Source organism: Citreicella sp. C3M06, assembly GCF_018860705.1.
Taxonomy (GTDB): Bacteria; Pseudomonadota; Alphaproteobacteria; order Rhodobacterales; family Rhodobacteraceae; genus Salipiger.
Genome location: NZ_JAHKQA010000007.1, coordinates 1 through 57079, shown reverse-complemented (window position 1 = coordinate 57079; position 57079 = coordinate 1). Strand labels below are relative to the sequence as shown.

General features: G+C 64.8%; 50 protein-coding genes, 1 tRNA gene and 2 pseudogenes (1 of these 53 cut by a window edge). 28 read left to right on the top strand and 25 right to left on the bottom strand.

What is annotated here, in order from left to right; translation table 11 throughout:
* The 3 genes in view from KO516_RS02390 to KO516_RS02380 are tightly spaced (at most 6 nt apart) and all read left to right on the top strand, a layout consistent with a single transcriptional unit that may run on beyond the window.
* Positions 1 to 126, top strand: partial view of a glycosyltransferase family 2 protein gene (locus tag KO516_RS02390; protein WP_252737364.1) — the 3' portion only. 861 nt of this gene lie to the left of the window's left edge; 126 of the gene's 987 nt are visible here — the last part of the coding sequence; the start codon falls outside the window, past its left edge; the stop codon is at positions 124 to 126.
* On the top strand, positions 123 to 1823 hold the full coding sequence (locus KO516_RS02385) for a beta-1,6-N-acetylglucosaminyltransferase (protein ID WP_216002213.1): 1701 nt from the start codon (positions 123 to 125) through the stop codon (positions 1821 to 1823). The genes KO516_RS02390 and KO516_RS02385 overlap by 4 nt, the downstream gene beginning before the upstream one ends.
* 6 nt (positions 1824 to 1829) lie before the next feature.
* Positions 1830 to 3260 (top strand): sulfotransferase family 2 domain-containing protein, encoded by a 1431-nt coding sequence (locus tag KO516_RS02380; RefSeq protein ID WP_216002212.1) that lies wholly within the window; start codon positions 1830 to 1832, stop codon positions 3258 to 3260.
* Positions 3261 to 3350: 90 nt separating this feature from the next.
* Here KO516_RS02380 and KO516_RS02375 read toward each other — a convergent pair whose 3' ends face one another.
* The 6 genes from KO516_RS02375 to KO516_RS02350 form a co-directional block, all read right to left on the bottom strand.
* The gene (locus KO516_RS02375) at positions 3351 to 3815 is read right to left on the bottom strand and encodes a PTS sugar transporter subunit IIA (protein WP_216002211.1); all 465 of its coding nucleotides are present in this window, start codon (positions 3813 to 3815) and stop codon (positions 3351 to 3353) included.
* A 57-nt stretch (positions 3816 to 3872) separates the two neighbouring features.
* Positions 3873 to 4436, bottom strand: a complete 564-nt coding sequence (hpf, locus tag KO516_RS02370) for a ribosome hibernation-promoting factor, HPF/YfiA family (protein WP_216002210.1) — start codon at positions 4434 to 4436, stop codon at positions 3873 to 3875.
* 258 nt (positions 4437 to 4694) lie between these two features.
* A complete protein-coding gene (gene lptB / locus KO516_RS02365) occupies positions 4695 to 5453 on the bottom strand; it encodes an LPS export ABC transporter ATP-binding protein (protein ID WP_216002209.1) in 759 nt (252 codons plus the stop codon).
* Positions 5454 to 5455: 2 nt separating this feature from the next.
* Positions 5456 to 5944 (bottom strand): lipopolysaccharide transport periplasmic protein LptA, encoded by a 489-nt coding sequence (gene lptA / locus KO516_RS02360; RefSeq protein ID WP_216002208.1) that lies wholly within the window; start codon positions 5942 to 5944, stop codon positions 5456 to 5458.
* A gap of 11 nt (positions 5945 to 5955) precedes the next feature.
* Positions 5956 to 6561, bottom strand: coding sequence for an LPS export ABC transporter periplasmic protein LptC (lptC, locus tag KO516_RS02355; protein WP_216002207.1), 606 nt, complete (start codon positions 6559 to 6561; stop codon positions 5956 to 5958).
* Between the two features lie 3 nt (positions 6562 to 6564).
* Positions 6565 to 7179 (bottom strand): ribonuclease D, encoded by a 615-nt coding sequence (locus tag KO516_RS02350; RefSeq protein WP_216002206.1) that lies wholly within the window; start codon positions 7177 to 7179, stop codon positions 6565 to 6567.
* Positions 7180 to 8066: 887 nt separating this feature from the next.
* Between KO516_RS02350 and KO516_RS02345 the strand changes: the two genes are divergently transcribed.
* Positions 8067 to 8756 carry a sugar transferase gene (locus tag KO516_RS02345; protein WP_216002205.1) on the top strand — a complete coding sequence of 230 codons (690 nt, stop codon included), beginning with the start codon at positions 8067 to 8069 and terminating at the stop codon, positions 8754 to 8756.
* A gap of 210 nt (positions 8757 to 8966) precedes the next feature.
* Here KO516_RS02345 and KO516_RS02340 read toward each other — a convergent pair whose 3' ends face one another.
* Positions 8967 to 9635: an OmpA family protein gene (locus KO516_RS02340; RefSeq protein ID WP_216002204.1), complete on the bottom strand. Its 669-nt coding sequence runs from the start codon at positions 9633 to 9635 to the stop codon at positions 8967 to 8969.
* A 140-nt stretch (positions 9636 to 9775) separates the two neighbouring features.
* Positions 9776 to 10612, bottom strand: coding sequence for a bifunctional helix-turn-helix domain-containing protein/methylated-DNA--[protein]-cysteine S-methyltransferase (locus KO516_RS02335; protein ID WP_216002203.1), 837 nt, complete (start codon positions 10610 to 10612; stop codon positions 9776 to 9778).
* A 142-nt stretch (positions 10613 to 10754) separates the two neighbouring features.
* On the opposite strand from KO516_RS02335, the gene nth reads away from it, so the two are divergent.
* Together nth and KO516_RS02325 are read left to right on the top strand one after the other, a co-directional pair.
* Positions 10755 to 11399 carry an endonuclease III gene (gene nth, locus KO516_RS02330; RefSeq protein WP_216002202.1) on the top strand — a complete coding sequence of 215 codons (645 nt, stop codon included), beginning with the start codon at positions 10755 to 10757 and terminating at the stop codon, positions 11397 to 11399.
* The gene (locus KO516_RS02325; RefSeq protein ID WP_216002201.1) at positions 11396 to 12403 is read left to right on the top strand and encodes an adenosine kinase; all 1008 of its coding nucleotides are present in this window, start codon (positions 11396 to 11398) and stop codon (positions 12401 to 12403) included. Before nth ends, KO516_RS02325 begins: the two co-directional genes overlap by 4 nt.
* 414 nt (positions 12404 to 12817) lie before the next feature.
* Here KO516_RS02325 and KO516_RS02320 read toward each other — a convergent pair whose 3' ends face one another.
* The 3 genes from KO516_RS02320 to KO516_RS02310 are packed head-to-tail and all read right to left on the bottom strand — an operon-like array spanning position 12818 to position 16876.
* Positions 12818 to 14272: a S8 family serine peptidase gene (locus KO516_RS02320; protein ID WP_216002200.1), complete on the bottom strand. Its 1455-nt coding sequence runs from the start codon at positions 14270 to 14272 to the stop codon at positions 12818 to 12820.
* 10 nt (positions 14273 to 14282) lie between these two features.
* Positions 14283 to 15233, bottom strand: a complete 951-nt coding sequence (locus tag KO516_RS02315; protein ID WP_216002199.1) for a hypothetical protein — start codon at positions 15231 to 15233, stop codon at positions 14283 to 14285.
* Positions 15234 to 15247: 14 nt separating this feature from the next.
* On the bottom strand, positions 15248 to 16876 hold the full coding sequence (locus tag KO516_RS02310) for a hypothetical protein (RefSeq protein ID WP_216002198.1): 1629 nt from the start codon (positions 16874 to 16876) through the stop codon (positions 15248 to 15250).
* 222 nt (positions 16877 to 17098) lie between these two features.
* Here KO516_RS02310 and KO516_RS02305 point away from each other — a divergent pair, with 222 nt between their 5' ends.
* Positions 17099 to 19132, top strand: a complete 2034-nt coding sequence (locus KO516_RS02305) for a hypothetical protein (RefSeq protein WP_216002197.1) — start codon at positions 17099 to 17101, stop codon at positions 19130 to 19132.
* A 422-nt stretch (positions 19133 to 19554) separates the two neighbouring features.
* Here the strand turns inward: KO516_RS02305 and KO516_RS02300 are convergent.
* The 4 genes from KO516_RS02300 to KO516_RS02285 form a co-directional block, all read right to left on the bottom strand.
* Positions 19555 to 19630, bottom strand: a tRNA-Thr gene (locus KO516_RS02300).
* 45 nt (positions 19631 to 19675) lie between these two features.
* Positions 19676 to 21196: a heme biosynthesis protein HemY gene (locus KO516_RS02295; RefSeq protein WP_216002196.1), complete on the bottom strand. Its 1521-nt coding sequence runs from the start codon at positions 21194 to 21196 to the stop codon at positions 19676 to 19678.
* 10 nt (positions 21197 to 21206) lie between these two features.
* A complete protein-coding gene (locus tag KO516_RS02290) occupies positions 21207 to 22697 on the bottom strand; it encodes a mitofilin family membrane protein (RefSeq protein ID WP_216002195.1) in 1491 nt (496 codons plus the stop codon).
* A gap of 65 nt (positions 22698 to 22762) precedes the next feature.
* The gene (locus KO516_RS02285; RefSeq protein ID WP_216002194.1) at positions 22763 to 23497 is read right to left on the bottom strand and encodes a uroporphyrinogen-III synthase; all 735 of its coding nucleotides are present in this window, start codon (positions 23495 to 23497) and stop codon (positions 22763 to 22765) included.
* A 72-nt stretch (positions 23498 to 23569) separates the two neighbouring features.
* On the opposite strand from KO516_RS02285, the gene tsaD reads away from it, so the two are divergent.
* From tsaD to KO516_RS02265, 4 genes are read left to right on the top strand one after another with little or no spacing between them, the layout of a single operon-like run.
* Complete coding sequence (gene tsaD, locus KO516_RS02280; protein ID WP_216002193.1) at positions 23570 to 24649, top strand: tRNA (adenosine(37)-N6)-threonylcarbamoyltransferase complex transferase subunit TsaD; 1080 nt, start codon at positions 23570 to 23572, stop codon at positions 24647 to 24649.
* Positions 24646 to 25602 carry an NAD(P)H-dependent glycerol-3-phosphate dehydrogenase gene (locus KO516_RS02275; RefSeq protein ID WP_216002192.1) on the top strand — a complete coding sequence of 319 codons (957 nt, stop codon included), beginning with the start codon at positions 24646 to 24648 and terminating at the stop codon, positions 25600 to 25602. The genes tsaD and KO516_RS02275 overlap by 4 nt, the downstream gene beginning before the upstream one ends.
* Before the next feature lies 1 nt (position 25603).
* Positions 25604 to 25876 carry a YciI family protein gene (locus KO516_RS02270; RefSeq protein ID WP_216002191.1) on the top strand — a complete coding sequence of 91 codons (273 nt, stop codon included), beginning with the start codon at positions 25604 to 25606 and terminating at the stop codon, positions 25874 to 25876.
* Positions 25873 to 26289 (top strand): EVE domain-containing protein, encoded by a 417-nt coding sequence (locus KO516_RS02265; RefSeq protein ID WP_216002190.1) that lies wholly within the window; start codon positions 25873 to 25875, stop codon positions 26287 to 26289. The genes KO516_RS02270 and KO516_RS02265 overlap by 4 nt, the downstream gene beginning before the upstream one ends.
* A gap of 214 nt (positions 26290 to 26503) precedes the next feature.
* Here KO516_RS02265 and KO516_RS02260 read toward each other — a convergent pair whose 3' ends face one another.
* Positions 26504 to 26845 (bottom strand): DUF2853 family protein, encoded by a 342-nt coding sequence (locus tag KO516_RS02260; protein ID WP_216002189.1) that lies wholly within the window; start codon positions 26843 to 26845, stop codon positions 26504 to 26506.
* Between the two features lie 253 nt (positions 26846 to 27098).
* Between KO516_RS02260 and KO516_RS02255 the strand changes: the two genes are divergently transcribed.
* Complete coding sequence (locus KO516_RS02255) at positions 27099 to 27536, top strand: universal stress protein (protein WP_216002188.1); 438 nt, start codon at positions 27099 to 27101, stop codon at positions 27534 to 27536.
* A gap of 17 nt (positions 27537 to 27553) precedes the next feature.
* Positions 27554 to 29104: a sodium:alanine symporter family protein gene (locus KO516_RS02250; protein WP_216002187.1), complete on the top strand. Its 1551-nt coding sequence runs from the start codon at positions 27554 to 27556 to the stop codon at positions 29102 to 29104.
* Between the two features lie 57 nt (positions 29105 to 29161).
* Here KO516_RS02250 and KO516_RS02245 read toward each other — a convergent pair whose 3' ends face one another.
* The 3 genes from KO516_RS02245 to ahcY all read right to left on the bottom strand — a co-directional run bounded on the left by KO516_RS02245 (position 29162) and on the right by ahcY (position 33238).
* On the bottom strand, positions 29162 to 30511 hold the full coding sequence (locus tag KO516_RS02245) for an esterase-like activity of phytase family protein (RefSeq protein WP_216002186.1): 1350 nt from the start codon (positions 30509 to 30511) through the stop codon (positions 29162 to 29164).
* 246 nt (positions 30512 to 30757) lie between these two features.
* The gene (locus KO516_RS02240) at positions 30758 to 31732 is read right to left on the bottom strand and encodes a ketopantoate reductase family protein (protein WP_216002185.1); all 975 of its coding nucleotides are present in this window, start codon (positions 31730 to 31732) and stop codon (positions 30758 to 30760) included.
* Positions 31733 to 31849: 117 nt separating this feature from the next.
* Positions 31850 to 33238 (bottom strand): adenosylhomocysteinase, encoded by a 1389-nt coding sequence (gene ahcY / locus KO516_RS02235; RefSeq protein WP_216002184.1) that lies wholly within the window; start codon positions 33236 to 33238, stop codon positions 31850 to 31852.
* 178 nt (positions 33239 to 33416) lie between these two features.
* On the opposite strand from ahcY, the gene KO516_RS02230 reads away from it, so the two are divergent.
* Together KO516_RS02230 and KO516_RS02225 are read left to right on the top strand one after the other, a co-directional pair.
* Complete coding sequence (locus tag KO516_RS02230) at positions 33417 to 34016, top strand: HD family hydrolase (RefSeq protein WP_216002183.1); 600 nt, start codon at positions 33417 to 33419, stop codon at positions 34014 to 34016.
* Positions 34010 to 34492: a GNAT family N-acetyltransferase gene (locus tag KO516_RS02225; RefSeq protein ID WP_216002182.1), complete on the top strand. Its 483-nt coding sequence runs from the start codon at positions 34010 to 34012 to the stop codon at positions 34490 to 34492. The genes KO516_RS02230 and KO516_RS02225 overlap by 7 nt, the downstream gene beginning before the upstream one ends.
* Positions 34493 to 34516: 24 nt before the next feature.
* Here KO516_RS02225 and KO516_RS02220 read toward each other — a convergent pair whose 3' ends face one another.
* Positions 34517 to 35071, bottom strand: a complete 555-nt coding sequence (locus KO516_RS02220; RefSeq protein WP_216002181.1) for an ActR/PrrA/RegA family redox response regulator transcription factor — start codon at positions 35069 to 35071, stop codon at positions 34517 to 34519.
* Between the two features lie 81 nt (positions 35072 to 35152).
* Positions 35153 to 35767 carry an SCO family protein gene (locus KO516_RS02215; protein WP_216002180.1) on the bottom strand — a complete coding sequence of 205 codons (615 nt, stop codon included), beginning with the start codon at positions 35765 to 35767 and terminating at the stop codon, positions 35153 to 35155.
* An 87-nt stretch (positions 35768 to 35854) separates the two neighbouring features.
* Between KO516_RS02215 and regB the strand changes: the two genes are divergently transcribed.
* The 11 genes from regB to KO516_RS02160 all read left to right on the top strand — a co-directional run bounded on the left by regB (position 35855) and on the right by KO516_RS02160 (position 50697).
* The gene (gene regB, locus KO516_RS02210; protein ID WP_216002179.1) at positions 35855 to 37240 is read left to right on the top strand and encodes a sensor histidine kinase RegB; all 1386 of its coding nucleotides are present in this window, start codon (positions 35855 to 35857) and stop codon (positions 37238 to 37240) included.
* 79 nt (positions 37241 to 37319) lie between these two features.
* Positions 37320 to 38846, top strand: a complete 1527-nt coding sequence (locus tag KO516_RS02205; RefSeq protein WP_216002178.1) for a PAS-domain containing protein — start codon at positions 37320 to 37322, stop codon at positions 38844 to 38846.
* A 41-nt stretch (positions 38847 to 38887) separates the two neighbouring features.
* Positions 38888 to 39376, top strand: a complete 489-nt coding sequence (gene tsaE / locus KO516_RS02200) for a tRNA (adenosine(37)-N6)-threonylcarbamoyltransferase complex ATPase subunit type 1 TsaE (RefSeq protein WP_216002177.1) — start codon at positions 38888 to 38890, stop codon at positions 39374 to 39376.
* On the top strand, positions 39373 to 40329 hold the full coding sequence (locus tag KO516_RS02195) for an aminoglycoside phosphotransferase family protein (protein ID WP_216002176.1): 957 nt from the start codon (positions 39373 to 39375) through the stop codon (positions 40327 to 40329). The genes tsaE and KO516_RS02195 overlap by 4 nt, the downstream gene beginning before the upstream one ends.
* Positions 40314 to 40994: a nucleotidyltransferase family protein gene (locus KO516_RS02190; protein WP_371742017.1), complete on the top strand. Its 681-nt coding sequence runs from the start codon at positions 40314 to 40316 to the stop codon at positions 40992 to 40994. The genes KO516_RS02195 and KO516_RS02190 overlap by 16 nt, the downstream gene beginning before the upstream one ends.
* Entirely contained in the window at positions 40987 to 43905 is a 2919-nt protein-coding gene (gene addB, locus KO516_RS02185) for a double-strand break repair protein AddB (protein ID WP_216002175.1), read from the top strand. The genes KO516_RS02190 and addB overlap by 8 nt, the downstream gene beginning before the upstream one ends.
* On the top strand, positions 43902 to 47279 hold the full coding sequence (addA, locus tag KO516_RS02180; protein ID WP_216002174.1) for a double-strand break repair helicase AddA: 3378 nt from the start codon (positions 43902 to 43904) through the stop codon (positions 47277 to 47279). Before addB ends, addA begins: the two co-directional genes overlap by 4 nt.
* A 69-nt stretch (positions 47280 to 47348) precedes the next feature.
* The gene (gene trxA, locus KO516_RS02175) at positions 47349 to 47669 is read left to right on the top strand and encodes a thioredoxin (RefSeq protein WP_216002173.1); all 321 of its coding nucleotides are present in this window, start codon (positions 47349 to 47351) and stop codon (positions 47667 to 47669) included.
* 303 nt (positions 47670 to 47972) lie between these two features.
* Entirely contained in the window at positions 47973 to 48530 is a 558-nt protein-coding gene (hslV, locus tag KO516_RS02170) for an ATP-dependent protease subunit HslV (RefSeq protein ID WP_216002172.1), read from the top strand.
* Positions 48531 to 48541: 11 nt separating this feature from the next.
* The gene (gene hslU / locus KO516_RS02165) at positions 48542 to 49846 is read left to right on the top strand and encodes an ATP-dependent protease ATPase subunit HslU (protein ID WP_216002171.1); all 1305 of its coding nucleotides are present in this window, start codon (positions 48542 to 48544) and stop codon (positions 49844 to 49846) included.
* 173 nt (positions 49847 to 50019) lie between these two features.
* A complete protein-coding gene (locus KO516_RS02160) occupies positions 50020 to 50697 on the top strand; it encodes a D-lyxose/D-mannose family sugar isomerase (protein WP_216002170.1) in 678 nt (225 codons plus the stop codon).
* Here KO516_RS02160 and KO516_RS02155 read toward each other — a convergent pair.
* Together KO516_RS02155 and KO516_RS02150 are read right to left on the bottom strand one after the other, a co-directional pair.
* Positions 50679 to 51689, bottom strand: coding sequence for a P1 family peptidase (locus tag KO516_RS02155; RefSeq protein ID WP_216002169.1), 1011 nt, complete (start codon positions 51687 to 51689; stop codon positions 50679 to 50681). The genes KO516_RS02160 and KO516_RS02155 overlap by 19 nt on opposite strands.
* Before the next feature lie 471 nt (positions 51690 to 52160).
* Positions 52161 to 52667, bottom strand: coding sequence for a hypothetical protein (locus tag KO516_RS02150; RefSeq protein ID WP_216002168.1), 507 nt, complete (start codon positions 52665 to 52667; stop codon positions 52161 to 52163).
* Between the two features lie 194 nt (positions 52668 to 52861).
* Here KO516_RS02150 and KO516_RS02145 point away from each other — a divergent pair, with 194 nt between their 5' ends.
* On the top strand, positions 52862 to 54772 hold the full coding sequence (locus KO516_RS02145) for a calcium-binding protein (RefSeq protein ID WP_216002167.1): 1911 nt from the start codon (positions 52862 to 52864) through the stop codon (positions 54770 to 54772).
* Between the two features lie 109 nt (positions 54773 to 54881).
* On the opposite strand, the gene KO516_RS02140 is transcribed toward KO516_RS02145, so the two are convergent.
* Together KO516_RS02140 and KO516_RS02135 are read right to left on the bottom strand one after the other, a co-directional pair.
* Positions 54882 to 55856: a bile acid:sodium symporter family protein gene (locus tag KO516_RS02140; RefSeq protein WP_216002166.1), complete on the bottom strand. Its 975-nt coding sequence runs from the start codon at positions 55854 to 55856 to the stop codon at positions 54882 to 54884.
* Between the two features lie 28 nt (positions 55857 to 55884).
* Positions 55885 to 56268 (bottom strand): annotated as a pseudogene (locus tag KO516_RS02135) (gamma-glutamyltransferase); the annotation flags it as partial.
* 70 nt (positions 56269 to 56338) lie between these two features.
* On the opposite strand from KO516_RS02135, the pseudogene KO516_RS24005 reads away from it, so the two are divergent.
* Positions 56339 to 57079, top strand: a pseudogene (locus KO516_RS24005) (transposase); the annotation flags it as partial.

The window sequence follows — 57079 nt, the reverse complement described above, 5'->3', positions numbered from 1 at the left end:
GAGTATCTCGCCTATCACAATGGGATCAAGGACAACCCCGATCTGTGGTGCAGGTGGTCCGAGAAATACATCAACTGGCGACAGCTCGAAATCCTCGGATTGATGTCCAAGGGCAACTGGGCATGAGCGTTGGCATCGTGATGCTGGTGCACACGGCCTTTGACCGGGCCGAGCAGGTGGCCCGGCACTGGGTGCGCGCGGGCTGCCCGGTGGTGATCCATGTCGACAGCCAGGTTCCAGGACATATCTATCAGCGCTTTGTCGATGCGCTGTCGGATCTGCCCGAGGTGCTGTTTTCGCGCCGCCATCACTGCGAATGGGGCACATGGGGGCTGGTGGCGGCCAGTCAGGATGCCTCCGAGCTGATCCTGCACCGGTTTCCGGCGATCCGGCATGTGTATCTCAGCTCTGGCTCCTGCCTGCCGCTGCGCCCGGTCGAAGAGCTGATCGAATACCTCGACGAGCGCCCCCGCACCGATTTCATCGAAAGCGCGACCACCGCCGATGTGCCCTGGACGGTGGGGGGGCTTGATCACGAGCGATTCACCCTACTGTTCCCGTTCTCATGGCGCTCGAACCGCTATCTTTTCGACAGGTTCGTCGATCTGCAACGTCGCTGCGGCTTTGGACGGCGCATTCCCAAAGGCATCACGCCGCATATGGGCAGCCAGTGGTGGTGCCTCACCCGGCAGACGCTGAGCGCGATCCTGCAAGACCCGGACCGCAGCCGCTTTGATCGCTATTTCCGCCGGGTCTGGATTCCGGACGAAAGCTATTTCCAGACGCTGGCTCGGCTGTATGCGACCAATATCGAAAGCCGGTCCCTGACCCTGTCAAAGTTCGATTTTCAGGGAAAGCCGCATATCTTCTACGACGATCACCTGCAATTGCTGCGCCGCTCGGACTGTTTTGTCGCCCGCAAGATCTGGCCGCATGCAGAACGGCTGTATCAGGCCTTTCTGACCGATGGCACCGGCGCCGAGAACCGGCAAGAACCGAACCCCGGCAAGATCGACCGGATCTTTGCCAAGGCGGTCGATCGGCGGACCCGTGGGCGCGCCGGTCTGTATATGCAGTCGCGGTTCCCCAACCACGGCTGGGAAAATGGGACAACCGCTTGGAAATACTCTGTGTTTCAAGGGTTCAGCGATCTCTTCAAGGATTTCGACGGCTGGCTGGCGCGCTCGACCGGGGCGCAGGTGCACGGCCATCTGTTTGCCCCGAAGCGGGCGGAATTTGCGCAGGGACAGACGGTGATCAACGGCGCGCTGCCCGACACGGCCGCGCTGCGCGATGCCAACCCACGGGCGTTTCTGACCAATCTGCTCTGGAATACGCGGGGCGAACGGCAGTGTTTTCAACACGGCCCGCATGACACGCCTGACATCGTCTGGCACCTTGCGCGCGATCCCAATGCGCAGATCAGCGTGATCTCGGGGGCTTGGGCGGTGCCCTTGTTCAAATCCAACGCCAATTTCGCCGATCTGCGCGCCGAGGCTGCCTTGCTGCAAAAAACCGAAAGCAGCATGCTCGACCAGCTACGCTCGCCCGAGGCCAAGGCCCGAATCCGGATCTGGACCATGGCAGAATTCATCGAAGCGCCGATGGAACCGCTTCAGGTGCTGATCGACGAAATCGGCCAGCGCACGCCGCGCCGCCTTGCCGAAGCCCCGGTGATGGAGGATCTGACCGGCTTTGGACAATTCCTGCAAAACCTCAAGAATCAGGGGATGCACCCGTATCTGATGGGCGATTTTCCGGTGGAACCGGTGCCGCGCAACAGCCGTGGCAAACGCCGCAAGCCCTATCTTGTGAAGAGCTGAGTTCATATGACCGATCGCTTCGACAGTTTCGTCGTTTTTGCCGAGATGCGCACCGGCTCGAATTTTCTCGAGGCGAACCTGAACGCCTTCGACGGGCTGAGCTGTCTGGGCGAGGTCTTCAACCCGCATTTCATCGGCTACCCGAACAGCACGGAGGTGCTGGGCATCACGCAAGAGCGTCGCGATCAGGATCCGATGCTGCTGCTCAACCGCATCCGCGAGCGGATGCCCGACGGAATTGGCGGGTTTCGATTCTTTCACGACCATGACCCGCGGGTGCTGCCGGCGATCCTAGAAGATGAACGCTGCGCCAAGATCGTGCTGACGCGCAACCCGGTCGACAGCTATGTCAGCTGGAAGATCGCGCAGGCCACCGGGCAGTGGAAGCTGACCAATGTGTCAAAGCGCAAGGAATCGCGGGTGCGCTTCGATGCGCCCGAATTCGAAGCGCATCTCGAGGCGTTGCAGGCCTTTCAGGTGACGCTGATGAGCGCGTTGCAGGTCAGCGGGCAGACAGCGTTCTACATCGCCTACGAGGATCTGCAGGATGTGCAGGTGATGAATGGGCTGGCGCGCTGGCTGGGCGTGTCCGCGCGGCTTGACGGTCTGACCGCCTCGCTGAAACGGCAAAACCCGGAGCCGGTCGCCCAGAAGGTGTTGAATTTCGACGAGATGGAAGGCGCGCTTGCACGGCTCGACCGGTTCAACCTGACCCGAACCCCGAATTTCGAGCCTCGGCGCGGGCCGCAAGTTCCGAGCTATCTTGGCGGCGCCACAACGCCTTTGCTGTTCATGCCGATCAAGTCCGGGCCCGAAGCAGCGGTGACGCGCTGGCTCTGCGCGCTCGATGGGGTGGAGGAAGACGCGCTTGCGCGCGGGTTCAGCCAAAAGACCCTGCGCCAGTGGAAGCGCGACCGCGAGGGGCATCGCAGCTTTACCGTGGTCAGGCATCCGTTGGCGCGGGCGCATGATGCGTTCTGTTCCAAGGTGCTGACCACGGGGCCGGGGAGCTATGCGGGCATTCGCCGGACTCTGCGGCGCGCCCACGCGCTGCCGATTCCCGAGGAAGAGCCGGGCGCGGATTACAGCGCCTCGGCCCATCGTAAGGCGTTCGAGGCGTTTTTGCTGTTCCTGAAGGCGAACCTTGCGGGGCAGACCGCGGTGCGGATCGACGGGCATTGGGCAAGTCAGACGCAGGTGATTCACGGCATGTCGGAGCTTGTCGTACCGGACATGGTGGTGCGTGAGGATGAGATGCTGGCCTATTTGCCAGCGCTGGCCTTGCAGGTCGGCCATACGGCCCCGCCCGACCCGGAGAAGGTTCCGGTTACGGCGCCTTATGCACTGGCGGAGATCTATGATGATCGGCTCGAAGCGGCGGCGCGCGATGCCTATGCCCGCGATTACCTGATGTTCGGCTTCGCAGACTGGGGCTAGCGCTTGCGTCCACAGCCGGTGGGGGCCAGCCCCCACACCCCCGGAGTTTACCGGCAAGATGAAGGGGGCCCTCGCGCCTGACCAGCGGCGCTATGCTGCTTGGGAGGAGCGGTCTTCGGTCAGGATGGCGTGCAGCGTGGCCGGGTCTGGATTGGCGCGCAGCTTGTTGCACAGCCCCGCGTCGCGCAGGGTACGCGAGACCAGGGCGAGGGCCTTGAGATGCTCGACCCCGGCATCTTCGGGCGCGAAGAGCGCCAGAATCAGATCGACGGGCTGGCGGTCGACGGATTCGAATTCGACCGGCTTTTCCAGCAGGATGAAGACACCGCGCACCTCATCGATGCCATGAAGACGGGCATGGGGCAAGGCAACGCCATGTCCCACGCCAGTGGGCCCGAGGCTTTCACGCTCCATCAGCGCCTCGACGACGCGAGGCGCTTTCAGGGCGTATGCAGTTTCAGCCAACTCGGCGATGTCATGCATCAACCGTTTCTTGCTGCTGGCCGCGGCGACCACCTTGACCGCCTGCGGACTCAGAAGTTCCAGAAAGGTCATAGACCGCCTTTCGCTGTCTGCTCATGGGCGCGCTGGCCTCGGGGCGCGACCCGTTCGTTACGGATCGATCCAGCCGATGTTGCCATCGTCGCGACGATACACGACGTTCACGCCATCCTTTTTCTCGTTCCGGAAGACCAGCACGGGGGCACCGGCCAGCTCCATCTGCATAACGGCTTCACCGACCGACAGCGAGGGGATCTTGGCTTCCATCTCGGCCACGATGATCGGTTGCAGCGAGTCCGGCTCATCAGCTTCTGAGTCGGTCTCGCCGGCGAGGATATACGAGGAGCCCCCGAAGAGTTCAACGGGCTCTACGCGATCCTTGTGATGGTCTTTGAGACGGCGCTTGTAACGACGCAGCTGCTTGTCGATCTTTTCGATGCAATCGTCGAACGAGGCGTAGATCTCGGTTGCCCGGCCCTTGGCCGAAGCATTCAACCCGGTCGACAGATGGATGGTGACTTCGCATATGAATTCATGCGCGCTCTTGGAAAAGGTGATCTGTGCGTCGGTCGCGCGGGAGGAATATTTATCCATCACCGGAGCGAGCTCGGTTTTCACATGAGTTTGCAGCGCTTCGCCGATGTCGATCTGCTTACCCGTGATCTGATAGCGCATATTGGTTCCTTCTCTTCTTTTGGACCCGTCGCCCTTCCGCTTGCTGCGGATGAGTCACGTGGGTACGAGCCGGGAAAGACACAAGGCCGTTGCGATCGGTGCCCGGGCCTCCCTCTCCTCAGGGGCCTCTTTTAGGGCCTGCAAGACGGCGATGCGTCATGACTTGATTTGACTTCAGACTCGGGCTGAGTGTCAATGATCTGTCGCAAACCATGGCCTGCCGACTGCCGACAAAGCGAAGGAACATCCAAGGCGCGCTTAGCCGAAGCGGAAATTCTCGCCCAGGTAAACTCTGCGCACGTTTTCGTTCTGCACCACCTCGGCGGGGGTGCCGGACATCAGCACCTTGCCGTCGTGCAGGATATAGGCGCGGTCGACGATCTCGAGCGTTTCGCGCACGTTGTGATCGGTGATCAGCACGCCGATGCCGCGAGTCTTGAGATCGGCGACGAGGTGGCGGATATCGCCGACGCTGATCGGATCGACCCCGGCGAAGGGCTCGTCGAGCAGCAGGTATTTCGGATCGGCCGCAAGGCAGCGGGCGATTTCCACGCGGCGGCGTTCACCGCCCGACAGCGCCAGCGCCGGGGCGCGGCGCAGGTGTTCGATGGAAAATTCGCCGAGCAGTTCTTCGAGCCGTTCGCGGCGCCGGGTCGCATCGGGCTCGACGATGTCGAGCACCGAGGAAATGTTGTCTTCGACCGACAGGCCGCGAAAGATCGACATTTCCTGCGGTAGATAGCCGATGCCAAGCCGCGCCCGGCGATACATCGGCAGCCAGGTCGCATCGCGCCCGTCTATGGTGACCTGCCCGCTTTCGGGGTTCACCAGACCTGCCACCGCGTAGAATGTCGTTGTCTTGCCCGACCCGTTGGGGCCCAGCAGCGCCACCACCTCGCCCCGGTCGAGCGACAGGGTCACGTCGCGGATCACCACGCGCTTGCGATAGCTCTTGCGCAGATGCTGGACGCGCAGGCCGCTGTCTGCGTCGGCGACGGTCAGTTCCGGAAGGGCCATGCTTACCGCCCGTCGGCAGCGTTGCCGATGACGGTTTTCACCCGGCCACTCATCTGCGCCGTTCCAGCGTCAAGATCGACCTCCATCCGTTCAGAGGTCAGCACATTCTGGCCCTGTGTCAGCAGCACGTTGCCCGTCATGACGATGGTGCCTGCGTCGATGCTGTAATCGGCGCGCTCGGCCTCGGCGGCATCGTCGCCGCTGACCACGGTCACACCGCCAGTGGCTTCCATGCGCTCGATGCTGCTTTCGTCCTCGGTGTAGATGATCAGCACGCGGGGCGCGGCAAGGCGCATCTCGCCCTGCCCGATCACCACATTGCCGCTATACAGCGCCGTGCCGTCGGACTGGTTGACCTGAAGCTGATCGGCGCTGACCTCGACCGGCGCGCTGGTATCCTGCTTGGTGCCGCCGAAGGCCACGTTGGTGCCTTGCGCCGCAACCGGCCCCGCAAGGGCAATGAAAATGGCGGCGATCAGCGTACGGTACATCGGCATAGCCCTCATGGATCTTGCGGGTCATATACCAGCTTTATGCCGCCGGTGAAAAGCAGTTGCACATCGCCTGTGCTCGCATCCGACGCGATCACCAGCTTTCCTGCGGTGAAACGCCCCGCCGGACCGGTGCCGCTGACCGGGGCCAGCGTCTGTGCACCGATGCGGTCGATGGCGCTCACCATGTGCTCGGTGTCCATGACATAGCCGGTCGAGCTTTCGATCCGCACCGCGCCTTGCAGGTCTGCGGTCATGGCGCCGCTGTCGATGCGGGCCTCTTGGGCGCGCAGGGCAAGGCTGCTGCCATCGGCCATGTCGAGCTGTGCGTCGAGCCGGTTCGCCAGCATCTGCTGCGCCTCATCCCCAAGCGGTTCGACCGTGTCGGCGGTAAAGCGCAGCTGGTCGCCGTCTTGCGTGGTGCCGATATACACAGGTGCAACGATCTGTTCGCGGGCGCCCGAGGGGGCATCGCCCTCGACCACCGGCAGTGTGCTCACCGGCGCGCTGCCGCGCGGCAGCAGGAACAGCGTCGACAGCATCACCAGCGCGACCAGCGGCAGCAGCAGCTTCAACCAGCCAATCAGCCGCGTGTAGGAATCTCCGCGCCGGACCATGGCTCAGCTATGCGCAAAGATGTCGGTGTCGGCCCAGCCCGCAAGGTCGAGCCGCGCCCGCATCGGCAGGAAGTCGAAACAGGACTGCGCCATGTCGCTGCGCCCCTCGCGCTCGAGCCGGGCGATCAGAACCTCGCGCAGGCGGTGAAGGTGCAGCACGTCCGATGCGGCATAATCAAGCTGCGCCTTGCTCAGCTCCGCCGCGCCCCAGTCGCTGGATTGCTGCTGTTTCGAAATATCGACGCCCAGCAACTCCTGCGTCAGGTTCCGCAGCCCGTGACGATCAGTATAGGTGCGCACCAGACGGCTGGCGATCTTGGTGCACCAGACCGGCTGCGCCAGCGTGCCAAAGGCATGATACATCGCGGCGATATCGAAACGCCCGTAATGGAACAGCTTGAGAACCTGCGCATCGGCCAGCAGGCGGCACAGGTTCGGGGCCTCGGTCTGGCCGCGGGCGATCTGGACAAGATGCGCATCGCCGTCGCCCGCCGAAAGCTGCACGACGCACAGCCGGTCGCGACGCGGGTCGAGCCCCATCGTCTCGCAGTCGATGGCGACGACCGGCCCGAGGTCCAGCGTGTCTGGCAGATCCTGCCTGTGAAGATGTATGGCCATGCACGCCGCCCCAAGTTGCCGCACCGAGATATGCAGGCTGCACGACTCATGCAACCAAAAGCCGGGGAAAGGATTCGGAAACCATGTCTCAATCGAGCGATCCGTCGACGCAATGTGGCGCGATTCGACCCGAGTTAGGCGAAAGCTGGGCAGTCGGTGGTCATCACTTAGGCACAGCCCATCACGGATTATCTCCGCCTGTAACATTTCGTTATCGACTATGTTCTCGCGGAGCGTGTCGATCAACCGGCAGCGCTTGCGATCCACTCGGCGTAACAGGCGATCGGGCCGCGTCCGCGCAACGAAGATACGGTGGCCGGATTGTTTCCACCCCGGCTCGACCGGCCCCCGCCGAGGCTCGTATCTGACCGCTCTCCGCCGCCCCGAGCCCAGATTTTTCCGCGCTGCAGCATGAATTTGCCGGTTTTGGCACCGGTATTGTTTCCACCCAAAGACAGCCCGGCTCCGAAAGCATGGCGGACGATTCTATTCAAACACCCGGTATTGGGAGGCGGCTATTCATTTAAAATAGGTTAACCGCGGATTTACATCTGCCCGCAAAGAACAACCATAAGCTGTTCATAAAAGCGTCGGTTGACCCCAGCGAAGTCGCGGCGCATAAACATAAAAGTGGAACGAATGAACACATTCCGGTCACAGAACTTGATTATCACAACGGCACCGGGGGGTTGGTGCCATCACTCGGGAGCTTATGGCGAGTTCACTGCAATCTTGACCGGCGCATTGTCGGAAATCCCCGACCTCTCCAGAGGATAAACCTGAGCCCGGCTTTGGCCGAACCATGCGCTCGGCTGTTTTTCTGGAAGAGACCCGGAGGCGCAGGCCCTTTCCGTTTCCCGTCGATGCAAAACCTCTAGGAGGTCACGTTGACACTGCATATTCGACAACCGGTCATCACGGCCGAATTCGACAGGCTGATTGAAGACACGCTGCTCAAGGCGCCGCGTGCGCAGTTTTACCGCGACTTCGGCAAGCGAAGCCTTGATGTCGCCATCGTGCTTCTTGGGGCCGTGCCCGTTGTTCTGGTGACGCTGGTTCTGGCAGCCCTGATCGCGCTTGATGGCAAGTCGCCGTTCTTCCTGCAAAAGCGGGTCGGGCGTCATGGCCGGATCTTCTACATGTGGAAGCTGCGCTCGATGGTCGCCGATGCGGAATCGCGGCTGGAGGCGCATCTGGCCTCGGATCCTGCCGCCCGTGCCGAATGGGACCGCAACCAGAAGCTTCGCAACGACCCGCGCATCACAGTGGTTGGTCGCATCATCCGCAAGACATCTCTGGACGAGTTGCCGCAGCTGTTCAACGTGCTGCGCGGCGACATGAGCCTTGTCGGCCCGCGCCCGATGCTGGTGTCGCAGCAGGAGTTGTATCCGGGCACCGCCTATTACGCGCTGCGCCCTGGCATCACCGGCTTCTGGCAGATCTCTGTCCGCAATGAATCGAGCTTTGCCGAACGGGCCGGGTTCGACACTGATTACCTGCGTCAGGTGTCGCTTGGCACCGACCTGTCGGTGATCGCAAAAACCTTCCGCGTCGTTCTGCACGGCACCGGCTGCTGAACTCTCTCTCTTCAAAGCTCGCGACAGACCCCCGGCCCTTGCGCCGGGGGTTTTTCGTTTACGCCAGATACCGCCACCTGTCTGCCCTTGCAGCCTTTCTGCCTGCCCGCAAGGGCACAGGCCTACGGTATCGCTAGGGCGATGCGTCCGGAATGCAAAAACGCGCCGCGGGTGGGCCGCGGCGCGTCATGTCAGCGAGACCTGAAAGGCTTAGCTGGCGTTCGGCAGGATCACGATTTCGACCCGGCGGTTCTGCTGCTTGCCCTCTGCGGTCAGGTTCGACGCGATGGGCTGGTTTTCGCCGCGTCCGATCGACTGGATGCGGTAGGACGGCACGCCTTCGGACATCAGCACCGAAGCCACGGACTGCGCCCGGCGCTGCGAGAGCTGCTGGTTGTAGCCCGCATCACCATCGCTGTCGGTGTGGCCGATGACCTGCACCGTGGTGTTGGGATATTCCAGCAGCGAGCGGCCCACGGTGTGCAGGTCGGCCTGAAGGTCGGGGCGCAGCGATGCACTGTCGGTGGCGAACAGGATGTCCTGCGGCAGGGTCACGATCAGCCGGTCGCCGGTGTTGTTGATCCCGACATTGTTGCCCAGCTGCTGTCGCAGCGCGGCTTCCTGCTTGTCGAGGTTGTTGCCGATCAGGCCGCCCGCCGCCGCGCCGACGGCAGCGCCAACGAGGGTGTTCTTGACGGTGTCATTGTTGTTGCCGCCCAGAATGCGGCCTGCCGCGGCCCCGCCCAGCGCGCCGATCACCGCACCCGACTTGGCGCGTGCGTTGGGATCGCTGTCGTCGATCAGCGTAATATCGCTACAGGCCGCCAGCGCCAGCGCGGCGGTGAGCGTCAGGAAAATCGGTTTGGTTGCCCGGATCATGAAAAGCCTCTCCTCATGGTATGCAGTCCCCAGAGTCGGGGTCTGCGTGGGTTATAGCCTGCCGTTTACCAGCGCCAACCACGGTTATGCGATCACATCGGCGGGAGTCTGCGCATCCCGCAACAACTCTCACGCCGATGTCACGCCTCGAGCCGCGCCGATTCCCACGCAAGGATCGCCCGCTTGACCGGCAGCCCCCAGTGATAGCCCCCCAAGCCGCCCGATTTGCGCAGCGCCCGGTGGCAAGGGATCAGCAGCGAGATCGGGTTGCGCCCGACCGCCGTGCCCACCGCCCGCACGGCGCGCGGGTTTCCGATGGCCTTGGCGATTTCGGAATAGCTGGTGACATGGCCGGACGGGATGCGCATCAGTGCCTCCCACACCTTGATCTGGAACGGCGCGCCGATCAGGAACAGTGGCACATCGCCCTGAGCCTGCCCGAAGGCGGCGGCGGTCCAGTCCGCCAGCATGGCGGGATCTTCGACGTAGCGCGCCGCCGGCCAGCGGGCGCGCAGATCGCGCATCGCCTCCGCCTCACCGGATTCGGCGGAAAAGGCGATGCCGCACAGCCCCTTGTCGGTGCCCATCATCAGCGCCGGTCCAAACGGGCTGTCGAACCAGCCCCAGCGGATCACCAGCCCGTCACCGCCTCTGGAATACTCGCCCGGGCTCATCGCCTCCCAGCGCAGGAACAGATCGTGCAGGCGTCCGGTGCCGGACAGCCCGGCCTCATGCGCTGTCTCAAGCGTGGTGAACCGCTCGTCCAGCAGCGCCTTGGCGTGACCCAGCGCAAGGTATTGCTGGAAGCGTTTCGGCGACACCCCGGCCCAGCGCGAGAACACCCGCTGGAAATGCGCCGGGCTCATGTTCAGCCGCCCCGCCAGCGCCTCAAGCGATACGCCGGGGCCGGCTGCGTCGACCTCGGCGATGGCGCGGCGCATGAAATCGAAATGATAGCCTTGGGCGTCCTGCTGCATCTGTCCGGCTCCGTTCTGCGTGACACAGCAGTAGCCTGACCGAGGCCGCCGCGCGACCCGGATCCTGCGGTTTCAAGGCCAGCCCCTCGCCCGCAACGCTAACTGCTTGCCCGGACCGCGTTTGCCCGGCATATCCGGACAGATGGCAAAACAGCTCGATTATCATACCCTGCGGGAGATCTTCACCCGCTTTCAGACGGCGGAACCCGAACCAAAAGGCGAGCTGCATCACGTCAACGCCTATACGCTGGTTGTCGCCGTGGCGCTGTCGGCGCAGGCAACCGACGCCGGAGTCAACAAGGCCACGGCGAAGCTGTTCGAGATCGCCGATACCCCCGCAAAGATGCTGGCCCTCGGGCTGGACGGCGTGACCGAGCATATCAAGACCATCGGCCTGTTCCGCAACAAGGCCAAGAACGTCATCAAGCTGAGCCAGATCCTTGTCGACGATTACGACGGCGAAGTGCCCTGCTCGCGCGCCGCGCTGGAAAGCTTGCCCGGCGTTGGGCGCAAGACCGCCAATGTGGTGCTCAACATGTGGTGGCATTACCCGGCGCAGGCGGTCGATACGCATATCTTTCGCGTCGGCAACCGCAGCGGCATCTGCCCCGGCAAGGATGTCGTCGCCACCGAGCGCGCCATCGAAGACAATATTCCCGTGGATTTCCAGCATCATGCCCATCACTGGCTGATCCTGCACGGTCGCTACACCTGCGTCGCGCGCAAGCCGAAATGTCCTGCTTGCCTGATCCGCGACCTCTGCCAGTTCGAGGAAAAGACCCTATGACCCTGCCCCACCCCACCAAGAAATATCAGGTCGTCGGCATCGGCAACGCCATCGTCGACGTGCTGAGCCGCAGCGATGACAGCTTTCTCGACCATATGGGCATCGAGAAGGGCATCATGCAGCTGGTCGAACGCGACCGCGCAGAACAGCTGTACGGCGCGATGGAAAACCGGGTGCAGGCACCGGGCGGGTCGGTGGCCAACACGCTGGCCGGGATCGGCAAGCTGGGGCTGCGCACCGGCTTTGTCGGACGGGTGCGCGACGATGCGCTCGGGCGGTTCTACGCAGAAGGCATGGAGCGCGACGGCACCGATTTCGTCAATCCGCCGGTGGTGGGCGGCGAGCTGCCGACCTCGCGCAGCATGATCTTCGTCTCGCCCGATGGCGAGCGCTCGATGAACACCTATCTGGGGATCTCGGCCGAGCTTGGCCCCGAGGATGTGTCCGAAGACGTGGCGGCGCAGGCCGAGATCGTGTTCCTCGAAGGCTATCTTTTCGACAAGCCCAAGGGCAAAGACGCCTTTACCCGCATGGCCCGCAAATGCCGCGCCGCGGGGGGCATCGCCGGCATCGCCATTTCCGATCCGTTCTGCGTCGAACGTCACCGCGACGATTTCCTGCGCCTGATCGCCAACGAGATGGATTACGTCATCGGCAACGAGGCCGAGATCCGCTCGCTGTATCAGGACGATCATCTCGACAAGGATCTGGAGCGGGTGGCGGCGGTCTGCCCGCTGGTGGTCTGCACCCGGTCGGGCGACGGCGTCAGCGTGATGAAGGATGGCCAGCGCATCGACGTGCCGGTAACCAAGGTGGTGCCCATCGATGCCACCGGCGCGGGCGATCAATTCGCCGCAGGGTTTCTGTACGGGCTTGCCACCGGCGCCGACATGGAAACCTGCGCCCGGATGGGCACCGTTGCCGCATCCGAGGTCATCGCCCACATGGGCCCGCGCCCCGAGGCAGACGTAAAGGCCCTGCTGCGCCGCGAGGGGTTGATCTGAACCATCGCCTCTGGCGTCGTCGCCCCCTGACGTCGCGCCAGACTGCAAGACCTGTGCGCGCCGGAATCCTTGGCGCGCATGACAGAGCTCGGGCGATCTCAAAGAGACCCGGCCCCGTCGACTTGGCCCACGCCTGATCGCAACGCATTTTACCGAAACCAAGCGACAGAACGCTGCCATTTCTTGACGCAAACGATTTAAATCGACACGCTCCTTTGAGTTCAGGGCAAATTCCGAGGGGCGAATGGAATCGCTGAGTGTCACGGCTCCGCCTGTCAACGACCGCGCTGCCGAAGCGCGCGCCCGGTCACGGGAGGCGCGCGCCCGGGCCAGAGAGGCCGTAAGCGTCGCACAATCCCTTCAAAAGGCTGCGTCTCTGTCTGACAACAGCGCAGCAAAGGCGCCGCGCAGCGATCAGTCCGGCTCGTCCGCGGCCTGAAGCGCGTCGAGCGCAAGCGGCGCATTGTCCTGCGATATGGCCAACAGTTTCTGCTTCATGGCATGGCCATCCAGATCTTTCCCGGCTGGGCTGGCCTTGATCAGCGAGACGATGCCCGCAACGATGGTTGATGCCGCCGAGGTGCCTCCGAACAAGGTATAAAGCCCGCGCGGCAGGCTTTCCTGCCCCATCCGGTCAGCGATCACGCTGGCAGGCAGGCGATCTTCGGTCAGGTCGAGATCGGATGTCGTGCTTGCATCATAGCCGTAAGGTCCGGGAATGTCGGTCGCCAGCACTCCGTAAGGCGAATAGTCGGATTCGGCATCGGTCCGGCCCTCGACAGCGGACAGATCCAGCCGCCGCGCCCGCCACGATGTGTCAGAATGGCGGAAATAGGCGTTTGAAATCTCTTCACGATCATCCGAAGGCGCAAGCACCGTCGGCCCGTCTGCCTGCCCCGAGGAATAGCTAGCAATCCTGCCAAGGCTGTTCACCGCCCCCACGGTGATCAGTGCATTGTCCGGCGCGGCCAGAGAGGCGGGATATTCCAGACGGCTCTGGCCGCTGTTCCCGGCGGCAAGGATCACCGGCACATGCGCAGCGATTTTCAGCAGCAGTTCTTCGAACAGCAGCTTGTCGGCGTAGCGCGCCGCGTCGGTCAGGTTGCCGTTGCCGCGCGGATCGGCGTCTTCGCCGAGTTTTGGTTTGCCGTCCTCCCCCCAGACCGCGAGGTAATCGGCGGGGGCGATCATGTCTTCGGCGGCGCGCGGCATCAGGATCACATCGGCGCCCCGGTCGATGGCATACAGCAGCCCCATCACCAGCGGCCAGTAGGCAGGGCTGTAGACCGTGGCGATGGGAATCACCTGCGCCACCGGGTTCACCCCGTAATAGGGCAGCGTCACCGGGCTGCGATGCGTTGCCCCTTCGGGTTCGGGCCGCCCGGCCAGCAGCCCCGCACAGCAGGTGCCATGCGCGGCGAAACGGGCCGAGGGCGATGGCAGGTCGATCCGCGCCGGGCTCAGCGTTCCGGCCAGATAGCCGTGGATGGCATCGCCAAGCTGCGGCGTCAGCGGGCGGTCGAAGAACGCCGCGGGATCGTCGATGCCGATATGCGCCAACGCGGCAGGCAGCCGGTCGAACCGTGGCACGGCAGCATCGGGATCGTCGGCATAGAGCGTGCCCTGCACATGGGCGGCAAATTCGATCGGCTGGTGCAGACAGGGGCGCCCCGGCTCTTGCAGGTTGGGATGATCCAGCGCCGCCCCATTGTCGATCAGCGCAATCCTGAGCGGCTTTGCGTGGTCCAGCAGCGCCACCCAGGCCGGGCTGGGCTGCCATGTTTCAGGGGCGGTTCCGACAGGTTGCAACGCGCCGATCCGTGCGAGATGCCACAGGAAATGTTGCCCATACCCGGGTTCGTCCATCATATCATCACCTTCAGCGCCAGTCCTGCTGCGCCGCGCGGATCGCGGAGCGGCAGACATACATGAAATAGGGGGCCATCTGCCGCGCCAGCATCTCGCCAGCGTCGGTGTCCGAGGGGTAATGGATGCCCGCGTGTTCGCGGTTTTCACCGATGCGCCGCGCCACGTGAAACAGCTCGACCGTCGCGGGCAGTTCGGGCAGCGCGCGGTTCAGCACTTCGGCGAGGGTGAAATTCTGGAAGGCGTGGTTGCTCGGATAGGCCGCGTGCGGTGGATTCGACAGAAAGGGCCGCAGCGTCGGATCCAGCGCCGAGGGGCGCGGCCGGGAAAACCGCGCCTTGTAGACATAGCCGATGCGCTCTGACAGTTGCAGCAGCGTGCGGATCAGCCGGACGGTGTTGTCATAGCCGCCGATGCCGTCGATCCCCAGCGGGCGCAGCACGTCGATTGGATGGTTGGCGGTCTTCTGGCGGTCGATCTCGGCCTGCCGGTAGCTGTCCTTGCGCAGATCCTGAAGATAGCCGCGCAGGGTCTCGATTTCGGCGGCGGTCTCATCGGCGCCGGGGGGCGGTGGCAGACAGATCGCCTCGAAGGGAAAGGCGCGTCCGGCCTCGAGGAGCGCCCCGCTGCCATCCGGCGCAATGCGATCGCCGAGCAGCGCCAGTTCCCGCAGCTCCGCCCATGTCGACAGCACCTGATCGGGAAAACCGCCGCCCGCTGTCTGCGCCTGAGCCTGAGCCTGCGCTTGGGCCTGTGCCTGTGCTTGGGCCTGCGCACGGGCTCCGCCAAGGCTGGTCGCGCTTTTCACGCTTGCGAGCGAGGCAATGCGCATTGTTGCGCCGCGCGTGGCCGCAAGCGGCGCCGGTGCGGCCAGCGGCTCGAATATGTCGCCCTGCTTGCCAAGCCGCAGCTTGCTGGCGCCGTCGAACCCGGCAAGTGGATGGGGCAATGGGGGGATCGGCACGGGCGGCTCCTGTCTCAGGTCACGGCAGCATGAAGCGCGCGAAAACTGCGGCCAAGCGCTTCGCGGGCATGTTCGGCGGGCACTGGAAAATCGCTGTCCCGCAAGTTCTTGGCATCGTTGTGGGGGTCGGCGCGGCACAGCGCGTCCCACGTATTGCGCGCGTCGGCCAATTGCCCCGCCTGCGCCTGCGCCGCCGTGAGATAGCGCAGCGTTGGCTCGTAGGGACGGCTGCGCAGCGGCATCAGGCCACGCGCCTCGCGCCCATGCGCGACGGCCTGCGCCGCATCGCCGCGACACAGCGCGATCATGCTCAGCCCGGTCGAGAAAGCATAGGCATAGGGATGGCTGCCGCCGCGTTGGCGCGCTGTCACCGCGGCCTGTTGCGCAGCGTCCAGCCGCCCTTCGTAGAAGCGCAGCATCGACAGCGCGAAATGATACATCGGGGTTGCCGGATCGCTGCCCTCGAGCGGGGTCAGCAACGCATTCGCCCGGTCGAAATCCCGCAGCACGAAGCCGCTGACATGCGCCAGAAGCGAGCGCACCAAGGGATTGTCGGGCGCCTCGTCCAGTGCCTCTGCGGTCAGCTGTTCGGCCTCGTCCCGCAAGGCAGGGGCGTCGCGGCCCTTGCTGCTTTCCAGCCGAAACGCGGTGGTCAGCGCCAGCCACGCCTTGAAGCTGCCACGCGACTCGATGGCGGCGGCGCGGCGAAAGCGCTCGACAGCGGCGTCGGTGTTGTTGGGGCCAAGGTGGAACAGCCGTTCGATCCCGTCGAGCATCAGCCGCGACGCGGCGCGGCTGCCATCGCCGGTCTCGCGATCCTCGCGGCAGACGGCGCGCTCGATCTGCCCGGCCAGCCGGGCGACCGTGCCCGCCAGTGCGGCGCGATCGGTGCCGGTATCGACGGGCAGCACCACGTCTTCGGACCAGATCACCCGGCCACTGGCCAGCGCAATCAGCGCAAGCTGCACGCAGATCCGGTCGCCAGAGGTCATCGCCCGGCTGGCAAGCCGCGCGTCCGCCCCGCCAAGGCTTTGCAGGTCGGCGTCGCGCAGATCGCGCAGGTCGATCAGATCGTTCTGCGACAGCAACGACACCAGCCGGCCCAGCAGCATCCCCGCGCCCATCTCGGCCAGCATGTCCTGAGGCAGCGTGCGCAGCGCCCCTACCGCGATGCGCAGCCGCGAGCCAGCGTCGCGGCCCGGCCCGGCGACCACCACGCTGCGCGGCCGTCTGAGCCGGGAGCGCGTCTCGCGCAGCCAATCCTCGAATTCGGGATCGTTCAGATCGAGCCCCTCAAGAAATGCGCCCTCTGGAGAAACCTGTTCCAGATCGCAGTCGATTGCGGCCTTGTTCAGGGCCACTCCGTCGGTACGGCAAAGCACAAATCCATCGGCATCCTCGCCAAGCGCAGTGCGCAGCTGGCGCAGGCATTTCTTCAGGCTGTCGCGGCCATGCTCCGGGCCGCTGAGCGACCACAGAAGATCCTGAAGCCGAACACGCGGCACGGCCCGCCCATCCTGACAGGCAAGGATCGCCACCAGCCCCTGTGCCTTGCGGCCAAGCGTCACCGCCCGCCCGTCCGGAGCGCGCAGCTCGAACGGTCCGAAAAGGCGCAATCTGTAACGATCACCGGGCCGGTTCATGCCCATGCCTCCAATACGCGTACTGAAATTTGTTAACCGATGCTTTACCTTTGGTCAGCTTCTGTCAAACACGCAATTCCCGACTTTTGAGAGGTTTCCTCGGTTTTTCCCCGAAAATGGTCCGTGAATTCCCCATTTTTTCCCCTGTGCCGGTGAATCCATTGGCGAAACGATGCTTGGGAGGGGGCGCGAATGCGGCGCTCGACAGGGGAAGATGACGCGATGGATGATTTTCGAGACTATCAGCACCATACCGGCTCCGACACTGGTCCGGCAGAACGCCACCTCAAGTCCTGCGAGATTCGCGAAACCGCCGCGCTGATCGCCGCCAGCCGCGCGCCACAGATCAGCCCGACCAATGGCGAAGACGCACGGCATGCCGAGCTGTGGCCGCTGGCCTTCACCAAGGGTCTGCCCCATGATTCCGATGGCTTTGTCGACCCGCGCGCCTACCGCGCCTTCGTGAGGGCGATCACGCAGCCGGGGCGGGCTGGCCTCGCCCATGATTTCGACGTACCGCTCGGCCCGCAGGCAGCGGGCGTGCGCGGCGGCCACACCCCCGCATGGTATCGCCCCAAGCCCGACTATCGCGAGCCGTGGCGTTGCACGCGCCGTGACGGCAACCCCATCGAGCCACGGGATTGGGACGGCCCGCGCGCCGGGCATCTGTTCGATCTTCAGGGGGCCGATCCGGGCGACATCGCCACCGGAGCCGCCCCCACGCTGGGCTCGGCCGAGCTGATCGCGGAGATGGCCGAACTTTACGCGCTGGCGCTGCTGCGCGACGTGCCGTTTTCCGAGATCACCGCGGGCAGCGATCGCGTGCTTGCCTGCGGGCTCAGCGTCGATGCGCTGACGCAAGCGCTTGGCAGCCTGCCGTTCCTGAACCTTGGCGTGACCCCCTGCGGCATCGGCCCCCGCGCCACAGAGCGCCGCGCAACCCGTTTTGACCAGCAGGGGCAGCATGCGATCCGACCGCTGTTTCAGGGCGCCACGCGCAACGACGATCGCGGCCCCGCCCTGTCGCAATTCCTGCTTGTCGGAACAGGGCGCACCCCCACAGAGCAGCGCCGCGGCCGTGTTTCCCTTGGGGTGCAGGACATCGACCAGCGGGTCGGACGCTATCCGCACGGCGTCGATCACATGGTCGATACGCAAAGCTGGCTTGATGCGCAGCAGGGCGCAAATCTCGGGCATTTGCAGGCGCTTGCGCCAGAGCGCGGGTTTATCACCACGCCGCGGCATCTGGCCGCCTGCGCACGGCTCGACCAGATCTCACAGCATTGCACCACCGCGGCGTTGATCCTGCTCGGCCAAGGCGCGCCTCGCTCCGGCGCTCAGGCGCAAGGCACCCGCGGCGAGGTCGCCGCCCTCGATCTGTTGTCCAGCCTCGCCATTGCCGCCTCTCACGCGGCCAAGGCGGCGCGGCGACAGGCGTTTCACATCCATCGCCGTGGGCGCCCCGAACGCCTAGCGGCGATGCTCGACAAGGTCGCGAATGGGCGTCCCGGCAGGCTGACACAGGACATGCAGCGCCAACTGCGGCTGATGCTCGACGGGCTGGAGCGGACCGGCCTGCTTGCCCCTGTTGCGGCGCATAATGCCGCGCAGCTTGCGGCGCATAAAGATCCCCAAAACGGCTACCCTCTGACTGGCCTATCGCACGACGGGGCGCAAAGCCTTCTGATGCCGATGGTATGGATCGACGGATCGCCCATGACTCCTTCGCACGGAGCCGCGCCCGCAACTGTTGCCGGGGCCTGCGTCACCATGCTCAAGGCCCGGTTCGAGATGTTCACCTGCGAAGACGGCTGGACAGAGCGCCCGATGGACAGCATCGGTCTTGGCGACGCGCTGCAACCCTGCGTCATCTCTGGCCTCGATGGAATCGACCCGGCGCGCAGCGGCGCCGATCTGGTTCTGGCGCCGGGCAGCAAACATCTCACGATCCAGGGAGAGCTCGACAAGCTGGCCGGCAACCTCGCCCAAGCCGGTTGCATGGCAGGCGTGCATTTTTTCAGCGACGCCAGCGAGGGGCTGAGGTTGGGAGAACGGATCGCCCTGACGATCCTGCAGGAACAGATGCTGACCTCTGCCGATCCGGTCAGTCTGCGGTTTACCAGTTTCGACGGCGACCGCATTCTGATCGAGGGAAGCGGCCACGCGGTCGGCGTGACGATTTGCGGGCGGGATGGCCGGATGGTTGACGTGACCAGCTGGCTGTCCCGTGCCGCCGAAGACCACATGCCGGTCTGACAGGGGAAGACCGGCATGACGGCCGCGCCCGGTGGATCGGCTCCTGGATCTGCCGGGCGGGGTCATTTGTACAATGGCTGTTGCTGCGATCCCGGTTGCAGATCACCTACGACGCGCCAGATCCAAAGACGCGCACCGGGCCTCGCCCGCGACATCCACCGCCAAGCGTAGGGGCCCACATATGTGTTGTCCGCGCATTTGTCCCAATCCGCCGACATGCGATCCCGATCAGAGCGATCGGCCTTGCTAGCCTGAAAGTCGGAAGCATGGGGAAGCCCTGCCCTGCGGGTCAAAATCAGGATCAGGGCTGTCTGAAACTCGTCAGGATCATCTTGCCAGAGCGAAATTCCGAACACCAGAAGGTGTCTCGATTGCCCTGCCTTTGGCGCATACGCCTCGCAGAAGCGATCCGTATAGCATCTTGGTGCCGGTGATAGGACTCGAACCTACGACCCCATCATTACGAATGACGTGCTCTACCAGCTGAGCTACACCGGCACTGGTGGGCGGCCTCATAGCACCGAGGCCACCCGTAGGGAAGGGCTATTTTGCCTCTTCTTTGCGCGCGTCTTCGGCAACGACTTCTGCCTCTTCGACCTCGGCCTTGGTGGCCTCTGCCGCAGCCGCGCCCTCTGGCGTCGGTGGATTGGGAGCCATGACCACCGGCGCCTCTTCTTCGGCGGGGGCCGGCGCGGTGCCGACGATCAGTGGCAGCATCTCGGCCCCGGCGGGCGCGCCGCCGTTTTGCGGCGGGTTGGTCCAGCTCAGCGTGTCGAAACCGCCGCAATTGTCGCAGATCGGCACCCAGTCGGCGTGGATGTGGTGGCATTTGTCACAGACCCAGGACGGGCCGCGCGGCGCGCTCAGCGCCTTGGCCAGCCAGCCGCGCACCTCGGTTTCCGGCGCGCCCTCGCCCTTGGCAATCGCGGCCATGACGGTCAGCACGCGGGCATCCGGCTCGGTTTCGGCAAGGTTGCCGATGGCGCGGCGCGCCTCGGGGAAATCCTCGGCGGACAGCGCCAGTTCGGCCCGCAGCAGCTTGGTTTCGCGATGCGCCGTGCGCAGCGAGGTCAGCGCCTTGAACCGCTTCATCCGCTGGGCCGGGGTTTCCTCGGGCTCGATCTCGGCGAAGGTGGCTGCAAGATCGGGGTGCGGCTGCACGCTCCAGGTCTTCTTGAGGATACGCTCGGCCTTTTTCTTTTCCGAGCGCGCCAGATAGGCCCGCGCTGCCATGCAGGCGCCGGGGATCAGGTCGGGCGAGCCCTTGGCCGAGGCAATCGCCGCCTCGCGCGCCTCGATCGGCTTGTCCTCGGCAAAGATATCCTTGGCCTCGGACAGCGCCAGAACCGCATCGCGGCGCTTGTACACGTCGCGCGGCAAGTTGCCGTGCTTCAGCTCGGCGGAAAGCGTCTTGCGCGCGCCCTTCCAGTCGTGCTTTTTCACCTGCAATTCCAGAAGCATGTCCTGAATTTCAGGATGTTTGGGCTTGATCGAGAAGGCACGTTCGGCCAGCGCCAGCGCGGTGTCTTCATCGCCCTTGGCCAGCTTCAGCTTCATCATGCCGCGAATCCCGGCAAAGCGGGTATCCTCGTTCTGGATCAGCTTCTTGTAGGTTTCCTCGGCCTTGCGGGTGTCGCCGCTCATTTCGGCGGCCTGCGCGGTAAGCAGGTTGGTCAGCGCGGGTTTGTGCAGGTAGCGGTCGGCCTTTTGCGCCTTGGCCATGGCCAGCTTGCCCTCGCCAGAGGACAGCGCCAGCAGGCCTTCGGACAGCGCCTGATAGCCCTTGCGTTCGCGGTTGCGGTCGAAATAGCGCGACAACGCGGTGTCATCGCCGTTGATGAACTTGAGCACCGCGATCAGCAGGCCCACCAGTTTGAACAGGATGAACAGGCCCAGAACCAGCAGCCCGACGGCGATCACCGATTGCAGCGGCCCGAGGTTGAGCTCGTACCCTGCGGCGGTGATCTGGATGCCGCCGTTGGCCTCCATGATATAGCCCGCGCCAAGGGTCAGGGCCGCGACGATGGCGACGAAGATGACGATCTTCAGAAGTGACCAGAGCATGTTTCGACCCTTATTCCTTGTTCAGTTCCTGGGCGAGCGACTCTGCCGCCCCGACCGCATCGGCGCGTGTCTGCGCCTTGGCCATCCAGTCGCTCAAAGGCGCCTTGGCCTCGTCCGGAAGGCTGTTCAGTTCGCTCAGCGCGGTGGCAAGGTCGCCGCCTTTCAGCGCGGCCTCGGCGCGCGACAGGATGGCGTCGGCGCCATCGCCGTCGCGCGGGGTGACCGAGCGCACGCCCAGCTGGTTTTCGAGGAAGGTGCTGAACCGCGCGGTGCCGCTCGATCCTTCGGTTTCGTCGCGCCGCGCGATGGCAAGCGCCTCGCGGGCCAGCGGCGGGTATTCCTCGGTCAGTTCGGGCAGCGTGGGCGCGCCGTCTTCCGCGGGTGCCGACAGCGCCGCCGGCACCGAAACGCCATTGGCTTCGATGATCGCGAGCTGCGCGGCAAAGGGCGCACCCGCCACGATGGCAGCGCTGGCCTCGGCCAGTGCGGCGCGGGCCTTGGACAGGGCGGCAAGCTGTTCGGCGTTGGCCTCGGCGTCGAGCGCCTGCTGGGTCATGTCCTCGACCTGTGTCTTTTGCAGGGCCACTGCCTCGCGCAGCGTGTCGAGCTCACGCTCGAACGCCGCGACGGCCTCGGGCGAGATCTGCTCTAGCGGACGCTTTTCGATCGCATCGAGCCGCGCGGTGAAGGTGTCGAGACGCTCCGACAGTTGCGCAGAGCTGCCGGTGGCAGCGTCGATCTGGCTTTGCAAATCGCTGACCGAGGCTTCGAGCGCCGAAAGATCGATGCCGTTTGCGGTGTCGGTGGCGGTCTTCACCTCGGCAGCAAGCGCGTCGATGCGGGCCGACTGGTCGGTCAGGCTGGCGCGGGTTTCATCCTCGAACGGATTCGGCACGGTGCCAAAACCGCCGGCCTGATAGGTCGCAACGCCGTAGCCGATACCGGCAGCGATGACACCGCCGAGCAGCATCGGCACAAAGCCGCCCTTTTTCTCGACGATGGTCTTTTCGATCACCTGCGGCGGAGAGCTGGGTGCGGGCCTCTGCTCGGCGGCGGGGGGGACGGCGGCGGCGGCGGTTGCGGCTTCAGGAGCCGGCGCTTCGACGGTGCCGTCGATTGCGGACGGCGAGTTGGCGTCGATTGTAGAGCCGTCGTCCGGAACGGGCGCATCCTCGTCGTCCGGAACGGGCGCATCCGTGTCGTCCGGAACGGACGCATCGTTGTCTTCCGCTTCGGCGGTCTCATCCGTGTCCGGCACAGGTTCGGCCTCGGCGGCCTCTTCCTCGGCCAGAGCCGCTTCGCCTGCCGAATGAATATCGGTGTTCTCGTCCGTCCCGACAGAGGCGGTTGCCTCTGTTTCGGTCTCTTTGGCGGGAGCGTCGTCTTCGGCCTTGCCCGCGCCATCGCCGACCAGCTCTTCGTTCACCGTCTCCGGGGTCTGTGGCGCTTGCGTATCAGCGCCATCCTCAATGCCGTCTACCGGTTTCTTCTCGTCGGCCACGCTCCACCCTTTCAAATTCTCGAGTACGTTCTCGTATCCACGGCACGTCTGAGGCGCGTGCCTGCCTAACCTTCCACAGACCCGTGACGTTTCACAAGCGCCCCGCTGTCTTTCAGTAGACCAATCACGACAGCCTGCATATGTTCCGCGTCAGCTCGCGCAGGAATTTCCAGCCTTTGCACATAGAGCGCGCCCAGCGCATCGGCCACCTCGGGGCTGATGGCTGCGACGATTAGCGGCGCTCTGCCTGCCGGGGTCTGCGCAACCTGCTGTGCCGTTCGCGCAGAGAAAAGCGGAAGAATCACCGGAGCCTGACCAGACAGGGCCATCAACGCCTCGGCGCTCAATTCCTGTGCAGGCTGATCGTAAATGACCGCTTCGCGCACCGGAATGCCCGCGTCGGTCAGCCGCCGGGCCACATCGCCGCGGCTGTGGGTGCCGCGCAGGTGGATCAGCGGGCCGCGCGGGGCCTGCGCGCGGATCAGCGCCACCAAGGCATCGGCATTGCCCTGCGCGCTGATCGGCGCAAAGCCGGCGGCGCGGGCAGCACGGGCCGTGGCATCGCCCACCGTATAACACAGCGGCAGCGGCGCGCCGCCAAGCGCCTGCCACGCGGCCACGCCATTGGCCGAAGTAAAGATCGCCCCCACCGCATCGGTCTGCGGCAGCGGGCCGTGCGGTTCGATCCGCAGCAGCGGGCTCAGGATCGGATGAAAGCCCTCGACCCGCTCTGACACGGCTGCCAGAAACCGCCGCGCGGCGGGTTCGGGCCTTGTCAGCAGCAGGATGGGCGTTGGCATGGCGGCCTTGGCATTGTGACGCTTGTGCGCAGGTGGTAGCTGCATGGCAAAGGCATTGCAACGGATGGACGCATGAACGACCCCCTGATCCTCGGGCTGGAGAGCAGCTGCGACGACACTGCCGCGGCGGTGCTGCGCGGGCGGCAGATCCTGTCATCGGTGGTGATGGGCCAAGCCGAACTGCACGCCGCCTTCGGAGGCGTGGTGCCCGAGATCGCCGCCCGCGCCCATGCGGAAAAGCTCGATCTTGCCATCGAGCAGGCGCTGGCCGACGCCGGGGTGACGCTGCGCGACATCGACGCGGTGGCGGTGACGGCGGGGCCGGGGCTGATCGGCGGTGTGTTGTCGGGGGTGATGATGGCCAAGGGGCTGGCGGCAGGGCTGGGCAAGCCGCTGATCGGGGTCAACCACCTTGCGGGCCATGCGTTGACGCCGCGCCTGACCGACGGTCTGGCGTTTCCCTACCTGATGTTGCTGGTGTCGGGCGGGCATTGCCAGTTTCTGATCGTGCGTGGCCCACAGGAATTTACCCGCCTTGGCGGCACCATCGACGACGCGCCCGGCGAGGCCTTCGACAAGACCGCCCGCCTGCTGGGCCTGCCGCAACCCGGCGGGCCGTCGGTCGAACAGGCGGCGCTTTGCGGCGATGAAAAGCGGTTTCGCTTCCCCCGCCCGCTGCTGGATCGCCCCGGCTGCGATCTGAGCTTTTCCGGCCTGAAAACGGCGCTGTTGCGGATGCGCGACCAGATTGTCGCCGACCAAGGCGGGCTGTATGAACAAGACCGCGCCGATCTGTCCGCCGGGTTTCAGGCGGCGGTGCGCGACGTTCTGGCGGAAAAGACCCGGCGGGCGCTGGCGCTGTATCTCGCCGACGCGCCAGAGGCCCCCGCCATCGCCATCGCAGGCGGGGTTGCGGCCAACACCGCCATCCGGGGCGCCTTGCAGGCGATCTGCGACGAACGCGGCGTGCGTTTCACCGCGCCTCCGCTGGCGCTTTGTACCGACAATGCGGCGATGATCGCCTATGCCGGAGGCGAGCTACTTGCCCTTGGTGAGCTGTCGGACATGGCGCTGACCGCCCGCCCCCGCTGGCCGCTCGACCGGAACGCCGCGCCGCTGCTTGGCTCTGGCAAGAAGGGCGCCAAGGCGTGATCGGCGTGATCGGCGCGGGGGCCTTCGGCACGGCGCTGGCGATCACGCTGGCCCGCAAGGGCACCCCCGTGACCATCTGGGCGCGCGACGCCGCCACTGTTCACAGCATCAACGCCAAGCGCCGCGCCCCGCGCCTGCCAGATGCGCCACTGCCAGATGGCATCACCGCATCACAGTCCATCGCAGAGGTTGCGCAGGCGCAGACCCTGCTGCTGGCGACGCCGATGCAATCGCTGCATTCGGTGCTTGGCCTAATCGATGCGCCGCTGGCCGGGCAGCGCCTTGTCGCCTGCTGCAAGGGCATCGATCTGACCGAGCTGACCGGCCCGACCGGGGTGATCGCCGCCGCCAAGCCGCAGGCGATTCCGGCGATCCTCACCGGCCCCAGCTTTGCCGACGACATCGCGCGGGGCCTGCCGACCGCGCTGACCCTTGCCTGCGCCGATGCCACCACCGGCGCCGCGCTTCAGGCAGAGCTGTCGACCCCGACGCTGCGGCTGTATCGCGCCACCGACACCACCGGGGCCGAGCTTGGCGGCGCGCTGAAGAATGTCATCGCCATTGCCTGCGGGGCCTGCATCGGCATGGGGCTGGGCGACAGCGCCCGCGCCGCGCTGATGACCCGCGGCTTTGCCGAAATGACCCGCCTTGCCATCGCGCTTGGCGCAAAACCGCAAACGCTCGCCGGGCTGTCGGGCCTTGGCGATCTGGCGCTGACCTGCACCTCGGAGCTGTCGCGCAACTATCGCTATGGGCTGGCGCTGGGGGGCAGCGCGCCGTTCGATGCCGCGCTGACCGTCGAAGGTGTCAAGACCGCGCTGGCCGTCACCCGGCTGGCCGGGCGGCTGGGCCTGGATCTGCCGATCTGCGCCGCCGTGGCCGAGGTTTCGAACGGCGCCTCGGTTGCCGAGATCATCACCCAATTGCTAAACCGATCCCTGAAGGAGGAATGACATGCTTATCGCTCTTATCGCCAAGGACAAGAAAGGCGCGCTGCAGACGCGCAAGGACAACCGTCAGGCGCATCTGGACTATATCGCGGCCACCGGCGTTGTGACCATGGCCGGGCCGCTGCTGGATGCGGCGGGCGAGATGTGCGGCAGCCTCGTGCTTCTCGAAGTGGCCGATATGGCGGCGGCGCAGGCATGGGCCGACAGCGATCCCTATGCCAAGGCAGGCCTGTTCGACAGCGTCGAGCTGAAGGCCTGGAAAAAGGTCGTCGGGTGAACCACTGGCTGTTCAAGTCCGAACCATCGGCCTGGTCCTGGGCAGACCAGGTGGCCAAGGGCAGTGCGGGCGAGGAATGGTCCGGCGTGCGCAACTATCAGGCCCGCAATTTCATGCGCGAGATGCGCGTGGGCGACCGGGGCTTTTTCTATCATTCCCAGACGGAAAAGGCCATCGTCGGCATTGTCGAGGTGATTGCGCAAAGCCATCCCGACAGCACGGCAAGTGATGATCGCTGGGATTGCGTCGACATTCAGGCGATAGAGCCGGTGAAAACCCCGGTGACGCTTGAGATGGTCAAAGCCGACCCGCGCCTGTCGGAAATGGCGCTGTTGAAACAGTCGCGCCTGTCGGTGCAGCCGGTCACCGCCGAGGAATGGCGGGTGGTCTGCGCGCTCGCCGGGCTGAGCTGAATTGCCCGCCTGACAAAAAGATAAAGACGAGGTCCGGCCGGTGCCGAACCCCGTCTCTCACCCCACTGCTCCCACACAGTATGGTTCAATTCCGGTTTCGGCCTTCTGGCCACAAACCATGAATACCCCAAGCCGCGATTCTCCCCAAGCAGGAACTCCCTAAACGGCGATCCATTGCGGAAAGGTCGTGGTAAACTGCGTTAACCGAACCCGGTCAGCCGTAGACCGCTTGCTTGCCGAACTGCGTCACCAAAAGATAATACAGCACGGCGCGATATTTGCTGCGCTCGGACTGTCCGTAGGTTTCGATGGCCTTGTTGATGCCATCCATCAGCTCTGGCCCATCGGGCAAGCCCAGCTTCTTCATCAGGAAATTGGCCTTCACGGTCTCCAGTTCGGCTGGCTGAGACGAAGCGACGGTCGCGCTGTCTGCGTTGTAAATCGACGGACCACAGCCGATGGTCACCTTGGTCAGCAGGGCCATGTCCGGCTCGATGCCGCATTTTCCGCGCAGGTCTTCGGCGTATTTCTGAATCAGCTCGTCGCGCTTGCTCATGTCTTCTCTCCCGTGTTGGGCCCCGGATGCGCGGGGCTGAACGCAGCATGGCCCACACGCCAAGGAAGAAAAAGCCGGAATTATTCGCCCTTTTCGGTCACAATCTGCCATGCTGACCCGAGATGGCCCGCGAAATTGTAAAGTTTTCCTTAAAATCAGGTGACAGCTCTGGCCTTTATCGCCCAGCATTCAGGGCAGGTTGCCACCGACAAGAGCAACGTCCGACGCCGAGAACAACAAAAGGACAGACAGGATGAGTTCCGACACTTTTATTGTCGCGTTCGAAGGCGCGCCCGACAATCCGGGCGTTCTTGAGTACGCCATACACCGCGCGAAGACAGAAGGTGCCAGCCTGCTGCTGGTGCATATCCTCGAATGGTCGCCCTACCGCTTCCTTACCCCCGAAGAACTGGCCGAACGCCATGGCCGCCGCAAGCAGGAGCTGGCGCGCGCCGATCAGGTCGTCATGCAGCCCGCGCTGGCCCGCGCCGAAGCCGCTGGCGTGCCCGCCAAGGGGGTCATCCGCTACGGACAGGTGGTGGAACTGATCCTCGAAGAGACCAAGAAGGCGCAGGCCACGGCGATTTTCGTCGGCCGCTCGGGGTCGCAGTCGATGGCGGCGCGGGTCTTTGGATCGGTCACACTCGGGCTTGCGCAACTTGCCCCTGTTCCAACCGTCATCGTGCCATGATCCGGAAAGGCAGAACCATGTTCAACAAGACAGTCCTTCTTGCCCTCGCGACACTGTTTGCGGCCCCGGCGGCCAATGCGCAGGAAACGCCCAATGGCATCGATGCCGCCATCAACGAAATGGTGGGCGCGGCGACCGGCCCCTTTGTCAATTTCATCTTCTCACCTTTTCCCGGCACCAGCTTTCCATGGATCGTGCTGTGGCTGGTGATCGCCGCGACGGTGTTCACCGTGTATTTCGCCTTTGTGCAGTTCCGCTCGTTTCCGCATTCCATCGCGCTGGTAACTGGCAAGTATTCCGACCCTGACGACGCTGGCGAGGTCAGCCATTTCCAAGCGCTGGCAACGGCGCTGTCGGGCACGGTGGGCCTTGGCAACATCGCGGGCGTCGCTGTGGCGGTGTCGATCGGTGGCCCCGGCGCGACATTCTGGATGATCCTCGCTGGCCTGATGGGCATGGCGTCGAAATTCACCGAATGCACGCTGGGTGTGAAATATCGCAACGAATATCCCAACGGATCGGTGTCGGGTGGCCCGATGTACTACCTGTCCAAGGGCATGGAAGAACGCGGATTTGCCGGGCTTGGCAAATTCCTTGCCATCCTCTTCTCGATTTTCTGCGTGCTCGGCGCGCTCGGCGGCGGCAACATGTTCCAAGCCAATCAGGCCCATGCGCAAATCTCCAACATCGTCGGCGACTATCCCGGCTGGATCACCGGCATCATCTTTGCCGCGATTGTCTTTGCGGTGATCATCGGCGGGCTGAAATCCATCGCGCAGGTCACCGAAAAGGTGGTTCCCTTCATGGGCGTGCTCTACGTCGGCACGGCGCTGATCATCATCGCGATGAACTATGACCAGATCGGCTGGGCCTTCGGCCAGATCTTCGCGGGGGCCTTCACCGGGCTTGGCGTCGCTGGCGGGCTTGTTGGTGCGCTGATCCAGGGCTTCAAACGGGCAGCGTTTTCCAATGAGGCGGGCGTCGGTTCGGCCGCCATCGCCCATAGCGCGGTGCGCACCAAGGAACCGATCACCGAGGGCTATGTCTCGCTGCTGGAACCCTTCATCGACACGGTGGTGATCTGCACCATGACGGCGCTGGTCATCGTCATCACCGGCGTGCTTCAGATCGACCCGCAGACCGGCCTGTACATCTGGGATGCCGAAGCGGGCCGGGTGGCAACCGAAGGCAACGTCTCCGGCGTGGCGCTGACATCGGCGGCCTTCGGCTCGGCGCTGTCGTTCTTCCCCTATGTGCTGGCGCTGGCGGTGATCCTGTTCGCCTTTTCGACCATGATCTCGTGGAGCTACTACGGCCTCAAGGCATGGACCTACATGTTCGGCGAGGGCAAGGCGCAGGAGCTGTCGTTCAAGATCCTGTTCTGCATCTTCGTCGTGATCGGCGCGGCGATGAACCTTGGTCCGGTGATCGACTTCTCGGATGCGGCGATCTTTGCCATGGCGCTGGTGAACATCTTCGGGCTGTATTTCCTGATGCCCATCGTCAAGGCCGAGATGCTGAGCTATCAGGCCCGGCTGAAATCGGGCGAGATCAAGCGCTACGCCTGATCCTTGCGAACGCGAAGGGGGCGCCCGGCACAGGGCGCCCCCTTTTTCATGCCCGGCTCACTTTGCCGACAGCAGCTCGGGAACCGACAGCAGGATGAACTCGTTGTCCGCCGCCTTGCCGATGTTGCGCCCGCCCGAAAACGGCAGGTTGTTGTCATTCGCCACGATGATGTGGGTGTCATCGACACGGGCCACGTCTTCGATGGTGAAGAATGGGAAGGTGAACGCGCCCTCGCTCTGGTGCAGCCCGTCGATGGCCTTGCCATCCGGATCGGCGATGTTCATCAGATCGATGTGACCGATCCGGCGCACGAAGCCATCGGCATCGGTGTCGCTCATGTCGATCAGAACGACGTTCTTGACCTTGGCGGGATTGGGATAGCAGGCGGTCATGTCGCTCGCACCGTCTTCGCAGCCCTGCGCCGGATCGCCCTCGCCATTGTCGCGCTCGATCACCAGCGCGCGGGACTCGTCGATGAAGTTGAAATCGCCGATGGCGGTGGCGCCGTCTGACAGCTGAAACTTGACCGAGGTGCCGGTCCAGTCGCCCGCCTTGGGGTCGAACTGGATCACGCGCAGGAAGGGGCCTTCGGTTTCGCCGCCGTCAAGCAGGATTGGCTTTTCAAGCATCGCCCAGAGCATCCCGGTGCCGGGCTGAAGCGCCATGCCCTCGTAGCCGCCAGACCGCTGCACCTGAAAATCGGTGCCCGCAGCGGCGGGAACATAGACGCTATAGGTGTCAGGGCCGGTCAGTTCCTTGCCGTCAAGCATCGTCGCGTGCACCGATTTCACCACCCCGTCGAGCCCGGCACGGATGATGTAGGGGCCGAATTCGTCGCCGATGAACACTTCGTCGCCAATGACCTGAATGGATTCGGTGTCGAAATCCGCGCCCGTCAGGTACCGGCTTTGCGTGCCTTCATAAGCGATGCGAAACGGCACGACGTGATTGGGATCGGAGAGGAAGATCGTCTCGCGGCGTTCGACCGATTGCCTGTCCCAATCAGGGGCCATCTTGTGAAAGAACAGCATCGCGTCCGGCGAGTTGCGCTTGGAGCCGAAACCGTTGTCGGTCAGCGTGTACCAGCTGCCATCTTCGGCGCGGGTCATGGCAAAGCCCGACATGCCCTGCACCGGCTGGCCGATGAAGGGCAGCGCGATGCCGGTGTCGTGCCCGCCATAGGATTTTCCGACATTGCCCATGACACTCATCGGCGCATCGATGCGCGCCGCGCCAGTGAACTTGCCCGAGATCCAGGCATCGCGCGGCGCGTCAGCAGGCGGCTCGACAAGCGACATCGCGGGCAAGATCGCATGACCGGCAAGCGTGGCAGGATAGATTTCTTCGGCAAGGGCCGGGGCGGCAAGCACGCCCGCAACAGCAAGGGCAGAGATCGAGAGGCGCATGAGACGGTTCCATTCCCAAGGTAAGGCTAGCCGTGCTCTACCCTTGCTTGGTAACACGCAGATCACCTCGCAATCTCAGTTTCATGACCGATCCTGCGGCGAAAGATCTCGCTTGCGCCATTGGACAGAGATCAGAGGGGGCGCTGCCCCCGCCCTTCGGGCCCCCCGGAGTTTATCCGGCAAGATGAAGACGGGGCGGGGCGCCTATCCTTCATCTTGCCAAATAAACTCCCGCCGGAGGCGTCGCTACAGGGCGGCCAGGAACACCGCTTCAAGATCTTCCTCACTCATGCCGCCCGCGCCGTTGCCCGCACCGACAAGGCGGGCCGCCAAGGCAGACATGGCGGCGTTGAGCGGGGCGGGCGCACCGTGCAGGCGGCCCAGCATTGCGATTTCACCATTGAGATAATCGGTCTCGACGCTACCCGCGCCTCGGGTAATGCTTTGCCGGGTCGAGCTGCCCGAGCGTGGCACCCCGTCGATATCGACGATCTTCATGAATTGCTCGCGTATCGGGTTGTCGAGGCCCATTTCCTCCCAAGGGATCCCCGCGGCTGCGAATACTGTCTCGGCCTCAGCCTTGAGCTGCCCCGTAAAGCGCCCCCTGTCAGCTTCGTGCGGCAGCAGCGCATCGACGATATTGCCAAGGTTCAGCAGCAGCTTTCCGTATTTCGTGTCCATGACACTCGCGGGCAGGAGGGCGGCGAGATTCGCAGCGTCGAACGCCTGTTTCAGCGTTTCGTCATCGGTGTCGGTGCCGCCCGGGTAGCGGCCCAGCATGAACAGCCCATAGCAGGGCGCGCCGTGGGTGATAACCTCGCCCGGTTCCAGATAGGTGGCGGGCATCATCACCGTCGCGCCATGCACATTGGGGAAATAGCGCAAGGCGACGCGCTCGTTGGCGACGCCGTTCTGCAGGCAGAACAGCGGCTGTTCGGTCATCCCGGCGGCACGCAGATCTTGCAGCGCGGCGTCTGTGTCCTGCCCCTTGACGCAGAGCAGCACAATATCATCGTCGCGAAAGGTGATCTCGGACGGGTGGGCGACGCAGGGCAGATCCACCGTGACGCGACCCTTTGGGCTGATCATCGTCAGGCCCTTGTCGCGGATCGCCTCCAGCATGCGGCCGCGCGCGATGCCGATGACCTCCTGCCCCGTGGCCAGAAGGGCCGCAGCGACAACGCCGCCGATGGCGCCGACGCCGTGAATGATGATGCGCATGATTATCTCCTTGGTACTTGCCGCATGGCAGCGCCCTTGCGCGGCAAAGTGCAACCCTCGAAAGGCAAAACGCCCCGCACGATCACGGGGCGTTTATAAAAAGCGATGGCGGAACGGTCAGTAGCGGTAATGTTCCGGCTTGAACGGGCCTTCGGGGGTGACACCGATATAGGCCGCCTGTTCGGGGGTCAGCTGGGTCAGCTTGACCCCGATGCGGGCCAGATGCAGGCGCGCGACCTTTTCATCCAGATGCTTGGGCAGGATGTAGACCTTGTTTTCGTAATCACCGCCGTTCTTCCACAACTCGATCTGCGCCAGCACCTGATTGGTGAAGCTGGCGGACATGACAAACGACGGGTGGCCGGTGGCGTTGCCAAGGTTCAGCAGACGGCCTTCGGACAACAGGATGATGCGCGAGCCGCTCGGCATCTCGATCATATCCACCTGGTCCTTGATGTTGGTCCATTTGTGGTTCTTCAGCGCGGCGACCTGAATTTCATTGTCGAAATGGCCGATGTTGCCGACGATGGCCATGTCCTTCATCGCGCGCAGATGCTCGATGCGGATGATGTCCTTGTTGCCGGTGGTGGTGATGAAGATGTCGGCGCTGTCCACCACGTCTTCCAGAAGCACCACCTCGAAGCCGTCCATCGCCGCCTGAAGCGCGCAGATCGGATCGGCTTCGGTGACTTTCACCCGCGCGCCAGCACCTGCCAGCGAGGCGGCAGAGCCCTTGCCCACGTCGCCGTAACCGCAGACCACGGCGACCTTTCCGGCCATCATCACGTCAGTGGCGCGGCGAATGCCGTCGACCAGCGATTCCTTGCAGCCGTATTTGTTGTCGAATTTCGACTTGGTGACGGAATCGTTCACGTTGATCGCCGGGAAGGGCAACTGGCCGGTTTTCTGCAATTCGTACAGGCGATGCACGCCGGTGGTGGTTTCCTCGGACACGCCCTTGATCTGGTCGCGCACCTTGGTGAACCAGCCCGGCGAGGCCTCCAGACGCTTGGCGATCTGCGCCTTGATGACCGCCTCTTCCTCGGATTGCGGCACCGGGATGATCTCTTCGCCCGCCTCGGCGCGCGCGCCCAGCAGGATGTACAGCGTGGCGTCGCCGCCATCGTCGAGGATCATGTTCGGGCCGTCTTCGAACTGGAAGGATTTGTCGACGTAATCCCAATGCTCTTCAAGGCTTTGGCCCTTGATCGCGAACACCGGAATCCCCGCTGCGGCGATGGCTGCCGCGGCGTGATCCTGCGTCGAGAAGATGTTGCAGGAGGCCCAGCGCACCTCCGCGCCCAGCGCCACCAGCGTTTCGATCAGGCAGGCGGTCTGAATGGTCATGTGCAGCGAGCCTACGATGCGCGCCCCCGCCAGCGGTTTGCTTTCTCCGAATTCTTCGCGGCAGGCCATCAGGCCCGGCATTTCGGTTTCAGCGATGTCCAGTTCCTTGCGGCCGAATGCTGCAAGCGCGATGTCTTTGACGACGTAGTCCTGTGCCATTTCCGGCTCCGTCCTGTGAATGCGTGTTGGCGCCCGAGGTAGCATCCCTTGATTATAGCGGCAACGTGCATCAGGACTCGCTGCAGACGGACCGTAAAAGAGCAGGCGCGATGATCGAGGCAGACAGCTTTCCCAGCAATGAATACGCTCGCGGTTGCGTGCACGCCGAGTCGCTGTAATGGCGAAACAGGCGCGCGCATGGCAACGGATGCTGTCGGGGCGCAGGCTCGACCTGCTCGACCCGACCCCGGTGGATATCGAAATCGAGGACATCGCCCATGGCCTTGCCTTTGTTGCCCGCTGGAACGGGCAGACCCATGGCGATTTCCCCTATTCCGTCGCCGAACATTCGCTGCTGGTCGAGGCGCTGTTCTGCCGGATGAACCCCGGCGCAACTGTGGCGCAGAAGCTGACGGCGCTGCTGCACGACGCGCCTGAATACGTCATCGGCGACATGATTTCCCCGGTGAAGGCGGCGGTCGGGCCGGAATACGGCGTGCTCGACAAGCGGCTGATGGCGGCGATCCACATCCGCTTCGGGCTGCCCGCGCTGATCCCGCCGCGGCTCAAGACCCGGATCAAGAAGGCGGATCTGGTATCGGCCTATATGGAGGCAACGCAGATCGCCGGATTTTCGGCGGCGGAGGCCAAGAAGGTCTTTGGAGCGCCCGAGCCGACGCTGATAGAGGGGCTGGATATCCACCTGCGCCCGCCAGTCGAGGTGCGCGCGGCGTTCACCGCCCGCCATGCCGAACTGCTGGCGGCGCTGCCGTGCTGAGCGTTCGCCGGGCCGCAGCGCTGGATGCGCGCGACATCGCAGAGCTGTTGAACGAGGTCATCGCCATCGGCGGCACCACGGCGATGACCGACGCGGTCGGCCCCGTCGATGTGCAAGCATGGATGCAAAGCGATCCGCGCGCGATCTGGCACGTGGCCGAAGACGATGCCGGGCAGATCCTCGGGGTGCAGTGGATCGACCCGCATCCGGAACATGGGGGTTCGGTCGGGCAGATCTCGACCTTTGCGCGCTCTGGGAAAACCGGGCTCGGTATCGGATCAAAGCTATTCGAGGCCACGAAACAGGCGGCGCGCATGGCGGGCTACGCATGGATCAACGCCGAGATCCGGGCCGACAATGCCGGCGGGCTGATCTATTATCAAAGCCGCGGCTTCGAGGATTGGGGCCGTATCGACGGCTATGTCATGCGCAACGGTCAGACCGTGACCAAACAGCTCAAGCGCTACGACCTCTGAGCGCCGCCAGCCCAGACAGCCTAGTCAGCGCGGCGAGCGCTTGGCCAGAATGCGCTGCAACGTCCGGCGGTGCATGTTCAGCCGCCGCGCGGTTTCCGACACGTTGCGATCGCACAACTCATAGACCCGCTGGATGTGTTCCCAGCGCACCCGGTCGGCGCTCATCGGGTTCTCGGGCGGCGGCGGAAGATCGTCTGTCCGGGACAGCAGCGCGTTGGTGATGTCGGTGGCATCCGCCGGTTTCGACAGGTAGTCGGTTGCCCCGATCTTGACCGCCGCAACCGCCGTGGCAATCGCCCCGTAACCGGTCAGCACGATCACCTTGCTGTCGGGGCGACGCTCGCGTAGCACCTCGACCACATCAAGCCCGTTGCCATCCTCGAGCCGCAGGTCGATCACCGCATAGGCCGGAGGCCGCGCCGTGGCGATCGCCGTTCCCCCCGCGACCGACAAGGCGGTCTCGACCTCGAAGCCGCGCTTTTCCATCGCCTTTGCAAGACGGCGCAGGAACGGTTCATCGTCATCGACAAGCAGGAGGGAGCGGTCGTCGCCGAGGTCTTCGATGGTGCGGTCCGACACGAATTTATACTCCCGATGCAGGTCTTTGCCTGCAAAGGTTCATACCCAAGCCCTGCCGGAGGGTCAAACACCGCGTGGCAGTTACATGTGGTCGATGAAGCACCCCACCGTCTGCGCCATATCATCTGGCGTTGCCTCGCGGCGGAAGAACTCGGCGAATCCGGTTTCGGGCAGCACGAAATAGGTGAAGGTCGAATGGTCGACGAGGTAATAGTCGTCGCCGGTGTCGTTCTTCTTGTAATAGGTCCGATAGGCTTGGCTTGCCGCCTTCACCTGCTCGGGCGATCCGGTCAGGCCGATCATCTTGTCGCTGAACACCTCGGCATACTCTCCCACCACCTCGGGCGTGTCGCGCTCGGGGTCGATCGAGATGAACACCGGCGTCACGTCATAGCCCTGCTCTTCGAGGATATCGACCGCCTCGGCGTTGCGCGCATTGTCGAGCGGGCAGACATCCGGGCAGAAGGTATAGCCGAAATAGACCAGCGACGGCTTGGTGATCACATCGGAGTCGGTCACCGTATGCCCGGCGCTGTTGACCAGCGTGAACGGCCCGCCGATGGCCCCGGCGCCGCCCGCGACCGCAGTTGCGCGGCAGCTGGCGAACTGGTCATCCGACCCCCGGGTGTAAAGCCACGCTCCGGCGGAAACGACGACAAGGGCGGTGGCGGCAGCGGTAACGGCGATCCAGCGCATGGAATCCTCCCGTGATGTGATTGCGGAACCTGCCCCGCAGACTTAACAATCGCGGTCGTGGGGATAAAGAGACGAAAGCGCGCAGCCATGAGTCAGCCGGATCTGGGATTGCTCGAGGAGGGCCAGCGCAGCAATTTCATCCGCCTGCGCACGCTGATCATTCTGCGCTGGGTCGCCATCGTCGGCCAGCTGACCGCGATTTCCGTCGCCCGCCAGCTGTATGATCTGCAACTGGAACTGGGGCTTTGCTATCTCGCCGTGGGCGTGTCGGTGGTCGGCAATCTCATCGCCATGTTCATCTATCCCGAAGACAAGCGCCTGTCCGAGGCCGAGAACTTCCTAATGGTGATGTTCGATCTGCTGCAGCTGTGCCTGCTGCTGTTCCTCACTGGCGGGTTGCACAACCCGTTCTCGCTGCTGGTGCTGGCCCCGGCCACGGTTTCGGCGACGGTGCTGTCGTTGCGCTCGACCGTGCTGATCAACGCCACCGCCGTGGCGCTGATCACCTGCATGGTGTTCGTCTACATGCCGCTGAGCACCCAAGACGGGACGATCTTCGGATTGCCCGATGTGTTCATCTTTGGCCAGTGGACGGCGCTGGTGATCGCGCTGCTGTTCATCTCGGTCTATGCACGGCGCACGACGAACGAGATGAACGCCATGTCGGATGCGCTTGTGGCAACGCAGATGGCGCTGGCGCGGGCGCAGAAACTCAGCGATCTGGGCGGCGTGGTCGCCGCCGCCGCGCATGAGCTGGGCACACCGCTGGCAACGATCAAACTCGCCTCGGCAGAGCTGATCGAAGATCTGGACGAGTTCCCCGAGATGCAGGAAGACGCCCGCCTGATCCGCGCCCAGGCCGATCGCTGCCGCGACATCCTTCACGGCATGGGCCGCGCCGGCAAGGACGATCTGCACATGCGCCACGCCCCCCTGTCCGAGGTGCTGCGCGAGGCCGCCGAGCCGCATGAAAATCGCGGCAAGACCCTGACGATGGAATTTGCCCCCCTGCCCGGCGGTGGCCCTCAGCCGCAGGTGTTTCGCCGCCCCGACATCCTGCACGGGCTGCGCAACCTCGTACAGAACGCGGTGGATTTCGCCCGCACGCAGGTTTGGATCGACGCCAGCTGGGACGACCGCCGCATCGTCGTGCGCATCCGCGACGACGGGCCGGGCTTCCCGCCGCATCTGATCGGACGGCTTGGCGATCCGTTTCTGCGCCGCCGCCGCAGCGATCCCGGCCGCAACGCCCGGCCCGGATACGAAGGCATGGGGCTTGGCCTGTTCATCGCCAAGACCCTGCTGGAGCGCAGCGGCGCCGAGCTCAGCTTTGCCAATGGCGCAGAAGAGGGCGAAGGCACCGAAGGCGCGCCCAATGGCGCCATCGTCGAGCTGACCTGGCCCGTGGCCAAGGTGGTGGCCACTGTTGCACCGAACACGCCGCTTGGCGAAAATCCCTTGATCGAAACCTGACCCGCAGTCACAACTTAACCGGTAATTAACCTTCTACTTTTAGCTGTCTGTCCGGTTAACAGTTTGTCAGGGTCACGTTGTGGAACTGCTTGTCATTATCGCCGCCGGTATCGGCGCCAGCTGTGCCGCAATCTTCGGCGGGCTTCTCCTGCGCACTGCGCGTATCCCTGCCGACGATCCGCCAAGCCCCGGCACCCGTCCTCGTGGCAACCGGGTCGAGATGTTCGTGACCGATGGCCGACTGGTCGATGCCACGCCGCAGGCCCGCCAGTTGCTTGATTGCACCCCGGACGAGAGGCTGATCTGGGATGACCTCGCCGAGGTGCTGCGCGCCCATTTCCCCGCCTTCCCCGAAGCGCCCCCCAGAGATCGGCTGGTGCTCGACGCCACCGGCGATCCCGACACCCATATCGAGATCCGTCCCGAAGGGCGCAGCCTGAACCTCAGCATGACCGGGCCGTCGCTCGACGCGGGCGAATACCTGCGGCTGCGCACCGAAATGCGCGATCTGTCACGCCTCAGGCTGGCGTTTACCCGTGCGCCGTTTCCGGTGTGGCAGACCGACCGCGCCCGCAAGGTGGTGTGGTCCAACCCCGCCTTCACCGATGTGGCGCTTCAGGCCGGGCAGGCCGATAATGCGACACCGCCCTTTGCCGTGCTGCCCAACGAGGCCGAAGAACTCTACATCAGCCGCACCAGCATCGGCAAACGCGAGGATGGCACGCAGAGCTGGTTCGAAGTGCAATCCTATCGCCTCGCCGATGGCTGGCTGCATTTTGCCCAGAACATCGACGCGGTGATCCACGCCGAAGCGACGCAGCGCAATTTCCTGCAGACGCTGACGCGGATCTTTGCCCATCTGCCCATCGCCCTTGCGGTCTTTGACAAGGACCGGCGGCTGGTGTTGTTCAATCCGGCGCTGATCGACCACACCAACCTGCCGGCGGAATTCCTGTCGTCACGGCCCAACCTGCTCAGCTTCTTCGACATGCTGCGCGAACGGCAGATGATGCCCGAGCCCAAGGATTACCGATCCTGGCGCGACAAGCTGTCCGAGGTCATCGCTGCCGCAAGCTCGGACCTGTACACCGAGGTCTGGAACCTGCCCGTTGGCCTGACCTATCGCATCACCGGACGGCCCCACCCTGACGGCGGCGTCGCCTTCCTGTTCGAGGACATCACCTCGGAAATCAGCCTCACCCGCCGGTTCCGCCAAGAGATCGAGGTGACGCAATCGGTGCTCGACAGCCTTGGCGATGCGGTGGCGGTGTTTTCGCAGCTCGGCACACTCACCTTCACCAACGCCGCCTACCGGGACATGTGGAATCTGGACCTGGACGGCAGCCTTGCCGACACCTGTATCGCCGAGTCGACCCGGCTGTGGCAATCGGCCTGCAAGTTCAGCCCGATCTGGTCAGACCTGCGCGATTTCGTGATGACCGAGCGGGATCGCGCCGGCTGGGACGCCGAACTGATCCGCAGCGACGGCCAAAGGCTGCTGAGCCGGGTCGAACCGCTGGCCGGAGGCTCGACGCTGGTGCGCTTTTCCGCGCTTCCCGCCGACGCCGGCAACCTGCGCCGCAGACGCGAGAATGTTGACGCCTGAACAAGGCTTGCGCCGACCGGGGGGCACGGTATCCTTGCGCCATGATCCAGCCGCGCACCTTTACCCTTCCCACCCCCGACGCAACCTGCGCCCTTGCAAGGGCGCTTGGCGCGCGGCTGCGTCCCGGCAATGTTCTGCTGCTGTCGGGCGGCATCGGCGCGGGAAAGACCCATTTCGCACGATGCCTGATCCAGTCGCTTCAGGATCACCCCGAAGACGTGCCCTCGCCCACCTTCACCCTCGTGCAGGTCTATGACAGCCCGTCGGGCGAGATCTGGCACGCTGATCTCTATCGCCTCTCGAACCCAGACCAATGCCTCGAGCTGGGGCTGACCGACGCCTTCGATACCGCCATCTGCCTTGTGGAATGGCCCGACCGGCTGGCCGGGCTTACCCCGCAAGGGGCGCTGTCGCTCGAGTTCACCGCCGGTGATCCTGAGGATCTGCGTCACCTGTCCCTTGCCTATTCCGATCCGCGCTGGACCGACATCCTGCGGGACCTGGGCGCGCAATTCGAGGCCAGCTCTTGACCGACCCGTTCCTTGATGCCGCGGGCTGGGGCGGGGCCAGAGCCACTGCGCTCGCAGGCGATGCGTCCGCCCGCCGCTACACCCGCCTGTCCCGCAACGGTGCAACCGCGATCCTGATGGACGACCCAGACGGCGACGTGGCGCTATTCGCGCGCCTGTCGCGGCACCTGTGCGGGCTTGGTCTCAGCGCGCCGCGCATCCTTGCCGAAGCGCCGGGGCGATTGCTGCTCGAAGATCTCGGCGACGGGCTGATCGCGCGGCTGGCCACCGACCCCAAAACCGAAGCGCAGCTGTACCGCGCCGCCGTTGACGCGCTGACGGAGCTGCACCGCCACCCCGCGCCGCCGCTTCTGCAGGCAACGCCGCAGCGGCTGGCGCAGATGACCGATCTTGCCTTTGATTGCTACGCGCCGGATGCGGCGGCAGCAAAACCCGCCGTGATCACTGCCTTCGAAGAGGCGCTCAGCACCCATGCACCCGGCACCGACGTCATGGTGCTGCGCGATTACCATGCCGAGAACATCCTCTGGCTGCCCGAACGCAGCGGCCCCGCCCGCGCCGGGCTGCTCGATTTTCAGGACGCGCTGGCCGGGCACCGCGCCTATGACCTCGTGTCGCTGATCGAAGACGCCCGCCGCGATCTGCGCCCCGGCATCGCCGAGCTGTCGATACGCCACTATCTCGACGCAACCGGGCTGGACGACGCCCCCTTCCGCGCAGCCCTTGCGGTACTGGGCGCGCAGCGCAACCTGCGCATCCTCGGTGTGTTCGCCCGGCTGGCTGCGAGTCGCGGCAAGCCGGGCTATATCGACCTTGTGCCCCGTGTCTGGGGCCACCTGCAAACCGACCTGCGCCACCCGGCGCTGCGCGACATCGCGCGCCTGCTCGGCGCGCTTCCCGAACCCGACGCTTCGCGTCTGAACAGGCTGAAACACCCGTGCCCGACGCCCTGATGCTGTTCGCCGCCGGTTTTGGCACCCGCATGGGTGCGCTGACCGCCGAGCGTCCGAAACCGCTTGTGCCCGTCGCGGGCAAACCGCTGATCGATCACGCACTGACGCTTGCCGATGCATACGGGCCGCTGCGCCGGGTCGCCAATGCCCATTACCACGCCGATCAGATCGCCGCGCATCTGACCGGGCGTGACGTTGCGATCAGCGTTGAGACACCGCAGATCCTCGATACCGGAGGGGGCCTGCGCGCCGCCTTGCCGCTGCTTGGCGACGGGCCGGTGTTCACCATGAACACCGATGCGATCCTGACCGGGCCGAACCCACTGCGGCTTCTGGCCGAGGCGTGGCGACCCGAGACCATGGATGCGCTGCTGCTCTGCGTGCCGCTGGCGCGCGCCGTCGGGCGCAAGGGGGACGGAGATTTCACGCTGTCGCAAGATGGGAAAATTTCCCGCAGCGGGGATAACGTCTATACCGGCCTTCAGATCATCAAGACCGATGGGCTGCTGGGCATCGATGAGACGGCATTTTCGCTCAACCTGCTATGGAACTGCATGGCCGAGAACGGACGCCTGCACGGGCTGAGCTACCCCGGCCAATGGTGCGACGTTGGCCACCCGGAGGGCATTGCGCTGGCCGAAAACATGCTGGCCGCCGATGTTTGAGCGCCTCGATCATCCGCGCGTCTTTGCGCTCGAACCCGGTGTGGATTTCCCCCGCGCGCTGGTGAACGGCTTGCGCGCCCGCATGGCCGGACAGCCGCCCGAAGCGATGGCCCGCGTCGAGCTGATCGTCAACACCACCCGCATGGCGCGCCGCATCCGCACGGTGTTCGACGAAGGCCCCGCCACGTTGCTGCCACGGATGCGCCTGTTGTCCAACGTATCGGACCCGGTGGCGCTTGCCCGACTGCCCGCGCCGGTGCCGCCGCTGCGCCGCAGGCTCGAGCTGATCGGGCTGGTATCGGGACTGCTCGACGCGCAACCCGATCTTGCCCCGCGCGCCTCGCTGTTCGATCTCGCCGACAGCCTTGCGACGCTTATGGATGAAATGCAGGACGAGGGCGTCACGCCCGACGCCATCGCCGCGCTGGATGTCAGCGACGAGTCCGGGCACTGGCAGCGCGCGCAGCAATTCCTGATGATCGTGCAGCGCTATTTCGACGGTGCCGAAGAGGCGCCGGATGTGAACGCCTTTCGCCGCCTTGCGCTGGAGCGCCGCCTTGCGGAATGGGAACAGGCGCCGCCGACGCACCCGGTGATCCTTGCCGGTTCGACCGGCTCGCGCGGGGGCACCAACCGGCTGATGCAGGCGGTGGCACGTCTGCCGCAGGGCGCTCTGGTGCTGCCCGGCTTCGATTTCGACACGCCCGAGACGGTGTGGAACGGCCTGAGCGACGCGCTCTCGGGCGAGGATCACCCGCAGTTCCGCTTTGCCAGACTGATGGCCGAACTTGGGCTGACGGCGGATGATATCCCGCGCTGGACCAGCGATCACCCGCCCGCGCCCGAACGCAACCGGTTGATCTCGCTCGCGCTTCGGCCCGCGCCGGTGACCGATCAATGGCGCGAGGAAGGCCCGCGCCTGCAAGCCTTGAGCGAGGCGACCGAGGGGCTGACCCTGATCGAGGCGCAAAGCCCGCGTGACGAGGCCACCGCCATCGCGCTGCGCCTGCGTCAGGCTGCGCAAGACGGTGTCACCGCCGCGCTCATCACCCCCGACCGGATGTTGACGCGGCAAGTCACCGCCGCGCTGGACCGCTGGGAAATTTTCCCAGACGACAGCGCCGGTGTGCCGTTGCAGCTGTCGCCGCCGGGGCGGTTCTTGCGGCATGTCGCCGATCTGTTCGGCGGCGATCTGACCGCCGAGGCGCTGCTGACGCTGCTCAAGCATCCGCTGACCCACAGCGCACAGGGGCGCGGCCCGCATCTGCGCGCCACCCGCGAGCTGGAACTGCAGATCCGCCGCAAGGGCTGGCCGTTTCCGCGCCCCGAGCAGATCCGTAGCTGGGGCGAGGCCGAAGATATGGCCGACTGGGCCGAATGGCTGATCGACGCTTTCTTTCCCGCGCGCCAGCCGCACCAGCGCCCGCTGGCCGATTGGGTCAACGCGCATCTCGCCGCCGCCGAGGCCATTGCCGGGGGGCCGGATTCGGAACTGTGGAAACAGGCCGCCGGGCGCAAGACCCGTACGGTGGTCGAGGGGTTGCAGGCCGAAGCCGCACATGGCACGGCGCTCGACGCGCGCGATTATGCCGATCTTTTCGCCGCAATCCTGTCGCGCGCGGAACTGCGCGACAACGACGCGCCGCATCCGAAAATCCTGATCTGGGGCACGCTTGAAGCGCGGGTGATGGGGGCCGATCTGCTGATCCTCGGCGGGCTCAATGAGGGCTCGTGGCCCGAACTGCCCGGCGCCGATCCGTGGCTGAACCGGCGGATGCGCCATCAGGCCGGGCTCTTGGTGCCCGAAAGGCGCATCGGCCTTGCCGCGCATGATTTCCAGCAGGCGGTGGCCGGGCGCGAGGTTGTGATCACCCGCGCTCTCAAGAGCGCCGATGCCGAGACCATCCCGTCGCGCTGGGTCAACCGGCTGATGAACCTGATGAACGGCCTGCCCGGTCAAGGCGGCCCCGAAGCGCTGGCGGCGATGCGGGCACGCGGTGCGCATTGGCTGGCGCTGGCGCGCGCGCTGGAACGGCCGGTGCCGGTGCCCGCCGCTCCACGCCCCTCGCCCGCGCCGCCCGCCGGGGCGCGGCCCAAAAGCCTGTCGGTCACCGAAATCAAGACGTTGATCCGCGACCCTTTCGCGATCTATGCGCGGCGGGTGCTGCGGCTGTCCCCGCTCAACCCATTGCAGCGCGCCCCTGATGCGATGTTGCGCGGCACGCTGGTGCATGAGGTGCTCGAAGCCTTCGTTCAGGACAGCGTCGCCGACCCGTCCGGCCTGACCGAACGCGCCCTGATGGCCCGCGCGGCGCAGATCCTGCAAGACCCGGAGATCGTGCCATGGCCCGCCACCCGGCACCTTTGGCAGGCCCGGCTTGCACGGGTCGCGGGCTGGTTTGCCGAGTCCGAGCGCGCCCGCCAGACCCTCGCCCGCCCGGCGCAATACGAGATCATGGGCCATGCGCCGATCCCCGCGCTGGATTTCACCCTGCGCGGCAAGGCCGACCGCATCGACCTTGATGAGCGCGGCGGGGCGCATCTTTACGATTACAAGACCGGCGGCGCGCCGTCGAAAAAGGAACAGAAGTTCTTCGACAAGCAGTTGCTGCTAGAGGCGGCGATGGTCGAACGCGGCGCCTTTCGCGACTTCGCGCCAAGCCATGTCGCAAGCGCCACCTTCGTCGCACTGAACCCTGCGGGAGAAATTCCCGCACCGCTTGACGAAGTCCCCGCCACGCAGGTCTGGCAGGAATTCGAGGCGCTGATGACCGCGTGGGCCGAGCCCGATCGCGGCTACACCGCCCGCGCCGCGTTGCTCAAGGAAACCGACATGTCCGATTACGATCATCTTTCCCGATTTGGAGAATGGGACGTGATCGACCCCGCCACACGCGAGGCGCTGGAATGAAGCGCGACGAGGCAACCGAAGCGCAGGTGCGCGCCGCGCGGCCCGATGCCTCGACATGGCTGGCGGCGAACGCGGGTTCGGGCAAGACGCGGGTGCTGACCGACCGGGTGGCGCGGCTGCTGCTGGACGGGGTGCTGCCCGAGCACATCCTGTGCCTGACCTATACCAAGGCCGCCGCGACCGAGATGCAGAACCGCCTGTTCCGCCGTCTGGGCCATTGGGCGATGCTGGATGATGACGCGCTGCGGGCCGAACTGCTGGATCTGGGGCTCGACGGCATGCTTCCGGGCGAGCGTCTTGCACAGGCGCGCACGCTGTTTGCCCGCGCCATCGAAACGCCGGGCGGTCTGCGCATCCAGACCATCCATTCGTTCTGCGCCTCGCTGCTGCGCCGGTTTCCGCTCGAGGCCGGGGTGTCGCCGCAGTTTCACGAGATGGAAGACCGCGCCGCCGAGCTTCTGCGCGCCGAGGTGCTTGATGCGCTGGCGGTAGAGGCCGCGCCGCTGGTCTCGACGCTGGCCTTTCACATCACCGCCGATCCCGCGCCGCTGCTGGCCGAGATCTGCGCCAACCGCGATGCCTTTCTTCCGGCGCGCAGCGTGGCCGATCTGGAGGCGCTTTACGGCCTGCCGCCCGGCCTGACCGAAGAGACGCTGCTGGGGCAGGTCTTTCTTGGCGGCGAGATGGATCTGTTGGCCCGAATGATCCCGGCGCTGGCGGGCTCGGGTGCCAACGATCAAAAGGCGGCAGCGGCGCTGGCGCGCATCACCGCGCCAGATCTGGCGGCACTTCCCATCCTCGAGAGCGTTTTTCTCACCGGTTCTGGCGCAAAGGAGCCCTTTACCGCCAAGATCGGCAGCTTTCCCACCAAGGGCCTGCGCAATGGCGCGCTTTCGGCTGAAATCGACGCGCTCGACGCGCTCATGCGCCGGATCGAAACCGCGCGCGAGCAGCGGCTTGCGCTGGCCTCTCTGGGGCGTGAAATCACGCTGCACCGTTTTGCCAGCGCCTTTCTGCCCGCCTATGAGCGGGAAAAGCAGAAGCGCGGCTGGCTGGATTTCGATGATCTGGTGACGCGGGCGCGCGATCTGCTGTCCGACCCGCGCGTGGCGGAATGGGTGCTGTTCCGGCTTGACGGTGGCATCGACCATATCCTTGTCGACGAGGCGCAGGACACCTCGCCCGTACAATGGCAGGTGATCGAGCGGCTGGCGCAGGAATTCACTTCCGGCGACGGCGCGCGCACCGATATCCGCCGCACGATCTTTGTCGTGGGGGACAAGAAACAGTCGATCTACAGCTTTCAGGGGGCCGATCCCAGCGAGTTCGACCGCATGGCTGCCGAGTTCGCCGAGCGGCTGAGACCGACCGACGCACCGCTGTGCCGGATGATGCTGGAATACAGTTTCCGCTCGGCCGAGCCGATCCTGCGGCTGGTGGACAATTGCTTCGAGGGGCGAGAGGCGGCGGGGTTTTCCCCCGATCAGACGCACCGGGCGTTCAAATCCGCCATGCCGGGGCGGGTTGACCTGTGGCCGCATGTCGAGAACACCAAGGCCGAAGACGACGACAGCGACTGGTTCGAACCGGTCGACCGGGTGGGCGAGCGGCATCATTCGGTGGTGCTTGCGGGCCGGGTCGCGGGGTTCATCGCCAAGACCATCGGCACGCCGCTGCCCGAGGAGATCGGCCATTCGGGCACCTATCGCACCCGTCCTGCCCATGCCGGTGATTTCCTGATCCTCGTGCGTGGACGCGGGCGGCTGTTTACCGAGATCATCCGCGCCTGCAAATCGCTTGGCCTGCCGATAGCCGGTGCGGACCGGCTGAAGGTCATGTCGGAACTGGCGGTCAAGGATATCGGCGCGCTTCTGGCCTTTTTGTCGACCCCCGAAGACGATCTGTCGCTGGCCACCGCGCTGCGTTCGCCGCTGTTCGGGCTGTCACAGCAGCAGCTTTTCAGCCTTGCCCAGCCGCGCAAAGGATACCTGTGGGCAGCGCTGCGCAACGCGCGGGAAGATTTCCCGGATGCGGTCCGGGTGCTGGACGATCTGCGCGGACAGACCGATTTCCTACGCCCCTACGATCTGATCGAACGCATCCTGATCCGCCACGACGGGCGGTTGAAGCTGCTCGGCCGGCTTGGCGAGGAGGCGCAGGATGGCATCGACGCGCTGCTTGGGCAGGCGCTGGCCTATGAGCAGACCGAGGTGCCCTCGCTGACCGGGTTCCTTGAATGGATGCAGACCGACGATCTGGAGATCAAGCGCGCCCCCGACAGCGCCGGTTCCCGCATCCGCGTGATGACGGTGCACGGGGCCAAGGGACTGGAAGCGCCGATCGTGATCCTGCCCGATTGCGCCCGCCCGCGCGCCGATATCCGCGATCAGCTGCTGAAAGCCGATGGCGGCACCGTGTGGAAGGCGTCTTCGGATGCGCAACCGCAGGTTCAGGCCGACGCGCTGCAGGCCGCGAAAGAGGCGGATGCCCGCGAACGGGACCGCCTGCTCTATGTGGCGCTGACGCGGGCCGAAAAATGGCTGGTGGTCTGCGCCGCTGGCGAACTCGGGAAGAATGGCGAGGCGTGGTACGACAAGGTGCGCGTCGGGATGGACCGGTCGGGCGCGCTGCCGGTACAGTATGATTTCGGAGACTGGGGCGGCACGCTTGACGGCTGGCGGCTCGGCACGCAGGACTGGTCGTCACTGCCGCTGGAGACCCCCGCCGCGCGCGCCGTCCCCACCACCGACCTGCCGGATCTGTTCCGCTTGCCCGCGCCCGCGGTTGCCGAAGCGGCCAAGGCGGTGTCACCGTCGGATCTTGGCGGCGCCAAGGCGCTTGGCGGCGATGCGGGCGAGGACCGCGACGAGGCGATGCGGCGCGGCACGCTGCTGCACCTGCTGCTGGAACATCTGGCCCCGCTGCCCCCCGAGGCGCGGGCCGAGGCGGCCCCGCATGTGATCGCCATCGCCGAAGACCCGCCCGCCGAGACCGAAACGCTTGTCGCCGAGGCGCTTGGGGTTCTGGCCGCGCCGGCGTTGGCGCGACTGTGGCAGGGTAGCAGCCTGTCCGAGGTGCCGTTCAGCGCCGATCTGCCGGGGATCGGGAGGCTGCATGGCATCATCGACCGGTTGATCGTCAGCGATGACAGCGTGCTGGCGGTGGATTTCAAATCCAACCGCACAGTACCGGACACCCCCGAGGCAACGCCCGAGGGCATCTTGCGCCAGATGGGCGCCTATGCCGAGGCGCTGGCGCAGATCTGGCCCGGACGGCGTATCGACACGGCGATCCTGTGGACAGGCACACGGCAGCTGGTGGATCTACCACACGATCTTGTGTCGCGGGCGCTCGACCGCGCAAGGGCGGCTTGACGATTGCGCGCAGCGTTCCTAGGTTCGCTCCTCAAGTTTCAGCTGCCAGAACCCGCAAGGAGAGTCTCCATGGCCACCGTTCCCGTCACCGACGCAACGTTCGACGAAGAAGTTAAGGGCTCCGACATTCCTGTCGTGGTCGATTTCTGGGCCGAATGGTGCGGCCCCTGCAAGCAGATCGGCCCGGCGCTCGAAGAGCTATCTGTGCAGTATGAGGGCAAGATCAAGGTTGCCAAGATCGACGTCGACAAGGATCAGGTCATGGCCGCCCAGCTGGGTGTGCGCGGCATCCCGGCGCTGTTCCTGTTCAAGGATGGCGAAGTGATCTCGAACCGCACCGGCGCAGCGCCCAAGGCCTCGCTGGAAAGCTGGATCAAGGACGCGATCTGAGCTGCAACGCCTTTGAGGCCACAAAAGGCGCGCCCTGCGACAGGCGCGCCTTTATTATGTGCAGCGCTGGAGGAGAGGACGGAGGGGGGCCAGCCCCCCGCCTGCGGCTCCCCCCGAGTTTATCAGGCAAGATGAAGAGCGGACGCGGCGCCTGCCTTGTGCTGGTTCTCTAAATCTTCATGACCGGGCGTGCGCGCATTTCAATCTGTGCCCTGCTGCCCTATGTCGCTGTGGGGTCGCGTTGCCTTGCGTGGGCGGCGCAGGGCCCCCATATGGCCCCCGACACGACTTGAGGAGACGACAATGGCCGATCAGGAATTCCCCGGCTGGCATGGCACCACGATCATCGGCGTGCGCAAGGGCGGCCAGGTGGTGGTTGCGGGCGACGGGCAGGTCTCGCTTGGCCAGACCGTGATCAAGGGCACCGCGCGCAAGGTGCGGCGGCTGTCTCCGGGCGGCTCGGATGTGGTCTGCGGATTTGCCGGGTCGACGGCGGATGCGTTCACCCTGCTGGAGCGGCTTGAAGGCAAGCTGGAAAAGACCCCCGGCCAGTTGCAGCGCGCCTGTGTCGAACTGGCCAAGGACTGGCGGACGGATAAGTACCTGTCGAAGCTCGAGGCGATGCTCATCGTCACCGATGGTGCGGACCTGTATGTGATCACCGGTGCCGGTGACGTTCTGGAGCCGGAACATGATGTTGCGGCCATCGGATCAGGCGGAAATTACGCGCTGGCAGCGGCGCGGGCGATGATGGACAGCGACAAGTCTGCCGAAGAGGTGGCACGCGCCGCCATGGCAATTGCGGCCGACATCTGCGTCTACACCAACGGCAAGCTGACCGTCGAAACGATCTCTGGCTGAGAGGACACACCATGACAGACCTGACCCCCCGCGAGATCGTCTCGGAGCTGGACCGCTTCATCATCGGACAGAAGGATGCCAAGCGCGCCGTGGCCGTCGCCCTGCGCAACCGTTGGCGGCGCAAGCAGTTGTCTGCGGATCTGCGCGATGAGGTGTATCCCAAGAACATCCTGATGATCGGCCCGACCGGCGTCGGCAAGACCGAAATCTCGCGCCGCCTTGCCAAACTGGCGCGCGCGCCCTTCATCAAGGTCGAGGCGACCAAGTTCACCGAGGTCGGCTATGTCGGCCGTGACGTGGAACAGATCATTCGCGATCTGACCGACAGCGCCATCGCCCTGACCCGCGAGTACATGCGCGAGGATGTAAAGGCTGCTGCGCACAAGGCTGCCGAAGATCGCGTGATCGAGGCCATCGCCGGCAGCGATGCGCGCGAGGGCACCCGCGAGATGTTCCGCAAAAAACTTCGCAATGGCGAGCTTGATGACACCGAGATCGAGCTTGACGTCGCCGAAACCGCCAGCCCGTTTGGTGGGATGGAGATCCCCGGCCAGCCCGGCCAGATGGGGATGATGAACCTCGGCGATATCTTCGGGAAGGCCTTTGGTGCGCGCAAGACCCGCAAGACGCTGCGGGTTGCGGAGAGCTATGAGCTTCTGATTCAGGAAGAAGCCGACAAGCTGCTGGATGACGAGGTGGTCAAGAAGGCCGCCGTCGAGGCTGTCGAGCAGAACGGCATCGTTTTTCTTGATGAGATCGACAAGGTGGCGGCGCGGCAGGAGACCCGTGGCGGAGACGTCTCGCGCGAAGGCGTGCAGCGCGATCTGCTGCCGCTGATCGAGGGCACGACGGTGAGCACCAAGCACGGCCCCGTGAAGACCGATCATATTCTGTTCATCGCCTCAGGCGCGTTTCACATCGCCAAGCCGTCGGATCTGCTGCCGGAACTGCAGGGCCGCCTGCCAATTCGGGTGAACCTGCGCCCGCTGACCGAAGGTGATTTCGTCCGCATCCTGACCGAGACCGACAACGCGCTGACCCGCCAGTATACCGCGTTGATGGCCACCGAAGAAGTGACGGTGAGCTTCACCGACGACGGCATTCACGCGCTGGCCCGCATCGCCCAATCGGTGAACGAGAGCGTCGAGAACATCGGTGCGCGGCGCCTCTATACGGTGATGGAGCGTGTGTTCGAGGAGCTGTCCTTTACCGCACCCGACCGCGCCGGCGATGTCGTGACGGTGGACGCAGCGTTCGTCGAGAAGTATCTTGGCGAGCTGACCCGGTCCGCAGACCTGAGCCGCTACGTGCTCTGACGCTGCTCCAGCGAGGGGCCAGCGCCTCGCGCTCCCCGGGATATTTGAGGCCAGAAGAAAGGAGGGGTGCCCGTGGCTTCTTCTGGCCATAAATATCCCCGCCGGAGGCAGCCCTCCCCTGTCACCGGGCACATCGCCGGAGTAGGGTTGCGCCGGATTACAGGAGGATCACCATGAAACGTTCCCGCATCAATGAAATCATCCGGGAAGGCGATGCCTTCATCCGGTCTTTCGGCTATAGTCTGCCGCCCTTTGCCTACTGGTCGCCGGACGACCTCAAATCCGCAGATCACGCCCAGATCAAGGCGCGGCGCATGGGTTGGGACATCACCGATTACGGCGCGGGCGAATACGACAAGATGGGTCTGTTCCTGTTTACCACCCGCAATGGGCTATCCGAAGATCTCGGTCAGCGCAGCGCCATGCTTTATGCCGAGAAGATCATGATCTCGAAGCGGGATCAGCTCAGCCCGAACCACCACCACCTGCTCAAGGTCGAGGACATCATCAATCGCGGCGGCGGCACGTTGGTGATCGAGGTGCACAACCGGCTCGAGGACGGGACCGTCGACCGTAAGGGCGATGTGCGACTGACCTGTGACGGCATTGATCGGGTTCTGCCGGCGGGCGGCCATCTGAAGCTTGAGCCGGGCGAGTCGGTAACGCTGTATCCGCACACGTGGCACGCCTTCTGGGGCGAGGGCGGCGATGTGCTGATCGGCGAAGTCTCCACGGTCAACGACGACACTTCCGACAATATCTTCGAGATGGACATCGGGCGGTTCTCGACCATCGACGAGGATGAAGCGCCGCTGCACCTTCTGGTATCGGATTACGACGACCGGCTCTGAAGCTCGGCGCGCAGCGTCGGGAGCGTGTCTTTTGGCGCAGGCGTCGCTTCCCACACGGCACGGGCGATGGCGCGCGACAGGCACAGGCTTGCCGCGTGGCCAATTGCGGCAAGCTGCATCCCCGGCGCGACCAGCGCCTTGTGGCCGGTGGCGGCGGAGAACACGAGGTCTCCGTCCATCGGCGAATGCGCTGGCAGAATGGCGCGCCCGATGCCGTCATGGGCTGCGACCGCCATCCGGTGGCATTGCGCCTTGTCCAGATCTGCATCGGTGGCCACCACCGCGATGGTGGTGTTGCCCAGCCCTGCCATGGCGCTTGCCTTGCGCGACGCCGGCAGGATGATATCCGGCACCGGGTCGATGCCAAGCCCGCCGAATTCGCCGTCGATCTCGAAGGGCGCCGCCCAGAAATGCCGCCCCGAGGGCGTGGTGACGCTGCCCATTGGGTTCACGGCCACCAGCGCACCAACGGTGATGCCGTCTTCCAGCACAAGACTGGCCGAGCCCAGCCCGCCCTTGTGCATCGCGGTCTGCGCGCCGCAGCCAGTTCCGACGCTGCCGAGTTCAAAGCGTGGCCCCGCCGCCGCCAGCGCCGCGCGGCCTAGCGCCGGGTAGGGGTTTTCGCCCCATGCCTTGTCGCCGCCGTTGAGCAGGTCGAACAGGATCGCCGCAGGCACGATCGGCACGCGGGCCGACAGGATCTGAAACCCGCGCCCGGCCCCGTGCAGCGCGTCCATCACGCCCTGAGCGGCGGCCAGCCCAAAGGCGCTGCCCCCCGACAGCACCAGCGCATCGACGCCGGGCGCGCTTTTGTCGGGGGCGAGCAGGTCGGTCTCACGCGTGCCCGGCGCGCCGCCCATCACCGCCACCGAAGCCACAAACGGCGCCTCGGCCGTGACCACGCTGACGCCGGATTTCAGCGCCGCATCCTCGGCGTTGCCGACGCGCAGCCCCGCGACATCACTGATCAGGTTGAGAGGGCCGGGTTGCATGATACCTCCGTTATGCATGGTGCAGACCATACAGGGTTCAAAGCTGCGCACCACCAGCTACAGCTTTGCCTGCGCGGTTTTGGCTACGCCCACCGGGCAGCCGAACCGGGTATGCCCTGCGCATCGGGCAGCAAGCGGGTTTGCATGGTCGGCGCGACAAGCTGGTAGCGAGCGATTGCCAGCAGGCGGCGCGTAAGACGCCGTGTGCGCTTTTGCGCGCCCTGAGACCGCCTTTGATTGAGTGAACGGGCTGACCAGCGGTTTCCGGGTCATTTGCGCCCCTGAAGCTGGGCAGAATGCAAGAGGCCCCGCCGCCTTGCACAGCCAGACCAGCGCCATGAGCCACAGCTTGCGCCTGCCCGGCGAAATAGCCGCGGTGGTCGGTGCTTTGGTGAAGACGCGACTCGCCCAGCGGCCACGGACCAGCGCTTTTAACCCACGATTTCAGCGCCCCCGCGCAATTGCGCGACGTCAGTAGCGCGCCGAGACGCCGAAGCGAATGTCGGTGATCCCGGTGCCGTAGCGGGTGGCGTGCAGCCCCAGCCGCAGATCGGCGGTCAGGGGCAGATCGAGCCCCGCGCCGACATAGGCGGTGACGTCGGAAAACACCTCGGTGCGCGCGATCAGCGCCGAGCGGTAGCGCGCCCGCATGTGGCTGGCAAGCAGCCCAAGCGATGCGTCCGCAACCGCGCCGCCGCGCCACAGCTCATGGCGATGACCCAGTTCGGCCCATCCCGACAGTTGGCGCAGCGTCAGCTTGCCCGGATCGACAAAGATCCCCACGCCATCCGGCAGGTGGTATTTCTGCTGACCTAGCGCCGCTCCGCTGCGCAGGTATCCCATGCCGGACCAGACCGGCAGCGTCGTTTCCACCCCAAGCTCCCAACCGCCCGGCACCGCGAGCGACAGGCTGCCAAGCGTCAGATCAAGCCCGCTGATATCGGCCGTGCCAAGAAACCCCTTGGTCAGGCGCTGCATGGCCACCTCGGCAAAGGCAGCATGACCATTCGACAAAATGACCCGTATCTCTGGCTGGCCTGAGAGCGCAGGACATGCCACAAATGCGCTGACCAATGCTATTATGGCTTTGAAGCAAGACATCGACCTCGATTTTTCAGTGCACGTGCATACGCGCAGAACGTCTTTAACGATCCTACCGAGGGAATGGAGCCATGGCCTATACGATTACCACGTCGCTTGATGCGCTGCTTGAGCTTTCATCTGGAATTGACCTGAGCGCCATCGCCGCAGTGTCTCTCGAACATGAGGACGCGCTGTTCGATCTTATTGATCTTGAAGCCGATCTTGTCCTGACAACCATCAGCTCCACGCTTCTCGAGGGCAGCTATGGCCCCTATGCCATGACGCTGACCGGCTCTGGTATCGGTCCGGTCAATTCCGCCGCCGCCCTGCTGAACGCCATCGAGACCGGCACCGCGGACGGTAGCTACGAGACGCTGCGGATTTCGCTCAGCGGCACCGAGATCCTGTCGATCATGGTCGACGCCGATGGCGCGGTGATCACCACCGGCGACGTCGTTCTGAGCCTTGACGCGGCGCTGCCGCTGACCTTCGCCGCCGCCCAGGACGTGGTTCTGGCCATCGACCTCCTGTTGGCGGATGCGCAGGGCGAACCCGTCTCGGGCGATCAGGTGATGGCGGCGCAGGCGCTGCTGAGCACCTATTCGGTCAGCCGCCTCGCGCTGAGCGAAGCTGGCACCGAACTGGCACAAATCGACCTGTCGGAAGATGGTATCGCCATCACCCTCGCGGGCTATACGCTGGCAATCGACGGGCCGGACCTGTCGAACCTCGACAGCCTCGCCCTGCTTGCCTTCTACACCGAAGACCTGTCGGACATTAGCATCACCGGCGCGACCCTGCTTCGCGATGGCGTGGTGCTGGCCTCGGCCACCGGCGATCTGTTCACCGGCCCCGGCGAGTTGGTGGTCGATGGCATGGTGTTCGACCAGTTTCTTGCCGACCTGCCGATTGTCGGTCTGGAACAGGATACCCTGTTCGAAACCGATCCCCTCGGCGGCGCAGCGGTCGTGCTGGGCTTTGGCGGGGCCGATACGATTCTTGGCAGCACGGCGGGCGACGCCTTGTTCGGCGGCGATCAGGGCGACGAAATCAACGCTGGCGGCGGCAATGACACGGTGTTCGGCGGCAATGGCCAAGACCTCGTGATGCTTGGCAACGGTGACGATCTGTTCATCGATAACGGCCAGATCAGCTTTGGCGACGACACGGTGTTCGGCAACGCCGGCAATGACACGCTGCGCGGGGGCGGCGGCAATGACGATCTGCGCGGCCAGCGTGGCAATGACGTGCTGTCCGGTGGCATCGGAGACGACGTTCTGCGCGGCAACGAAGGCTTTGACACGCTGCGGGGCGGCGCCGGAGACGATACGGTGATCGCGGGCGACGGGCGCGACCTTGTGTTCATGGGTGGCGGAGATGATCTGTTCGCCGACAATGGCCAGGGCGGGGCCATCGGCAGCGATACGGTCTATGCCAACGCCGGCAGTGACACCATTGGCGGGGGTGCCGGCAATGACCGCTTCTTCGGGCAAGACGGCGCGGATCTGATCTTTGGGCGGCTCGGCAACGACCGGCTGTTCGGCGGCAACCAGAACGACACGATGCTGGGCGGCGATGGCAGCGACACCATCGCCGGCGGCAACGGCAATGACAGGTCTTTTGGCGGCAACGGCAACGACATCTGGTTCGACAATGCGCAGGTCGCCTTCGGCAACGACTACGCGGTCGGCGGCAATGGCAACGACACGTTTTTCGCCGGAGGCGGCGACGATACCCTTGTTGGCGGGGGCGGCGGCGATACCTTCGATTTCACATCGGCCAGCGGAACCGACGAGATCGACGATTATCAACTTGGGATCGACAGTTTTGTCGTCACCTCGGATGACTGGGCCAGCCGGAGCCTGTTTTCCGTCGCGGCGGACGATGGCATGGGCGGCATGATCACCAGCGTCGGGTTCGCATTCTCGGGCGGCGACCGCATCCTGTTCTGGGGCATCGAGGACAGCGCAGCCCTCGAAACAGACGTGGTTCTGGTCTGATCGTTCGCGTCGGGCGACAAAGCCGAAAGAGAGTCATCACGCGACGCAGCAGATCAGCGGGCTTCGTCATGATTGCAGCCCTTGCAAACCCAAGGATCGCCGCCCTGCGCTATCCCGCCGTTGCCAGCCGCGCGGCGGCTTTTTGCGACAGGAAGGCGCAGACCAGCAGTTGTGACATATGGTAGATCATCAGCGGGAGCACGATCGCGGCCAGATTTTCAGGCGCAAACAGCGCCGTCGCAATCGGCAACCCGGATGCAAGGCTTTTGGTCGACCCGCAATAAAACAGCGCCGCGCGGTCTGCCGCCGGCAGTCCCGCCGCCCGCCCTGCCCAGACCATCAGCGACATGGTGATGGTCAGAAACCCCAGCACGATGATTGCGAGAACAATCAGCGACATCAGCGGCAAGGATGCCCACAGCCCCGACACCGTGCCCGCGCTGAACGCCGAGAACACGATCAGCAAGATCGCTCCCCGATCGACGATCAGCGTTAGCATCTTGTGTTTGCGCACGTGATGACCAACCCACGGACGCGCCAGTTGCCCAACCACAAAGGGCAGCAGGATCTGCGTTGCGATCTTGATGACCGCATCCAGCTGGATGCCCCCGTCGCCGGTGTGCAGCAAGGTTGCCACCAGCAGCGGCGTCAGCACCACGCCCACGAGGTTCGACACCGATGCCGCGCAGATCGCCGCCGGCACGTTGCCCCCGGACATCGACGTGAAGGCGATCGAGCTTTGCACCGTCGATGGCAGCACCGCCAGAAACATCAGGCCCAGCGTCACCGTTGCCCCCAACAGCGGACCGGCCACAAATGACAGCGCCACCCCCACGAGCGGAAACATCAGATAGGTGGCGGCGAGGGTCATGCCCTGCAGCTTCCAGTTGGTCAGCCCCGCCCTGACCGCGCCGGAATCCAGCTTGGCGCCATACAGAAAGAACAGCAGCGCGACCGCCCAATAGGTGACATGCCCGAGGATCGCCGCCGCAAATCCCTGTGCCGGGGCAAGCAGCGCAAGCGCCACCGTCCCCAGCAAGAGCAGCATGTAAGTGTCGATGCCAAGGCGTTTGAGAAAGCTCATTGTCGTCGGTTCCTTCTGGCGGCCGGGCTCAGAAGCCCGCGGCCTGGCCATCCTTGCGTGGGTCTGATCCGGCGGCATACCCGCCTTCGGGCAGGCGATGCACCAACTGCGCGCCACCAAAGCCAAAAGCATTGTCCGGGGCTTCGATGATGACCTCATGCCCCAGCGCGCGCAGGCCGTCCACCACCTCGGGCGACAAACTGGGCTCGCAGGCGACGTTCAGCCCGTCCAACAAGCGCCAGCGCGGCGCATCGGCGGCGGTCTGCACGTCCTGACCCCACAGCTGGGTGCGCAGGAACAGCTGCACGTGTCCTTGCGCCTAATTTGGGCCGCCCATCATGCCAAAGGCCATCAACGGGGCGCCCTGTTGCATCGCAAAGCTAGGGATGATGGTGTGGAACGGGCGCTTGCCCCCGGTCTTGCCCCACTGAAGTGGTCTACCCTTTGGGATAGTTTATCCCGTATTACGAAGGACTACGACGATGGCAGGCAAACGAGAGAAGCCCGAAGACATCATGACGAAGCTGCGGCAGGTCGAGGGTCGGCAGGGTCAGGGCGTGAAGATCGCGGACGCAGTTCGGCAGATTGGCGTGAGCCAGCGGAGCTTTTACCGATGGCGACGTGGATATGGCGGCATGAGCCGAGATCAGCGCAAGCGGTTGCAGGAGCTAAAGCAGGAGAATGCCCGGCTCCGGCGTGCGGTCTCGGGTCTGACGCTGGACAAGCTCATTTTGTCCGAGGCCGCACGGGGAAACGACTGAGCCCTTCACGCCGCCGGCGTTGCATCGATCATATCCGGCAGGAACTCGGCGTTTCCGAGCGCCGCGCCTGCCGGGCCTTGGGGCAGCATCGTTCCAGCGCAAGATCCCCGTCGGCCTCCCTGATGAAGAGCGCCTGACAGCGGACATCATCGAACTGGCACGCCTCTATGCTCGCTACGGCTATCGGCAGGGTACCGGGATGCGGGTTCAGGCCGGATGGTGCGTGACCCACAAGCCTGTGGACCGAATATGGCGGCGTGAAGGGCTCAAGGTCCCGCCGAAACAGAAGAAACGCGGCCGGCTCTGGCTGGTCGATGGATCTTGCGTGCGGCTCAGGCTCGGAACGAGCGAACCACGTCTGGTCCCATGACTTCGTCCAGGACCGAACAGCGGATGGGCGCGCCTACCGCATGCTCGACATAATCGACGACTGTACCCGGGAATGCCTAGGGTCAGGATGCA

What these genes read in the sequence shown, in the direction of transcription:
- lptB (WP_216002209.1), bottom strand. Translation starts at nt 5,453, where the DNA reads ATGGCCCTTCCGGAACTGACCGTCGCCGACGCAGACAGCGGCCTGCGC.
- tsaD (WP_216002193.1), top strand. Translation starts at nt 23,570, where the DNA reads ATGAACGACCCCCTGATCCTCGGGCTGGAGAGCAGCTGCGACGACACT.
- KO516_RS02335 (WP_216002203.1), bottom strand. Translation starts at nt 10,612, where the DNA reads ATGCAGCAGGACGCCCAAGGCTATCATTTCGATTTCATGCGCCGCGCC.
- hslV (WP_216002172.1), top strand. Translation starts at nt 47,973, where the DNA reads ATGGCCGATCAGGAATTCCCCGGCTGGCATGGCACCACGATCATCGGC.
- KO516_RS02350 (WP_216002206.1), bottom strand. Translation starts at nt 7,179, where the DNA reads ATGGCCATACATCTTCACAGGCAGGATCTGCCAGACACGCTGGACCTC.
- KO516_RS02375 (WP_216002211.1), bottom strand. Translation starts at nt 3,815, where the DNA reads ATGACCTTTCTGGAACTTCTGAGTCCGCAGGCGGTCAAGGTGGTCGCC.
- KO516_RS02160 (WP_216002170.1), top strand. Translation starts at nt 50,020, where the DNA reads ATGAAACGTTCCCGCATCAATGAAATCATCCGGGAAGGCGATGCCTTC.
- lptA (WP_216002208.1), bottom strand. Translation starts at nt 5,944, where the DNA reads ATGTACCGTACGCTGATCGCCGCCATTTTCATTGCCCTTGCGGGGCCG.
- KO516_RS02380 (WP_216002212.1), top strand. Translation starts at nt 1,830, where the DNA reads ATGACCGATCGCTTCGACAGTTTCGTCGTTTTTGCCGAGATGCGCACC.
- KO516_RS02145 (WP_216002167.1), top strand. Translation starts at nt 52,862, where the DNA reads ATGGCCTATACGATTACCACGTCGCTTGATGCGCTGCTTGAGCTTTCA.
- KO516_RS02230 (WP_216002183.1), top strand. Translation starts at nt 33,417, where the DNA reads ATGGCGAAACAGGCGCGCGCATGGCAACGGATGCTGTCGGGGCGCAGG.
- KO516_RS02305 (WP_216002197.1), top strand. Translation starts at nt 17,099, where the DNA reads ATGGATGATTTTCGAGACTATCAGCACCATACCGGCTCCGACACTGGT.
- addA (WP_216002174.1), top strand. Translation starts at nt 43,902, where the DNA reads ATGAAGCGCGACGAGGCAACCGAAGCGCAGGTGCGCGCCGCGCGGCCC.
- hslU (WP_216002171.1), top strand. Translation starts at nt 48,542, where the DNA reads ATGACAGACCTGACCCCCCGCGAGATCGTCTCGGAGCTGGACCGCTTC.
- KO516_RS02255 (WP_216002188.1), top strand. Translation starts at nt 27,099, where the DNA reads ATGAGTTCCGACACTTTTATTGTCGCGTTCGAAGGCGCGCCCGACAAT.
- KO516_RS02310 (WP_216002198.1), bottom strand. Translation starts at nt 16,876, where the DNA reads ATGAACCGGCCCGGTGATCGTTACAGATTGCGCCTTTTCGGACCGTTC.
- KO516_RS02260 (WP_216002189.1), bottom strand. Translation starts at nt 26,845, where the DNA reads ATGAGCAAGCGCGACGAGCTGATTCAGAAATACGCCGAAGACCTGCGC.
- KO516_RS02245 (WP_216002186.1), bottom strand. Translation starts at nt 30,511, where the DNA reads ATGCGCCTCTCGATCTCTGCCCTTGCTGTTGCGGGCGTGCTTGCCGCC.
- KO516_RS02155 (WP_216002169.1), bottom strand. Translation starts at nt 51,689, where the DNA reads ATGCAACCCGGCCCTCTCAACCTGATCAGTGATGTCGCGGGGCTGCGC.
- nth (WP_216002202.1), top strand. Translation starts at nt 10,755, where the DNA reads ATGGCAAAACAGCTCGATTATCATACCCTGCGGGAGATCTTCACCCGC.
- addB (WP_216002175.1), top strand. Translation starts at nt 40,987, where the DNA reads ATGTTTGAGCGCCTCGATCATCCGCGCGTCTTTGCGCTCGAACCCGGT.
- KO516_RS02295 (WP_216002196.1), bottom strand. Translation starts at nt 21,196, where the DNA reads ATGCTCTGGTCACTTCTGAAGATCGTCATCTTCGTCGCCATCGTCGCG.
- KO516_RS02215 (WP_216002180.1), bottom strand. Translation starts at nt 35,767, where the DNA reads ATGCGCTGGATCGCCGTTACCGCTGCCGCCACCGCCCTTGTCGTCGTT.
- KO516_RS02320 (WP_216002200.1), bottom strand. Translation starts at nt 14,272, where the DNA reads ATGATGGACGAACCCGGGTATGGGCAACATTTCCTGTGGCATCTCGCA.
- KO516_RS02285 (WP_216002194.1), bottom strand. Translation starts at nt 23,497, where the DNA reads ATGCCAACGCCCATCCTGCTGCTGACAAGGCCCGAACCCGCCGCGCGG.
- KO516_RS02250 (WP_216002187.1), top strand. Translation starts at nt 27,554, where the DNA reads ATGTTCAACAAGACAGTCCTTCTTGCCCTCGCGACACTGTTTGCGGCC.
- KO516_RS02140 (WP_216002166.1), bottom strand. Translation starts at nt 55,856, where the DNA reads ATGAGCTTTCTCAAACGCCTTGGCATCGACACTTACATGCTGCTCTTG.
- KO516_RS02325 (WP_216002201.1), top strand. Translation starts at nt 11,396, where the DNA reads ATGACCCTGCCCCACCCCACCAAGAAATATCAGGTCGTCGGCATCGGC.
- KO516_RS02385 (WP_216002213.1), top strand. Translation starts at nt 123, where the DNA reads ATGAGCGTTGGCATCGTGATGCTGGTGCACACGGCCTTTGACCGGGCC.
- regB (WP_216002179.1), top strand. Translation starts at nt 35,855, where the DNA reads ATGAGTCAGCCGGATCTGGGATTGCTCGAGGAGGGCCAGCGCAGCAAT.
- KO516_RS02340 (WP_216002204.1), bottom strand. Translation starts at nt 9,635, where the DNA reads ATGATCCGGGCAACCAAACCGATTTTCCTGACGCTCACCGCCGCGCTG.
- ahcY (WP_216002184.1), bottom strand. Translation starts at nt 33,238, where the DNA reads ATGGCACAGGACTACGTCGTCAAAGACATCGCGCTTGCAGCATTCGGC.
- trxA (WP_216002173.1), top strand. Translation starts at nt 47,349, where the DNA reads ATGGCCACCGTTCCCGTCACCGACGCAACGTTCGACGAAGAAGTTAAG.
- hpf (WP_216002210.1), bottom strand. Translation starts at nt 4,436, where the DNA reads ATGCGCTATCAGATCACGGGTAAGCAGATCGACATCGGCGAAGCGCTG.
- KO516_RS02270 (WP_216002191.1), top strand. Translation starts at nt 25,604, where the DNA reads ATGCTTATCGCTCTTATCGCCAAGGACAAGAAAGGCGCGCTGCAGACG.
- KO516_RS02240 (WP_216002185.1), bottom strand. Translation starts at nt 31,732, where the DNA reads ATGCGCATCATCATTCACGGCGTCGGCGCCATCGGCGGCGTTGTCGCT.
- lptC (WP_216002207.1), bottom strand. Translation starts at nt 6,561, where the DNA reads ATGGTCCGGCGCGGAGATTCCTACACGCGGCTGATTGGCTGGTTGAAG.
- KO516_RS02150 (WP_216002168.1), bottom strand. Translation starts at nt 52,667, where the DNA reads ATGCAGCGCCTGACCAAGGGGTTTCTTGGCACGGCCGATATCAGCGGG.
- tsaE (WP_216002177.1), top strand. Translation starts at nt 38,888, where the DNA reads ATGATCCAGCCGCGCACCTTTACCCTTCCCACCCCCGACGCAACCTGC.